Below are 57,671 nucleotides of genomic sequence, written 5' to 3'. Positions count from 1 at the left end.
TACACCAAAGAAGAAATGAAAATGCACTGGGAAACCCAGAAAATTCTGGGCGACAGTAGCATAGCGGTAAATGCCACTGCAGTGCGGGTACCGGTGTTCTATGGTCACGCCGAAGCAGTGCATATCGAAACGCGGATGCCGATTTCGCCAGAGCAGGTAAAAGCTCTGCTGGCCAATGCGCCAGGTGTGGTATTACTGGAAAATAATGCCGACTTCCCAACCCAGGTTTGCAGTGCTACCGGTAAGGATGAGGTCTTTGTTGGCCGTATTCGTCAGGATTTATCCCACGAAAATGGTATAAATATGTGGGTTGTGGCCGATAATATTCGTAAAGGTGCTGCCACCAACAGTATTCAGATCGCCGAAGTGCTGATCCGCGACTATCTGTAGTCAGATAATCGTAAAGTAGTATATTACTGTTACAGGCCGCTTTTGCGGCCTGTTTTCATTGTGGCTGCCGCTGCGCCTCTGGTCAGTTTCCGGCATCTGCATTATAGTTGGCGGGCTGACTTTGAGAATGATGGAACACTGTTTGCATAGCTCTGAAATAAAGTTTGGCTTAATGACGTGAGTCTGGTTGCTCGGCTAAGGAAAACTGATGCCCGTTCGTATTTTATTCGTATTGCTACTTGTCAATTTTTCGGCGTTTGCGTTCTCACAAAGTGCGCCGACGCAGATCCGTGGCCCGAAAAGCAGTGATAATGCCTTTACCCAGCAACAGTTTGGCCCGCTGACGGCCAGCGATACGCTATGGCGGATTGCCGAGCAGGTTAAACCCAATGATAGCGTGACCACCTATCAGGTGATGTACGCGCTGTTTCTGAAAAACCCGGGCGCCTTTAACGATGCTAACTTTAATCATTTACGGCCGGGCGCAGTCTTAATTCTGCCAGATTTGCGGGAAATTCGTAGTGTCGATGCGGAACAAGCACGACGCAAAGCGGATTTGGATGATCAGGCCTGGGCGGAGCGTACCCGTCGTGAAGCCGAGGCCCGTGCCAGAGCCCGCGAACAGACTACCAAGCCGAATCAGGTGCAGCAGCAGACATTGGCCGAGTTGAACGCCTTAAAAGATAACTATCAGAGCTCGATGCAACTGATTGAAGGTATTGCACGCGAAAACGAGCAACTGCGTGGTTCATTGGGCCGGGTACAGCAGGAGTTAGAGGGGCTGAAAAACCAGCTGGCCGAAGACAGTGAATTACAACAGCAACTTAACCAGCTATTACAGCAGCAACAACAAATCTTGGCTGAACAGGAAGCACGGCGGCAAGCTGAGGAAGCTGCTCGCTTAGCTGCCAGCGAAAATCAGCTGGCCCAGTTGTTGAATAATCCGCTGAGTTGGGTGTTAGCGGCCATTACACCAGCGTTGCTGGCATTGTTCGGTGTCATGGTGTGGATTAGAAAACGTGGCCAGAAAACTGAGCAGGTAGTTGCCGCCGCGACCAAAGAGCCTGTTGCGCCTGTGGGATATCAGTCGCCGGTGCCTCCGCTGGATAATAGTCAGGATTTTGACGATAGCTTATTTACGCTCGACGACAGCTTGCTCGATGATGCCTTTGAAACCCCGGCAACGGCTAAAGCCGGTGCTGTGACGAAGAATCTGGGTGACGACGATCTGCCTGACTTTAGCGACGATATCTTACTGGATGATTTTGACAACGCCGATCCACTGAAATCAGAGTTACTCGACGTGCCGCAGGATGAGTCACTGGATTTCTCGCTTGATGATGATACTCAAATAACCACCGATACTGCAGATGACCTGATGTTACCTGACAGTGATGAACTGAGTTTTGATGCTGATAATATTTTGTCTGATACCGATCTGGCCTCATTGCTAGACGTTGAAGACGAAGCAGAAGAAGTGATTGAACTGGCCGATCCTGAACAAGCTGAAGCGGCTTCGCTGATGCCACAGCCACAACCAGAGGTCGAAAACGCTAGTTTAGACAGTCAGGACGATATCGATAATCTGTTGGAAGAAATAGAGCTGGATTGGCCGGTAGACGAAGCGACACCGCGCAATGATCAGACTGTGGCACCGACCGAACTGAGCGAGATGCCTGTGCCAGCCGATACTGAGGTGGCGACGGATAATCTTGAGGCAGATTGGGCGCAGGAGCTACAAGAGTCAACTGCAACGGATACCAAGTTTGACAGCTCTGAACTGGAGGCCTTTGCCGAGCAGCTGGCCGCAGAGGGCGATTTTCCGGAGCAGGATGATGAGGAATTAATTACCGAAGATGAAGCCCGGCTGCAGGATGAACTGGATGACATTTTGGTACAAGCAGCGGAGCAGACCCGAGCTGCTGAAGAAGCAGAAGCGGCATTGGATGCTGAAGCCGGCGTTGATGGTGATGCTGCACTGAATGCGGAAGCAGACCTGAATACTGAGGCTGCATTTGACGTGGAAACGGATATTGTTGCTGAGGGTAGTGCAGAATCGCTGAACGAAGATTTACTAGCAAGCGAGCTTGCTGCAGACGACATGGCGCAAACCGAGCCATTAGCGCCAGAATCTGGCGAGATAACCGAAGCCCTGCCTGAGTTCGACATTGCTGAGTTAAATGAAGCGGACGCCGAGACTGGCGTTAATCTGGATCTCGCGGTAGCGGATGACAGTTCGGTGGTGCGGCCAACGGAGGCAGCACTGGCGGTCGAGAACCCCAGCCAAATGCTGGAAGATTACCCTGAACTCGATTTAAGTGATTTTGATCCGGAAAATGAGCAACAGCTGGAAGTGTTGTCACGTCAGCTGGAGACGTTAACTACTGAGCCGGATTCCGAGCGGGATGGTATTGACGAAAGTGTCGAGTTAACACCAGAAGCGTTTAATTTATCCGATTTAGAAGACAGTCAGTTTGATGATTTACTTGATGAACTCGCGCAAACTGAGGCTGCCGTTGCCACAGATGAGTTTGAGCCGGCACAGGATCTGGAGGCGGAACCGGACCTTGAGTTAGCTGCTGCTGATGAACAATCGGATTCGCCAGCTGACACGACTGTGACAGGGGTCTCAGACGCTGATTTTGTCGAAATTGATAATTTGTTGTCCGCGCTGGAACAGGGTGATAACGATGACAGCCGGTTTGAGCAGTTAAATGTGGATGTTGGGCTGGATGAGTTTGCTGATATTATCGGTGAACACACGAAAATGGACGTTGATCAGGAAGACAATGGTTTTGCGGCTAAGCTGGATCTGGTGCGTGCTTATATCGAGATGGATGAACCGGAAAGTGCTAATTTACTGATCGATGAAATTTTAACCTCGGACGCGCCGGATCATGTTAAAGATGAAGTCCGAACGCTAAGACCAGAGTAGGTAACAGAGTTTGGCTGCGGTATACTAGCCCCAACTGAGAAAAGGGGCCAAGATGCGGATAGCCTTAGGAATTGAATATGATGGGACCAGCTTTTTTGGCTGGCAGCGTCAGCGCGAAGTCAATAGTGTACAGCAGGAGCTGGAAACTGCACTGGCGAGGGTAGCAAACCACCCGGTAGAGTTATTTTGTGCCGGCCGCACTGACGCCGGCGTGCATGCTACCGGCCAGGTGGTGCACTTTGATACGAATGCGGTAAGAGACGAAAAAGCCTGGGTGATGGGCACGAATGCGCAGTTACCGGATCAAATTGCGGTGCGCTGGGCGAAAGTGGTGCCGGATGATTTCCACGCCAGGTTCAGCGCGACGGCACGGCGTTATCGTTATGTCATTTATAACCATAAATATCGGCCAGCTATTCTACGCTCTGGTTTGAGTCATTATCACCAGCAATTGGATATCAGCCTGATGCAGCAGGCGGCACCCGCCTTGTTGGGTGAACAGGATTTTAGTGCCTTTCGCGCCATTCAATGCCAATCGAAAACACCGTTTCGTAATGTCCACCATCTGCGGATTGAGCGCTTTGGTGACTATATCGTATTGGATATCAAGGCGAACGCCTTTTTACATCATATGGTGCGCAATATCACCGGTAGCTTGCTGGAGATTGGTATGGGGCGCAAGCCAACCGAGTGGCTGGCAGAGTTGCTGGCCAGTCGGGATCGCACACTAGCTGCAGCGACCGCCAAAGCCGGCGGTTTGTATCTGGTAGAAGTCGATTATCCGGAACCTTACGCTATTCCTCAGGTCGCATTAGGACCGTTATTTTTACCGCCAACCTGACGATGACGCTTGCCGGCATACTCTTAAGACCAGTTTTCTGTATTCTGCGCTGGGTACTTTGTGTTTTAATAGCCGCATTTTCGCCATTTCGATGGTTTTCGCGTATTTTATGCTCAGCTAACTGCGGTTAGCCGGCAATCACAAATTAGGAAAAGGCTATGAGTTGGTTAGAGAAGATCCTGCCCAGAACGTCATCTTCAGGTCGCCGTAATATTCCTGAAGGCGTTTGGACCAAATGTACCTCTTGCGATGCAGTGTTATATAAAGCCGACCTGGATCGTAATCTTGGCGTCTGCCCGAAATGCGATCACCATATGCGAGTATCGGCACGCAGCCGCTTGTTAAATTTCTTTGATCATCAATCGACGACTGAATTAGCCGCCGAGCTTGAGCCACAAGATTTACTGAAGTTTAAAGACAGTAAACGTTACAAAGATCGGATTGTTGCAGCACAGAAAGATACCAATGAAAAAGATGCCATGGTGGTAATGCACGGTACCCTTAAAGGAATGCCAGTGGTTGCAGCGGCCTTTGAGTTTGAATTTATGGGCGGCTCAATGGCGTCGGTAGTCGGTGCCAAATTCGTTGCCGGTGTCGAGTACGCGTTAAAGCACAAGATCCCTTTTGTCTGTTTTTCGGCCAGTGGTGGTGCCCGGATGCAGGAAGCGCTGTTCTCGCTAATGCAAATGGCCAAAACCAGTGCTGCGCTGGCCCGGATGAGTGAGCAGGGGCTGCCGTATATTTCTGTGTTAACCGACCCGACCATGGGCGGTGTGTCTGCTAGTTTGGCAATGCTGGGCGATATTAATATCGGTGAACCGAAAGCCCTGATTGGTTTTGCCGGCCCACGGGTTATCGAACAGACAGTACGTGAAAAGTTACCTGAAGGGTTTCAGCGCAGTGAATTCCTGTTAGAGCATGGCGCCATTGATATGATCGTTGACCGCCGGGAAATGCGCGATACAATTGCCAGACTTGTTGCTAAGTTTATGCAATTACCTGCTCCGCAGTCGGAGTAACGCATTCCGGAGAGTTATGTCTGTCCAGCCTTTGACCAGCCAATCGTGCCGCACTCTGGCCGATTGGCTTCGTTATATTGAACAAAGCCATCCTATCGAGAAAATTGAACTGGGCCTGCAGCGGGTTAGCGACGTAGCCCGTCGCGGTAATTTGGCTGCTTTGCCAGGGAAAGTCGTGCTGATTGCCGGTACCAACGGTAAAGGGACCACTGCCCGCACCCTGGAACAGCTGCTGCTGGTGCAGGGATACCGGGTTGGCGTCTATAGTTCACCACACTTGTTACGTTTTAACGAACGGTTACGTATTAACGGTCAGGATGTCGCCGATAACGCCTGGCTCGCGGCGTTTCAACTGGTTGAGCAACTACGGCAAGATATCCCGCTGACGTATTTTGAATTTACTACCCTGGTCGCCTTTGCGATTCTGCGGGCCGAGCAGCCGGATTTTTGTCTGATAGAGGTTGGCTTGGGTGGCCGGCTGGATGCGACCAATATTGTCGAGCCGGACATTAGTGTGGTAACGACGGTGGATCTGGACCATCAGGCGTTTTTGGGGCCGGACCGTGAAACTATCGGCCGCGAAAAAGCCGGCGTATTTCGCCCGGCAAAAATTGCTGTCTGTGGTGATTTACAACCGCCGCAAAGCATCGCTGCAGTGGCCGAGAGCACCGGCGCAAAGCTGTTGCAGCTAAACCGGGATTATCACTATCAGCAAACGGCTGACGGTTGGCAGTGGCAGGGGCTGCGGCAGCAACGTCATCAGTTACCACTGCCGCAGGTGCCAATGCAAAATGTCGCGACCAGTTTGACGGTGTTGGAGCAGCTGGAGGTTTTGCCAGATAGTGAACTGTTGCAACAAGAGATCTCCCGCTTGTGTTTACCCGGGCGAATGCAATGGTTACGGCAACAGCCAGCTGTATTGTTAGACGTTGCTCATAACCCGCAGTCCGCCGCTTATCTCGCCGCACAGCTGCAACGACTGAAACCGGGCTATCGGCGCGTCTATGCGCTGGTCGGGATGCTCAAGGACAAAGATCTGACTCAGGCACTGCTGCCCTTGACGACTTGTGTTGATGAGTGGCATCTTGTCAGCCTACCCGGTGTACGTGGCGCGGCTAGTGAATTGCTGGCAGCAGCGTTGCAAGGCGTTGCGCCAGCAGCCCGGGCAGTGCAGCATCCTGAGCTGGCCGAGGCGTATCGTCAGGTGTTAGCCACGGCAGCACAGCAGGATTTAGTGGTCGTGTTCGGATCTTTTGTCACAGTAGCGGGCATACTGGCGTTGCCGCAGGAGGAATAATGAGCGCAACATTTAAGCATCGGTTACTGGGAACCAGTATTTTACTGATGCTGGCGATTATTTTTTTACCAGACCTGCTGGATGGCCAGAAGCAAGTGGTGAAAGACGATTTTAGGGTGATACCTGAGCGACCAGAATTTCAGGGCGTGCAAGAGGTTACACCTTTTGACGAAGCAAATTTACAACAAGCCGAAGCGAGTGCAACTCCTGCAGAGGTGGATGAACAGCCATTAGATCAGCAACCCACCACCGCAGCGTCAGAACTGCCTTCGCAGCAGTTTGCCAGCGTCACAGTGGGAGCTGAAACGCCAACCAATACCGCTTCGCCTGCCGTATCGCCGGCACCGGTAGCCAGCACGCCAGAACTTGGTCAGGCTGCTTGGGTAGTGCGGGTAGGGAGTTTTAGCAACAGTCAAAATGCTAACGCGTTGGTCACGAAATTGCGGCAGGAAGGTTTTGCGACCTTTACCCGTAATATTACCAACAGCAACGGCCAGGCGTTAACCAGTGTCTTTGTCGGGCCAGAAATTCGCCGTGAGAAGCTGGAACAGGGCTTACCCAAGTTGCGCCAACTGACCGGAGTGGAGCGCTTGGTGATTAGCAATTACCAACCTACCGAAAATAATTAGCTATTGCTCGGCGCCCTTGCTAAAATGCGCGCCGTCATTAAGCATCCTTTGGTAGCAAATGAGTTGGATTGATTTCACCATTTTGGCGGTCATTGCCCTGTCGGCTGTGATAAGTCTGGTCCGGGGTTTCGTTAAAGAAGCCATTTCGTTGACCGTCTGGATCGCCGCTTTTTTTATTGCCAGCTCCTACTATCCGCACCTTGCCAGCCTTTTTACCAATATTTCTGAACCCACTATCCGTAATGCCTCTGCCATTGCGATTTTGTTTATTAGTGCCCTGATCCTGGGGGCCTTGATTAATTACGTGGTGAGTAAACTGGTGCAATCAACCGGATTGTCGGGCACAGACCGGCTATTGGGTTTGGTCTTTGGTGCTCTGCGTGGTGTGCTGGTGGTCAGTGCTATCTTATTTTTTGCCGACGCCTTTACGCCTGCTGCCAGCAGTGACTGGTGGCGGCAGTCAACGCTTATTCCGGAATTCAGTTTTATCATTGAATGGTTTTTTGAGTATTTGCAAAACCATTCCAGTTTTATGCAAAAGCCCTAGCCGGCGAGGACAAATCAATGTGTGGTATTGTTGGTATCGTAGGTAAGTATCCGGTCAATCAGGCGTTATATGACGGCCTGACAGTGTTACAACACCGAGGTCAGGATGCAGCCGGTATTGTTACGGTGGATAATAATACCTTGCGCTTACGCAAGGCGAATGGCCTGGTTAAGGATGTGTTCGAAACCCGGCATATGCAGCGGCTGGCCGGCAATATTGGCATCGGTCATGTCCGTTACCCAACGGCAGGATCGTCCAGTACTGCCGAAGCTCAGCCGTTTTATGTCAACAGCCCCTTTGGTATTGCGCTGGCGCACAATGGTAACCTGACCAATGCGCATGAACTGAAAGATGAAATTTTCCGATTGGCGCGCCGTCATGTGAATACCACCTCGGATTCGGAAGTGTTGCTAAATGTGCTGGCGCACGAGCTGGCAATTCAAAGCAGTATGCAGCTGGATCCTGAACAGATTTTTAAAGCTATTGCCAGTGTGCATCGCAAGGTTCGTGGTGGCTATGCTGCGGTTGCGCTGGTGATTGGCCATGGTTTAATTGCCTTTCGCGATCCTAATGGCATTCGGCCTTTGGTAATGGGAAAACGCGAGACTGCCGCTGGTACCGAGTATATGGTGGCGTCAGAGAGTGTTGCACTGGATGCGGACGGTTTTACCGTACTGCGCGATATATCCCCTGGCGAAGCGGTTTATATCACTGAACAGGGCGAGTTACATAGCCAACAATGTTCCGAGAATCCAAGCTATACCCCCTGTATTTTTGAATATGTGTATTTCGCACGGCCGGATTCGACCATGGATAATATTTCGGTTTATGCCTCGCGCGTGGCGATGGGGAAATATCTGGGTGAGAAAATTAAACGCGAGTGGTCGCATCTGGATATCGATGTAGTCATTCCGATCCCGGAAACCAGTAATGATGCCGCTCTGGAAATTGCCAGTGTGCTTGGTTTACCTTACCGCCAGGGTTTTGTGAAAAACCGCTATATCGGCCGCACCTTTATTATGCCGGGGCAAACACAGCGCAAGAAATCGGTGAAGCGTAAACTGAATGCGATTTGGCAGGAGTTTAAAGGTAAGAATGTGTTACTGGTAGACGACTCTATCGTCCGCGGTACTACCTCTGGCCAGATCATCGAAATGGCGCGGGAAGCCGGTGCGAAAAAAGTATACTTCGCCTCTGCAGCGCCAGAAATCCGTTTCCCCAACGTCTATGGTATCGATATGCCATCCGCCAACGAGCTGATTGCACATGGCCATGATGTCGACAGTATTTGTCAGATCATCGGTGCTGATGGCCTGATTTTCCAATCGTTACCGGATCTGATTGCTGCGGTGCGTAGTGAGAATTCAGAAATCAAACGCTTTGAGACCTCGGTATTTGATGGCCATTATGTGACCAATGATATTGACCAGCATTATTTAAATCGCCTGGATCAGATGCGCAGCGATGATGCCAAAGTGGCTTCAGTCATGTCGATGGCCTCACATCTGGAAACCTATAACGAAGGTTGATTTAGTGATGAAGCAAACAAAAACGGCTGCCACTGGCAGCCGTTTTTTTACCTTGTCTTAGCTGGAATTTTTCTTTATTAGTGTGTAAAAGCCGGGCCATAACCCGAGCTCCACAAGATGGCGGTAGACGCCAGTACGACAACCAGCAATACCAGACCGCAGGTCACCACTGAGCTAGCGTAGATAAAGCCGCGCTCTTCCGGAATATGCATCAGAATCGGTACGCCGACATAGAGCAAATAAACTGAGTAGGCTAAACCGGCTAAACCGACCATCATCACAAACCACAGTTCTGGATACAGGGCAGCTAAACCAACCATAAACAGCGGTGTTGAAGTATAGGACGCCAGTTCCAGCGTTTGGGTATAGGTTGGTTCGGCACCAAAGGTATGAGCCATCCAGTGAGCCAACAATCCCAACGCAAAGACGCCGGCGATTAAGGCGATATACATTGCCACTGCCATCAGGCGGGCACTTTCAGCGGTTAAAAAGATTTTTTCGCCAACGCCGATGCTCCAACCTAAGTGTACTGCCGAATAGTAGGCACAAATAGATGGGATCAGTGCAACCAGCAGGATATGCATCATGCTGTAGCGGAAGCTTTCGTGTCTGGCATCAATGGTATGCCACTCTTCTTTCGGGTGGGCATACAAGCCCCATAAATGGTTTAGAATCATAATTATTATCCTTATTACTGCAAAACTGCACCCTTGTCCGGACAATAACGCAGTTGCCCGTATATAAGTTATGGTTTATGGCAGGGGGTTAGTCAAGTGTGCTGTTGACAATTTAACCACTATTTCATAGCCACGCCGTTGCTGGCAGGGCGGGACGGCTTTGGTTATAATCTGCGCCTGTTTTTTCAAGCGACGTGCCGATGCTAACTACCGAATATCAAAGCTTACTGGAACCGATTAACCATTTTTTGCGATGCAGCACGCCAGACGCCTGGTTGCAGCAGGCAGCGAAAGCTGAATCCTTACCGGTGTTACTAACGGATCATCTGATTTGTGAGCTTAAGGCGGCGCAATCAGCGATGTTTTTAATTCGTCGCTATGCGGTAGATGAGCAAAGCGCTGAAGCTTTGTTGCAATGGCTAAAGCCATACGAAGACTTCACCTATCGCCAGCTCGGTGACTGGCAGCAACTGGCTGAGCATAAGCTGAAAAAGTCGATGCTGCCAAAAGCCAATTCGGCTTACGGTCAGGAACTGATCGATAAGATGGTGTTGCTGATTAAAGAAGAGCTACACCATTTTTATCAGGTGCTGGAAATGATGCAGCAGTTTGGCGTGCCGTACGACAAAATCACCTCCAGCCGTTACGCCAAAGGCTTGCTCAGGCATGTCAGTACCTTTGAGCCAAATGCGCTGGTCGACAAACTGATTTGTGGGGCCTTTATCGAAGCGCGCTCCTGTGAGCGTTTCGCCCGCTTAGCGCCGTTATTGCCTGCTGAAATTGGTGATTTTTATATTTCGCTGCTGCGCTCAGAGGCGCGCCATTATCAGGATTACCTGAGCCTGGCTCAGCAGATTGCCGGTACCGATATCAGTGCGCGGGTGGCATTCTTCGCTCAGATTGAAGCTGAACTGATTTTAAGTCCCGACCCCGATTTCAAATTCCACAGTGGTGTTTACAATGATCCGGCGTGTCAGGGAAGCAGTACCGCCGCTGCCGCGAATGCCACCTGATTGCGGCCAGAGTGCTTGGCCTTGTAGAGTGCAGTGTCTGCCTCCTGATAAAGTGACTCAAAAGATAGGTTGTAGCCAGTCGCAACGCCGATCGAAACCGTAACAGTTAATTGCTGACCGGCCGCACTGAACGGCGAACCGGCAACCAATTGGCAGAGTCGCTCGGCGACGGCCATCGCGGTTTTTTGATCGGTTTCTGCCAAAAATACACCGAATTCTTCGCCACCAATCCGGCCAAAGATGTCATATTCCCGCAATGTTGAGCTGACCAGTCTGGCTAGCTGTTGTAACACTTCATCGCCGGCCTGGTGGCCGAAGTTGTCGTTGATGCTTTTAAAATGATCGATATCCAACAGCAGCAGCGCTATCTGACAATTTAAGCGTTCACAGCGGTTTAGTTCTGACTGAACTGACGCTACAAAACTGCGGCGATTGGCAATGCGCGTTAACTCGTCGGTTAACGCCAGATCATTTAGCCGTTGTGCCCGCTCATTCAGGTGCTGTTCCAAAATTTTTTGCTTAGTGATGTCTTTGGTTTGTAGCAATATTTCACCACTGACCAGCGTTTGCTCTGAAAACAGAAACCAGCGACCATCGATCAGGTCAACTTCAAACAATCGAAACTCACGCTGACGTCTAACCTGCTGCGCCCGGGCAAGCCATTGCTCAATATCCTGAGTTTCTATTTTGGGGCCCGTTTTTTCCTCAAAAGCCAGCCGCATAATATCGGTAAAACTCTTCCCCAACAGCGTGGCAGCACTTTGATTAAAGGTGCCTAAGAATGCTTTATTGGCACAGACCAGAACATCATCTGCAGAAAAGATGGCGTATCCATCATGGCTTTGCTCAGCAAAGCGAGCCAACAGTTCTGCATAGTGCTGAAACATAGATACCATAAGTTATCCAAGCTACGTGACCGGTTTTTAAGCATAGCTCAGTGTTGTAGGTAGCAGATCGCTTAATCACAAACTGGCAGCGGATCAAATACCAGTTGCCAGTGTTCAGGGCTGACTTTCAGATAGCTACTTTGCGTATACCAGTCACCCAGCACATAACGCTCTGCTGCCTGACCATTGACTTGCAGCTGATGTACTGCGGGTCTGTGGGTATGACCATGGATCAGTTTCTGCACACCAAATTGCGCCATCACTTTTGGCACTTCTTCTGGTGTCACGTCCATAATACTGGCGGCATCTTGTCGCAGATATTGCGCTTTCGCTTTAGCACTTTTTTCGCGGGCTTTACGGGCAATCCGCTGTCGTATGCTAAGTGGTAACGACAACATCAGTGTCTGCCACCAGGGCTGATCCCACCAGCGGCGGAATTTCTGATAGGCCAGATCCAGCGTACAGAGGCTGTCGCCATGCATTATCAGCGTAGGAGTGCCGTAGAGATCAATCACCTGCTGCTGCGGCAATAAGGTGATGCCGGCCAGTTTGGCGTAGCGCTGTTTTAACAGGAAATCTCGGTTGCCGTGAATAAAGAACACCGGCATCTGCTTACTGACCGCCTGCAGTGCCGCTGCAACTTTTGCCAGTAATGGCTCCGGATTGTCATCACCAATCCAGACTTCAAATAAATCACCCAGAATATAGAGCGCATCGGCTTGCTGCGTTTCAGCAGCGAGGAAATGCAAAAAGGCCTGAGTAATATCAGGCCTGTCAGCTGCCAGATGAAGATCGGCAATAAAAAGCGTATACGCCATCTGCGCCAATACCGCTTAGGCGCTATGCAGCTCAGCGCGCTCGATTACGACCGGCTCGACTGGTACATCGGCATGGCCGGCAAAGCGACCGGTGCGCACTTTACGGATCTTATCAATCACGTCCATGCCTTCGATCACCTCACCAAATACACAGTAACCCCAGCCTTGCATACTCTCTGAGCTGAAATCCAGGAAGTTGTTATCGGCAACGTTGATAAAAAACTGGCAGGTGGCTGAGTGCGGGTCGCTGGTGCGAGCCATCGCAATAGTGCCTTTTTTATTCGAAACCTTGTTATTGGCTTCGTTTTTAATGGGTTTCTTGGTGTCTTTCTGATCCATATCCGGAGTAAAGCCGCCGCCCTGGATCATAAAGCCGTCAATGACCCTGTGAAAAATGGTACCGTCGAAGAAGCCATCTTTTACATAGCTTAAAAAGTTCTCAACAGTAGCGGGGGCCTTGTCGGCGAAAAGTTGCAGTTTAATTACGCCAAAATTGGTATGTAAGCTAACCATAGTATCGGGTCCTGTCAGGTTAAAGTGCGTCTATTCTAGCGCAGCCGCCGTGATAAACAAAGCAAGGATAGCGGGCCTTGTCCGGCAATGTTACACTATCTCTCTTTTTACCGGGCCAGCAATTACGAGGAAAGCATGCTGCAGATTTACAACACCTTAAGCCGTCAAAAAGAAGTCTTTACCCCTATTACGCCGGGCAAAGTGGGCTTATATGTCTGCGGTATTACCATCTACGATTACTGTCATGTTGGCCACGCCCGTACCTATGTCGCTTTCGATGTGATTAACCGTTATTTACGCTTTTGTGGCTATGATGTGACCTATGTACGTAATATCACTGATGTTGACGATAAAATCATTAAACGCGCGGCGGAAAATGGCGAAAGCTGTGATGCCTTAACGGCGCGTTTTACCCAAGCTATGCATGCCGATTTCAAGGCGCTGGGCTTATTACCAGCGGATATTGAGCCGACGGTAACCGGCCATATGCAGGAGATTATCCTGATGGTGCAGCAGCTGCTGGATAAAGGCTATGCCTATATCGCTAAAGACGGTGATGTGCTGTTTGATGTCAGCAAATATGACGCCTATGGCGAATTGAGCCAGCAAAATCTGGAGATGTTGCAAGCCGGTGCCCGGGTAGAAGTCTCGGATAGCAAAGACGATCCACTGGACTTTGTGTTGTGGAAAACGGCCAAGCCGGGTGAGCCGTACTGGCAATCACCGTGGGGCAATGGCCGACCAGGCTGGCATATCGAGTGTTCGGCCATGAGTGCCAAACATTTAGGCGCGCATTTTGATATTCATGGTGGCGGTTCAGACTTACAGTTTCCGCATCACGAAAATGAGATTGCCCAGTCGACCTGTGCCCATGGCCATAAATACGTTAATACCTGGATCCATACCGGTATGGTGCAGGTTGATAAAGAGAAGATGTCCAAATCGCTGGGTAATTTCTTTACCGTCAAAGAAGTGCTGGCGCAGTACAATGCCGAGGCGGTACGTTACTTCTTATTATCCAGCCAGTACCGAAGTCAGCTGAATTACTCAAAAGAGAATCTAGAGCAGGCACATGCGGCGCTGGGACGGTTATATAATGCGCTGCGGGATATTACGCCGGCAACTCAGGTCGATTTAAATAATGACTATGTCGCACGCTTTAAAGCGGCGATGGATGATGATTTTAATACCCCGGAAGCCTTACCAGTGTTATTCGAACTGGCGCGCGAAGTAAACCGTTTTAAAACCACTGAGCCGGCCAAAGCCGCTGAGTTAGCTGCGGTGTTACAAACTCTGGCCGGCGTGCTGGGGATTTTACAGGGTGATGCCGAAGCCTTCTTAAAATCCGGCGCTTCGGATGATGAAGTAGGGCAAATTGAAGCCTTAATCGCGAAGCGTAACGCCGCCCGTGCCGCGAAAGATTGGGCGGCAGCCGATGCAGCCCGTGCCGAGCTGACAGCGCTTGGGATAGTGCTGGAAGATAAAAACGGTGTTACCAGCTGGCGCAAGGCTTAAGTGCTAAGTTTTAAGTGCGAAACACTAAGCACAGTAACCAATAAAAAAACCGCTTAATTGCGGTTTTTTTATTGCCTGAATTAGCCAGACTTAGCTGGCATCGTGATACAGCTCACAAGCTTCCAGCGTATTTTCAATCAGGCTGGCAACGGTCATTGGGCCGACACCACCCGGTACCGGCGTGATATAGCGGGCATGCTTAACCGCATTGGCATAATCGACATCGCCGACCAGTTTACCGCTATCCAGACGGTTGATACCGACGTCGACCACTAAAGCACCAGGTTTAACCCAATCACCCGGAATAAACTCCGGCCGGCCGACCGCCACCACCAGTAAATCGGCGCGCCGCACCTGCTGCTCCAGATTTTTAGTAAATTTATGGCAGACGGTAGTGGTACAGCCTGCCAGTAACAGCTCCAGCGCCATCGGCCTGCCTACGATATTGGAGGCGCCAACGACAACGGCATCCATACCTTTGATATTGACCCCGGTGCTGTGCAGCAGGGTCAAAATGCCTTTCGGCGTACAGGGACGCAGTGCCGGCATCCGCTGTGCCAGGCGGCCGATATTATAGGGATGAAAACCATCAACATCTTTTCTGGGATCAATCCGCTCTAAAATGGCTGAGGCATCTAAACCGGCAGGCAGGGGCAGCTGAACCAGGATACCATCGACGCTTTGGTCGTGATTTAACTGATCAATTAAATCGAATAATTGCTGTTGGCTGGTGTCTGCGGGTAAGTCATAGGACACCGAGTGAAAACCCACTTCCTCGCAGGCTTTACGCTTGCTGCCGACGTATACCTGCGACGCCGGATCCAGACCGACTAACACCACTGCCAGACCTGGCGCGCGCTTACCGGCGGCAACCCGTGCCCGAACCTGTGCTGCTACCTTATCTTTTGTTGCCTGGGCAACGGCTTTACCATCAATAATTTGTGCTGTCATGCCTGCTGAATTCCCGCCAGTTTTGAAAGCAGTATTTTCGCACAGCGGCCAGTTTTCTGCCATCCTTGATCGGCAACCGCCGCTTTTTCTCGCTTTAGGTTCAAATAATCGCCAATCGGCTGAAATTAGCAAAAAATAGTTTGACGCTACAGGTCGCGGGCGTTAATATTCCGCCCCGTTGCAGCAGTGCAGCATAGTCGGTGATTGGCGCAGCTTGGTAGCGCACTTGGTTTGGGTCCAAGGGGTCGCAGGTTCAAATCCTGCATCACCGACCACTATCTCCATCCCAGATAGGCGTACATTATGCGCCCGTAGCTCAGTTGGATAGAGCAACGGCCTTCTAAGCCGTGGGTCATAGGTTCGAATCCTATCGGGCGCGCCATTTGGCGAAAAGTTTCTAAAATGTGGTGGTTGTAGCTCAGTTGGTAGAGCCCCGGATTGTGATTCCGGTTGTCGTGGGTTCGAGCCCCATCATCCACCCCATCCCCCTTTAAGTCGGTGATTGGCGCAGCTTGGTAGCGCACTTGGTTTGGGTCCAAGGGGTCGCAGGTTCAAATCCTGCATCACCGACCACTTTATCTCTCCTGCATTATTGTTAAAACCTCTTGCATTTCAGAGCAAATTTTAGCTCGTGCAATCCTATATCTTATTTTCTATAAAATGCACATTCTGATATTTAGCGTCTCGAACAGTGCATCCGGCGGCTAAACGCGCCGTACAACTTTCCTGGGGCACGCCGTAAACCCATCCCTGGGGGCTCCTCTTTTTCATCCCTGAAAAAGACGTCCCCAGAAAAGTGTACTATGCATTTACCGCCTCGTTCGGCAGGGGCTTCTGCATTCACGATTTCCGACCGAAGCTCGGTGAATGTAATGAATACTGTCTGAAAGAACTCTTGGTAACACGATAGTGAACGAGGTGGTAAGCATTCCGTGCACTTTGTAAGGGACTGTATTTTTCAGGGATGAAAAATGCAAGCGTACAGGGATGTATTCACAGCGTGTCCCGTCAAAGTTGTACGGTGTGCTTGCCGCCGGATGCTCCGAATTAGAACCTGCGTAACGATGAGCAGCAGCGTTGAGATTGGGGCAGCGCCCTTAGCAGGGTAGTAATTTTCTCCACCGGCTTCAAGGATCACATATATGTACACCTCAAAAAAGTCCACCGTTTGGCATGAAATTTTAATGTATTAACGGATTAAGCTACCTACGTATATCCGGCCTTTTTATTGAAGATATCTTTAACTCTTCTGGCCCAAATGAGAACCGCGCCTCTGCTGCTTATCGTCCCTACGGAGTTTAGACTCCTGCGTGATCATCAGCGTTTTCAAAGGCCGGATTAACCTGTTAATTCATTTTTATTACTTGCCTGGTGGTGTGAACTCGTTTGTTTTAGCCTGGTTGATACTCTTGCTGGTGATAAAGCACGGACCAGATAATTCGAGCGAGCTTGTTGGCTATAGCAACAACTGCTTTGTGCTTACCGCGACGTTCAGTCACTTTTCTCGCCCAGCTAGATAGCCTATCGTTATTGTTGTCGGCATTACGCAGAACGCTCCAGGCTCCTTGAATCAGCATATTGCGTAAATAGGCATTACCACGTTTGGTTATGCCTGCCAGTTTTTGCTTCCCTCCGCTGGAATGCTCTTTAGGGACTAATCCAAGATTAGCCGAAAAGTGCCGACCATTTTTGTAAGCTTTACCATCACCCGCAAATGCGAGAGCTGTCGTAGCCGTCTTTTCACCTACACCACGAATGGTCATCAATCTCTTGGCATTGGGGTTGGTTTGGGCCTGAGTTTTAATATGTTTATCTAACCGGTCAATAACCGCATCTAGTGATGCCCATTCTTGTTGGATATCACCGATAAGTGCTCGTGCTGCGCTAGTAAGGCCATTTTCTGCATCTTCCAATAAATCAGACAACGCATTTTTTAACGACGTTCTGCCGGTTGCGAAGATAATGCCATATTCATTTAACAAGCCGCGCAGTTGATTTATCAAAGCCGTGCGAGCATCCACCCGACGTTTCCGGAGTTTATGCACTATCATCATATCGGTTTGCTCAAGACTACGGGGTCTGACGAAGTGCATATTGGGGCGCCTTGCCGCTTCAGTAATCGCGAAAGCATCATTACGGTCATTTTTGTTGCCTTTGACAAAAGGCTTTACATGAATAGGCGGGATAAGTAACACCTTAAAGCCAAGCGCTTCTAAAGTGCGCCCCCAGTAATTTGAACCAGAGCAGGCTTCCATTGCAATGGTTGCATCTGGGTAATCAGCTAACAATGCCAGCAAATCCTTACGTTTAATAGTACGATTAAAAACGGCTTTACCTGCCTGATTGACGCCACAGAGCTGAAAAATACTTTTTGCTAAATCGATTCCAATTAGTGTAACTTTCATGTTGGACACCTCATGTAAACTTATTGACGGTTAACACATCAATAATGGCGCATTGTGACGCCGATTTCACTTGAGGTGTCCATCTCATCATCCCTGTGCCCTTTCAGCCTCCGCAGCATCCCTGCTGCTGTTACGAAAATTCTACCGCAGCTGAGGGCTTAACTAATATCGTTGAGTCATGACGACTCTCAGAAATCGAACGAGGTGGTAAGCATTCCGTTGATCCACACCGCTATACCCAACATTTCGCAAATCAATACCAGACTAAGCTGCCCACCGATCCTAGGCGGCACTCAGCCCGCAACATAGCCACTAAATTTGTAATTTAATTACAGTTTTCCGCTATTCCTATAGTCTGCTAAAGCAGCATTGCTTTTGTGGTTTGATGCTAAATTTATGAATAATAATGCTTATATTAAAAAGCAAGCGTGGTGCAAACTGTAACCCGGGTGGTGCCGGGTTACAGTTTTTGCTAGAATAGCCGGCGGAACAACCAATGGAGGAGTTATGCTTAAGCCATCCTGGCGCAGGGTAGTACTGAAAGTCGGCAGTGCCCTGATTGCGCCGGACCAAGATGGATGCAGCGAAAGATATTTGCGTCCTATTGCCGAATTTATTCAACAATGTCGTCAACTTAACCGGGAAGTGATCCTGGTTTCTTCAGGTAGCGTCGCTGCCGGTCGCCATCATTTTCAGTTTCAACATCAGCGGGTGCCAATCGCACTGAAACGGGCTATGGCTGCTGTTGGCCAAACCGAAATGATGAATTTCTGGAGCCGCTGCTTCGATTTCCCCTGTGCGCAGGTGTTACTGACCCATGGCGATCTCAGTGATCGGGTGCGGCACATTAATGTTAAAAACACCCTTAAACGGTTGTTAGATCATGGTGTTTTACCGATCGTTAATGAAAACGATACTATCGCTACTGATGAGCTGAAAGTCGGTGATAACGATAACCTGGCAGCGATGGTCGCCAGTGTGGTTCAGGCTGATGCCTTGATTATTTGTTCGGATGTCAATGGTTTATATACCGCCGATCCAAACAAAGATCCCGCCGCCAAACTGATCCCGGAAGTCAGACAAATTACACCAGAGATTTATGCGCTGGCAGGTGGTGCCAGTTCACGGGTGGGCACCGGCGGTATGCGCACCAAAATTGAAGCGGCAGAAAAAGCCACCGCCCAGGGGGTGGATACGCTGATTGTCGATGGCCATCAGGCGACAACCTTTCAGTGTCTTTTAGCGGGTAACAATCCGGGCACCATTTTCTATGGTCAGAAAATACCCTTACCGGCTAAAAAACATTGGGTTAGACATACCCTGCGCGCCAAAGGCGAAATATGGGTTGATGACGGCTGTGTTGATGCGCTGTGCCAGCATGGCGCTTCATTATTGAGCAGTGGTATAGTGCGGGTAAAGGGCGATTTCGCGCCGGGCGATGCAGTGATTGTGCGTTGTTCAGTTAGCAAGCGCTCTATTGCCAAAGGTGTCAGCCGTTTTAGTGCCAGCCAGTTATTTTCGATCAAAGGCCAGCACAGTGAGAAAATTGCCTCTTGCCTGGGTTTTTGCCCCAATGGCAGTAATGCGGTGATCCACCGCAGTGAAATGATGTTACTGGAGAAATTATGATTAGCGATGTTGCGGCCAGTTTAGCCGCCGGTGCCGCTAAGGCCGCCAAAGCGGTTGCGACCTTGAGCACCGCTGAAAAAAATACGGTATTACAAGCTTTTGCCGACAAGATCCGCCTGGCTACGCCTACCATTCTGGCAGAGAACAGTGCCGAAGTTGCCGAAGCGGCGGCGAATGGCACCAGTGCAGCCATGCTGGACCGTCTGACCTTGACCGCAGAACGTATTGAAGCCATGGCGGCGGCCATTGAGCAAATTATTCAGTTGCCGGACCCGGTCGGGCAAAGCCGCTTTATCGAGCAGCGGCCAAATGGTATTCAGATTAGTAAGCGCCGTATTCCGCTGGGCGTCATTTGTATGATTTATGAAGCGCGGCCGAATGTCACGGCCGATGCCGGGGCCTTGTGCTTTAAAGCCGGTAATGCCGTGATCCTGCGTTGTGGCCGTGAGGCGATTAAAACCAGTCTGGCGATTGCCGGTGCGATGCGTCAGGCATTAACCGAGCATCAGTTGCCGCCCGAGGTACTGACGATAGTGCCGGATCCGGACCGCAATTTGCTGTTAGCCTTGTTAAAGCAGGAAGAGTATATCGACTTAGTGATCCCGCGCGGTGGCGAGGGCCTGATCCGCTTTGTTACCGAGCAGAGCCGGATTCCGGTGATCCAGCATTTTAAAGGTGTCTGCCATCTGTATGTTGATAAAGCCGCTGATCCGGCTATGGCGCTTAAGCTACTGCTAAACGGTAAAGTACAGCGTCCCGGCGTCTGTAATGCGTTGGAAGGCTTATTAGTGCATCAGGCGATCGCGGCAGACTTTTTACCGCTGGCCGCGCAGGCACTGGCCGAACATCAGGTCAAGGTGCATGCCTGTCAGCGCAGTTTGCCTTACTTTAATGGTGCTTCGCCGATTGCTGATGACGAATTTGGTCAGGAGTATCTGGCACCGGAGATTGCAGTACGGGTAGTGGATGATTTGACTGCGGCTCTGGCACATATTGACCGCTTCGGCAGTCAGCATACTGAAGTGATTTGCACCGCTGATCAGGCCGCAGCTGACCGCTTCCTCACCAGTGTAGATACTGCCGTGGTAATGCACAATGCGTCGTCGCGTTTTTCTGATGGTGGTGAGCTGGGGCTGGGTGCAGAGATTGGCATCTCTACCAGTAAACTCCATGCCTATGGCCCGATGGGACTGGAAGCCCTGACCACCGAAAAATTTGTGGTCCAGGGTGAGGGTCAGACGCGCGGCTAACGAATCGAAATAAATCTGACTTGTTGTCGCAAAAAATGCAGAAAAAACGGGCTTTTCGTTTAACGAAAGCCCGTTTTTTATTAGCTCTTACAAACACTTAAAGACAGTAAATTGAAGGGCTCGACTCGCGGCTTCTAGCCCGCTATAATGCCGCGTCCAATTATTAACAGGTCAGGTTCATCCTAAGTTTGTCGACACCCGGCCAAGACAAAACGGCGTATCCAAGGCGCCTGACATTGAATTTGAGGTAAAACGATGCAAGTTTCTGTTGAAACCACCCAGGGTTTAGAGCGCCGTGTAAATATTACTGTGCCGGCTGCAACATTAGATAACGAAGTAAAAAGCCGCCTGCGTGACGTAGCAAAACGTCAGCGTATCGATGGCTTCCGTCCTGGTAAAGCGCCTATTTCAATCATCCAAAAACGTTTTGGCCTGGCGGTACTGCAGGAAGTGGCGTCTGAGCAAATGCAACGCGCTTTTTACGAAGCCATTATCGAACACAAATTAACCCCAGCCGGTGCGCCAACTTTTGCTCCGGAAGCGCTGGAAAGCGGTAAAGATCTGGCTTTCACTGCGACTTTCGAAATCTACCCGGAAGTGACTGTTGCTGCACTGGATAAAGTGGAAGTGACGAAGCCAGTGGTTGAGATCTCTGAAGACGATCTGAATAAGATGCTGGAAACACTGCGTAAGCAACACGCCAAGTGGGAAGCCTCTGACGCTGCTGCAGCTGCTGGTGATCGCGTAACGATTGATTTCGTTGGTTCTATCGACGGCGAAGAGTTTGAAGGCGGTAAAGCTTCTAACTTCGTACTGGAGTTAGGTCAGGGCCGGATGATCCCTGGCTTTGAAGATGACATCATCGGCAAAAAAGCTGGCGAAGCCGTTACCGTTAACGTGACCTTCCCAGCAGAGTACCACGCGGAAAACCTGAAAGGTAAAGCCGCCAGCTTCGCCGTAACAGTAAACAAAGTTGAGCAGCAAGTACTGCCTGAGCTGAACGACGAGTTCGCGGCGCTGTTTGGTTTAACTGAAGCCACTGTTGACGCACTGAAAGCTGAAGTACGTAAGAATATGGAACGCGAGCTGAAGCAAACCATTAAAGGTAAAGTGAAAGAGCAGGTCATCAAAGGCTTACTGGCAACTAACGAAGTTGAAGTACCAAAAGCCCTGATCGCCAGCGAAGTTGACGTACTGCGTCAGCAAGCGATGCAACGTTTTGGTCAGAACGTAAATCCGAAGCAATTACCAGAGCTGCCAGCTTCTCTGTTCGAAGAGCAGGCGAAAGATCGCGTTAAAGTCGGTCTGTTATTGGGCGAAATCATCAAGACTAACAGCCTGAAAGTTGACGAAGCTAAGGTACAAGAGCTGATCGATAACGTCGCTTCTGCCTACGAAGATCCGGCTGAAGTTGTGGCTTACTACAAAGGCAACAAAGAGCTGATGCAAAGCATGCGTAACGTGGCTTTAGAAGAACAGGCGATCGAAGTGGTGCTGGCAGCTGCTAAAGTCACTGAACAAGCTGCTGCTTTCGATGAGATTATGAACCCGAAGGCCGCTAACTAAGATTGACTTCTTAGGCTGGCACGGTTTTAATGGCTCGGACACCTGTTCGGGCCATTTTATTTTGCGGCACCGCTATTTTCGACACCTTACAGCTTTAGAGAAGGGATCCCAGATTATGCCAATGTCTCGTGACATGAATGAGATTGTCAACGCCTTAGTACCCATCGTCATTGAACAAACCGCCAAGGGTGAACGCTCCTTTGATATCTACTCGCGGCTGTTAAAAGAACGGGTGATTTTTCTCACCGGCCAGGTCGAAGATCATATGGCGAATCTGATTGTCGCCCAATTATTGTTCCTTGAATCTGAAAATCCGGAAAAAGACATCTATATTTATATCAATTCACCGGGCGGTTCGGTCACGGCGGGTTTATCGATTTATGATACGATGCGTTATATCAAGCCGGATATCGCAACCGTCTGTGTTGGCCAGGCAGCCAGTATGGGCGCATTCCTGTTATCCGGCGGTACCAAGGGTAAGCGTTACTGCTTACCGAATGCGCGGGTGATGATTCACCAGCCGTTAGGGGGCTTCCAGGGCCAGGCGACGGATTTTGAGATCCATGCCCGGGAGATTTTAAGTATTAAAGAGAAGCTCAACCGCTTAATGGCGGAACACTCAGGCAAGAGCTATGAGCAAGTGTGCAAGGATACCGAGCGCGATAACTTCTTAAGTGCGCAGCAAGCCTTGGATTATGGCCTGATCGATGCCATATTAACGCAGCGGGATGCGAAATAATTTATAGCAGGCCGGGTTTGGGCCCGGCTGGTTGAACAAGAGGTAGTTACATGTCTGATCACCGCACTGACGGCGATAAGAGCGGCAAATTACTGTACTGCTCTTTTTGTGGCAAATCACAGCATGAAGTGCGTAAGTTGATCGCAGGCCCACAAGTTTATATTTGTGATGAATGCGTTGACCTATGCAACGATATCATTCGGGAAGAGATTAAAGATATCTCGCCGAAGCGCGATACCGAGAAGTTGCCGACGCCGCGTGATATCCGCAAACATCTGGACGATTATGTGATCGGTCAGGAGCATGCGAAGAAGGTTCTGGCGGTAGCGGTCTATAACCACTACAAACGCCTGCGTAGCATCCAGCAAAAGCAGGATGTGGAACTGGGTAAGAGTAATATTCTGTTGATTGGTCCTACCGGTAGCGGTAAAACGCTGCTGGCTGAAACCCTGGCGCGTTTACTGGATGTGCCTTTTACCATGGCCGACGCTACCACACTCACCGAAGCCGGTTATGTTGGTGAAGACGTGGAAAATATCATTCAGAAACTGCTGCAAAAATGCGATTACGACGTTGAAAAAGCACAGCGCGGTATTGTCTATATCGATGAAATCGACAAGATCTCCCGCAAGTCTGATAACCCGTCGATTACCCGTGATGTGTCCGGTGAAGGCGTACAGCAGGCACTGTTAAAGCTGATTGAAGGCACTATCGCTTCAGTACCACCGCAGGGCGGTCGTAAGCATCCACAGCAGGAGTTTTTGCAGGTTGATACCTCTAAAATTCTGTTTATCTGCGGTGGCGCTTTCGCAGGTCTGGATAAAGTGATTGAACAACGGTTAGCTAAAGGTTCAGGTATTGGTTTTGGCGCTGAAGTGAAAAGCAAAGAAAGTAGCCGCAGCCTGACCGAGAGTTTCCGCGATGTCGAGCCAGAAGATTTAGTGAAATACGGCCTGATCCCGGAATTTATTGGTCGTTTGCCAGTTGTTGCTACCTTAACCGAACTTGACCTGGCTGCCTTGATGCAAATCCTGAGTCAGCCAAAGAATGCGCTGATTAAGCAGTTCGCTGCCTTATTTGCGATGGAAGAGGTCGATCTGGAGTTTCGCGATGATGCATTAAAAGCCATCGCGCAAAAAGCCATGGACCGTAAGACCGGCGCCCGGGGTTTACGCTCTATCGTTGAAGGCGTGTTGCTGGACACCATGTACGAATTACCGTCGATGCAGGATGTCAGCAAGGTCGTTATTGACGAGACAGTGATCCGCGGCGAGAGTCAGCCCATACTTATCTACGAGAGCAGCGAGCCGGCGGTAGCCGAATCGCATTAAAAAAAGGAGCTGCAAAGCTCCTTTTTTATCTGATGAATTGAAGTTTCCGGAAAAAGCCCCATATACTGGCTTATATCGCCTGCAGTTATTAATTTCGAGAGCTATTTCATGACCACAGAACACCAAGAAACCTTGCATATGCCGGTATTGGCATTGCGGGATGTCGTTGTTTACCCGCATATGGTGATCCCACTTTTTGTTGGCCGGGCGAAGTCTATTAAGTGTTTAGATGCGGCGATGGACAACGATAAGCAGATCTTTTTAGTGGCACAAAAAGACGCCACTCTGGATGATCCGACCGAAAAAGACCTTTATCAGATCGGTACCGTTGCCACTATTCTGCAACTGTTAAAATTACCGGATGGCACTGTAAAGGTGTTAGTTGAAGGCGGTAAGCGCGCCAAACTGAGTAAATTTACTGAGACCAAAGACAGCTTTGCGGCCTTTGTCGAGCTGGTGCCAACTCAGGATATTGATAGCCGAGAGCAGGAAGTGTTTTTGCGTTCGGCTATTAACCAATTTGAAGGCTATATTAAGCTCAATAAAAAGATCCCGCCTGAGGTACTCACTGCGCTAAGCGGTATCGATGATGCGGCTCGTCTCGCTGATACGATGGCGGCGCATATGCCGCTGAAAGTCGAAGATAAGCAAAAAGTACTAGAACTAACCGATGTTACGGCGCGGTTGGAATATCTGATGGCGATGATGGAAAGCGAAATCGATATTCTGCAGGTTGAACGCCGCATCCGTAGCCGGGTGAAAAAGCAGATGGAGAAAAGCCAGCGCGAGTACTATCTGAACGAACAAATGAAAGCCATCCAGCGCGAGCTCGGTGAGCTGGAAGATGCGCCGGATGAGTTTGAAACCCTGTCGAAGAAAATTGCTGAAGCAAAAATGCCGGCTGAAGCTGAAGCCAAAGCGAAAGCAGAACTGCAAAAACTGAAAATGATGTCACCGATGTCAGCAGAAGCGACAGTGGTGCGCAGCTATATCGATTGGTTAACTCAGGTACCTTGGCAAACACGCTCTAAGGTGAAGAAAAACCTGGCCGCTGCTGAGCAAATCCTGAATGCCGATCACTATGGCCTGGAGAAGGTCAAAGAGCGGATCATGGAATATCTGGCGGTGCAGCAGCGGGTTAACAAGTTAAAAGGGCCCATTCTGTGTTTAGTTGGTCCGCCGGGTGTCGGTAAAACGTCACTGGGGCAATCGGTTGCCAAGGCAACCGGCCGCAAATATGTGCGGATGGCCTTAGGCGGGGTGCGGGATGAAGCGGAAATCCGTGGTCACCGCCGTACTTATATCGGCTCGATGCCAGGCAAGATTATCCAGAAGATGGCAAAAGTTGGAGTGCGTAACCCATTGTTCCTGCTGGATGAAATTGACAAGATGGCATCGGATTTCCGTGGTGATCCGGCAGCGGCGTTGTTAGAGGTACTGGATCCGGAGCAGAATGGTGCCTTTAGCGATCATTACCTGGAAGTTGACTACGATCTGTCTGATGTGATGTTTTTCGCCACCTCTAACAGCCTGAATATTCCGCCGGCTCTGCTGGATCGGATGGAAGTCATCCGCTTATCGGGTTATACCGAGGATGAAAAGCTGAATATTGCCAAACAGCACCTGGTACCAAAACAGGTGAGTCGCAATGGTTTGAAGCCGTCCGAAGTGCTGATTGAAGATAGCGCCATTATCGGCATTATCCGTTACTACACCCGTGAAGCCGGGGTGCGCAGCTTAGAGCGGGAAATTTCGAAACTTTGCCGCAAGGCAGTGAAGCAAATTCTGCTAAGCAAAGGTTTAAAGCAAGTCGTGATTAACGACGCTAATCTGGAAGAGTTCTTAGGTGTACACCGCTTTGACTACGGTAAAGCCGAAGACAGCAACCGCATCGGTCAGGTGACCGGTCTCGCCTGGACCGAAGTGGGGGGCGATTTACTAACCATTGAAGCGGCGGCTGTCGTGGGTAAGGGTAAGCTGACCTATACCGGTTCACTCGGTGATGTGATGAAAGAATCCATTCAGGCGGCGATGACGGTGGTACGCAGCCGTGCTGAGGGACTGCGGATTAACGAAGACTTCTACGAGAAACGTGATATCCATGTGCATGTACCGGAAGGCGCAACGCCAAAGGATGGCCCCAGTGCCGGTATTGCGATGGTCACAGCGCTGGTGTCGAGCCTAACCGGTAATCCGGTGCGGGCAGATGTCGCTATGACCGGTGAAATTACGCTACGTGGTGAAGTGCTACCGATTGGTGGCTTAAAAGAGAAGCTTTTAGCTGCACACCGTGGTGGCATTAAACGGGTATTAATACCGCATGACAATATTCGTGATCTGAAAGAAATTCCGGAAAACGTCAAAACGGCGCTCGAAATTCGACCGGTAAAATGGATTGAGGAAGTACTGGAAGCCGCGTTACAAGAGCCTTTGGCACGGGTGACAGTGGCAAATACGGTAAAAAATGCAGCAAAAAGCAAAAAAACCGAAAAAAATCCGGTTTAGGGGCTTTTCATTCCTGTTGGCTGTGCTAAGTTATGGACAGTTTCGGCTAAGCCCTTGTGTAGCAAGGGCTGTAGCCTAAGCCAAAAAAATTAGTTTTAATGTTTCTGCTGCTTGCAAGCACGGCCGTTGCTTGTTATAACAAGCAGGCAATGCTTAGAACTAGTAGTTCGCTGTTGTAGAAAATAATAACAATTGAAGGGGATGATATTGTGAACAAGTCTCAACTGATCGACAAAATTGCTGCGAATGCAGATATCTCTAAGGCCGCAGCAGGTCGCGCGTTAGACGCGTTCATCGACGCTGTTACCGAAGCTCTTAAGGAAGGCGACTCAGTAGCTTTAGTCGGTTTTGGTACTTACAGTGTACGTGAGCGTGCTGCCCGTACCGGCCGTAACCCACAAACTGGTGCTACTATTCAAATCGCTTCTGCGAAGATTCCTTCTTTCAAGCCGGGTAAGGCGTTAAAAGACGCAGTTAACTAATAGAACTTTCGTCCGGCGCGCCGGGGGAGTTCCGCAAGCCAGCAGTGTATTCGCAGGCTTCTATAAAAAAGGCGCATCTGTTAAGATGCGCTTTTTTTTTAACACAATTTTTGTGTCACGAATAACAGAGAACGCGCAACGATGTTAGAACGAATCAGAGAAGGCTCGCAGGGTATGACCGCCAAGATCATTCTTGGCCTGGTGATCCTGACATTTGCATTGGCAGGTGTTGGCGGTTACCTCAGTTCGCCCCGCGAGGCGATAGTCGCTGTGGTGAATGGCGAAGAGATTAGTCAGGCAACTTACGAGCAAGCCTTACAAAATGAACGGTCGAGAATGCAACAGCAATTCGGTGAAATGTACGATGTGCTGGCTGCTGACCCAACTTATATGGCGAATTTCCGCAGTGAAGTGCTGGAACGGGTGATTGACGATACACTGCAAAAGCAGTTTGCCCGCAAGCTGGGGTTACGTGTCGGTGACGATCAAGTGCGTGACACTGTCGTTAACTTGCCACAGTTCCAGGTAGACGGCGTATTTAATAATGATCGCTTCTTGGCACTATTACGTCAGGCAGGCTACCAACCGGCAGATTTTCGCGAGCTGGTGCGTGAGGATCTGTCTACGTCACAGCTAATGCAAGGTTTAGTCGGTAGTGAGTTCGGCCTCGCTGGTGAAATTAACCAGCTGTTAGCGTTACAGCAGCAAACCCGCGATATCCGCTACTTTACCGTACCCGCCAGCCGCTTTGCGGAACAAGTTGAACTGACCGATGACAAGCTGAATAGCTACTATCAGCAAAACCTGCAGCGTTTTATGACGCCAGAGCAGGTCGCGGTGGAGTACGTCGAATTATCGGCCGCGCAACTGGCAACAGATATTGAGGTTACGTCGCAGCAGATCGCTGACTACTACCAAGCCAATCAGTCCAGATTTGGCAGCACTGAGCAGCGCTCTGTCGCTCACATTATGCTAGAGAGCGAGCAAGACGATCCTGCTTTACAACAGCAAGCGGAAGCAATTTTGGCTGAGTTACAGGCGGGTGCAGATTTTGCTGCTCTGGCCAAACAACATTCTGCCGATACCTTTTCTGCAGAGAATGGTGGTGAGCTAGGCGAACTGGTGGCCGGGCAGATGGACCCGGTATTTGAAGCTGCTGCATTTGCCTTAACGGAAGTGGGTCAGCTGAGCCAGGTAGTGAAAAGCGAATTTGGCTACCATATTATTAAACTGAGCAGCTACACGCCAGCCAGCATCAAAACGCTGGATGAGGTATCAGCGGAAATTGCGGCTACGTTAAAAGCTGAACAAGCTACTGCCTTATTCTTCGACTTGCAGCAACGTTTAGCGCAGTTGGCTTTTGAACAACCGGATAACCTGGAAGAGGCCGCTGAGGCCATCGGCGCTTCGGTGCAGTCTACCGCCTTGTTTAGTCGCGAAACGGCGCCAGAAGTCTTGGCTGCACCGGCGATTTTAACCCGGCTGTTTAACCCGGGCTTTATCGCTGAAGGGTTAAACTCAGACGTGCTGGAACTGGCCCGTGGGCATGTGGTTGTTGCCCGGATCAAAGAACATCAACCGGCACGCACTCAACCTCTGGAAGAAGTGCGCGACGTGGTGCAAGCTGCCGTGCAGCAGCAGGAAGTGTCAAAGTTAACCCTGCAATATGTACAAGGCTTATTGGTTGATGCTGCAAGTCTGCAACAGTTGGCGGAGCAAGCCGCAGCAGACATTACTGTGAGTGCTGAAACACCACGTTTTGGTGGTAGTCTGGCGACCGAAATCCGAGCTAAGGCCTTTGCTATGCCAAAACCAGCCGCTGACAGCAGCAGTCTGGATTCAGTACAGTTGGCCTCGGGTGATGTTGCTGTGATAGCGGTCGATAAGGTCGTAGATGCGCAAATTAGCAGTGTGCCCGATGCCGGTCAACTGGAAGCTATTGCCCGGCAACAAGCTGAGCAAAACTACCAGGCATTGCTAGCGACTTTACGTGCAGAAGCCACAATTAGCCGTCAGCTGCGTAACACCGTAGTGAATGAAGATTTCTAAGCCGAAAAGCTAGAAGATAAAGGGAGCTGCGGCTCCCTTTTTACTTTTAAATTTAAACCACTTCCAATGGCGGTTGACTATTACTCACAGCGGGCATCGTCCTGCGAACTAATCAACACAGTAGCCGGGGCTAATACCATTACGTTGACAGTACTGTAAGCTGAGTTCAACATCCAACCCAAGTGTCAACGCGCCAAGTGGCTCTCCCTGCGCATTATTGACCGGCACAGTTAACTGCACCAGAAAGCGCTGGCTGGACGCATCAAAACGCACACTGTCCAGCAGATGACTGACTGGCTGCGCAAACACTTGCTGATACTTAATCTCATCGCCTTGCCAGTAATCTGAGGTGACGGCACTAATCGCCACATTACGGCCCTGCGCATCCATCAGAATGATTTCTGCAACGCGACCGGAGAATTGTTGTTGCCACCGCGCTAACCATTGCGATAATTCTGTGTGTAGCATACTTTCGGCCAGTTGTGGTTGGCCTTGTTTCACTTCGTCAATCCAGCGTTGGTCATGTTGGGAAATCTGCTCTGGTGACCAGGGTGTGGCATTTTGGCTCTGCAGAGCTTGCTGGATGAGCGCTTGTGTTGCCAGTTCTGATGCTGGCGGCAAAAATGCGTCTAAGACTATACGCTGTTCGCGTTCGGACAAGATAAAAGGTGTTTGGCTGCAGCTGGGGATCAGCGCATTGAAACGGCTTAAGAACCCCGGTCTTTGTTGCAAGAATTGACTGGAAAAGTAGACACCCAAAGGGACATAGCGGAAAAAACGTACTGAGAAGTCCTGTCTTACCAGCCCCAAACGTGCTGCCGTTTGTTCAAATACTTCTAAATCCATCAGGATGCGATCAACCCGCTTCAGGTTTAACATTTTTACCAGCTCTTCGCTGGTATTAACCTCGGCCGCGGCGGCTAAATCCATAGTTTCGAACCATTTCGCCTGGTGGCTGCCACGTACGGCACCCAAACGCTTCACCGGCGGAGGTACTGAGAGGGTTGAACGGTGCTCAATCCAGTACCAGTTTTCCAGATAAAGTGGTGCTGACAGTTGGCCAAAAGGCTCCATTTCCTGCAGTAAAACGGCAGTGAAATAACCATCCAGCCGGTTTAAGCGAACTTCCTGTCGTGCGCGAAGCCAGGGTAACGACAGCAGATTATAGGGTTGTTCCAGCTGTTGCATAATACAAGCGACCTGCAACACGGCACTGTCTTCTGCGGGAGAGGCAATGTTGGTGCCAAGCTGAGCGGGTATTGCTGCACCCAGAGCTGCCAAGAACGCCAAAGCAAGCATGTCTGACCTTATTTTATTATTTTATTACCGAGTATAGCAGAGGCACATTTTACAGCAGGCTACTTAGCAGTTTGCGGGTATAGTCGTGCTGTGGGTTACGGAAGATATCTGCGGTCGCTCCGTAGTCTGTCGTTACCCCCTGAGCTAATACCAGCATATCATCACTCAGATGTTGTACAAGCTGTAAGTTATTAGTAATCAGCAGGTAAGCTAAGCCGTTTTGCTGCTGTAAGTGTAACAATAGATTTACAATTTGTGCCCGTAAAGAGGGATCTAACGCCGACAACGCCTGATCCAGGATCAGTAATTTCGGATCGAGAATCAGCGCTCTGGCCAGGGCTACCCGCTGCAGTTGGCCACCAGAAAACATATGTGGATAATATTCAGCGTGTTCATCTAACAAACCCAGTTGGCGCAGGGTTTGACGGATCTTGATCTGGCGCTGTGCCGGGTCCAGAATGGTGCTAAAACGCAACACATCTTCCAGCATCTGGCCGACCTTTTGCAACGGATTCAGGGATTGGCTGGCATCCTGAAAGATAAAACGGATCACATGATTATATTTCTTGTAATCGCTGATCTGGATTTCTTGACCCGCCAGACGAATTTGGCCGCTATCAGGTTTTTCGATGCCGACCAGTAATTTGGCCAGAGTGCTTTTACCCGAACCGGTTTCGCCGACAATCGCCAGCGTTTTACCGCTTTGGAGACTAAAGCTGATATTTTGTAACGCCTGAATTTTTTTACGCCCAAATAAACCTTGCGGTTTAAAGTAACTTTTACTCAGTTGTTCCACTTCCAGTAATGTATTCATTTTTCGGCCTTGTACTGCAATGGAAAATGGCAGCTATAAAAATGATTTTGCAACCGTTCTTGCAGCGGAGTTTTGACACACTCTTTACGAGCGTTCGGACAGCGTGGCCCCAGTCGACAGCCAATAGGCAAATGCTGCAAGGTTGGAATACTACCGGGTAAAGCATACAGTGGCGCTTTGGGTGCTAACTCAGGCTGAAACTCCGGCACACTTTTTACTAAAGCATCGGTATAAGGATGGAAAGGTTGGCTCAGAATATTGCTGGTCTCGCCACTTTCTACTAATTGCCCGCAGTACAACACACTCAGATTCTGAGTGTAGCGGGCAACACTTTCCAGTTCGTGACTAATCAACAGTACCGACATGCCTCTAAGCTGGTTAAAACTGGCCAGCAAGCGAAATAATTGCGCCTGAGTTGTACTTTCCAGCGCGGTAGTGGGTTCATCGGCGATCAGTAGTTTGGGATTTTTCGCGATGGCCATGGCAATCATCACTTTTTGGCATAGTCCCTCTGAAAGCTGAAACGGATAACTTTGCAAAATCGCTTTATGGTCACGGATCCCAACTTTGTGGAGCAGGGCAATGGCTCTTTTTCGACGTAAGAAAGGTCGCTGCCACCAACTGCCTTCCAGCAGTTCACTGGGTATGGCTTCCTCTAACTGGTCGGCGATAGCGGCTGTCGGATCCAGGCTACGACTCGGCTCCTGGTAGATCATCGCAATGTCACGGCCAATAATTTTACGTCGTTGTTCGCTGGAAAGTCTTAGTAAGTCTTGTCCCAGCCAGCTGAAACGGTCGGCATGGATCCGCCAGCGCCGATTAAGTACGCCAACAATGGCCTTGGCAATTAAGCTTTTACCCGAACCGGATTCGCCAACCAGACCGCGGGTTTCGCCTTCTTTTAAACTCAGACTCACCCGGTCAACAGCACGAATTAAGCCATCCGGCGTCTCCAGTTCAATGGTCAGATTTTTAATATCGAGCAACAGCATTAGCTCTCCCGTCGGCGTTGCATCGCCGTTTTCAGACCGTCACCCACCAGATTAACCGATAGCACGGCTGCAAAAATTAATAAACCTGGGATGGCGACACTAGCCGGGGCTAAATAAATTAAATCCAGTGAGTCGCTGATCATAGCTCCCCATTCCGGGATGGGGGCCTGCGCACCCAAACTCAGGAAACCCAAAGCCGCGATATCCAGAATGGCGGTGGATAGCGCCATACTGCTCATTACAATAATTTTCTCCCAGATATTGGGAATAATTAGCCGGGTTAATACTTGCCAGTTGTTGGCACCATCCAACCGGTAAGCGGTAACATAGTCCTTTTTCAGCTGTTCATTGATGGCGTTACGAATACCATGCACAAATTGTGGCAGCAAAGCCAGGCTGACCGCCCAGGCGGTGTTTGCCAAACCCGGGCCGAGTACCGCAACAATAATAATGGCCAGTAACAACGATGGGATGGTCAGAATAAGATCAAGTAAATGATTAAAAAAACTCGATTTCATACCTTGGCTCATACCAGCCAGCGCACCCAGTGCCAAACCGGCCAGCAAAGCACCTATCACCGTCACTAGTGCCAGACCAAAGGTAAAGGTGGTGCCTTTAAGCAGTCTGGATAGCAGATCCCGGCCCAGATCGTCAGTACCAAATGGATATTGCACTAAACCTTGTTCTGACCAGGATGGCGGTAACAACAGCAGGTTATCTGCTTGCAGGTATGGATCATGCGGGGTAATAAAGGGCGCGACCAGACTTAACAGTAAAAAACTGCTAAATAATGCTAAACCAAACAGCGCACTGTGTTGACGGGCAAACTCACGCCACAATTGTGCCAGCGGGGAGCGATGTTGCTCTTCAAAGTACAGCCGGAACTTGCGCATCTTAGCGTTTCCTGGCCAGAGGGTTGAAAAAAGTATGCAAAATTTCTGTCAGCATATTAACCGTAATCACCAGTACCGAAATAATCATCAAGCCAGCCTGAATCGCCGGAAAGTTGCGTTGATAAATACTATCCAGTAACCAGCGGCCAATACCCGGCCAGGAAAAAATCACTTCTGTCAGCATAGCCAGTGTAATCAGCGCGCTGAATTGTAAACCTATTTGACGGATTACCGGTAACAGTGCATTACGCAGGCCATGCCGGTAAAGTACCTGTAGCCGGCTTAATCCTTTGGCTTTGGCCGTTTTAATATAGTTTTGCTCCCACACTTCCAGCATCGCGTCACGCACAAAGCGAATCATCACCGTGGTGGGAAAGGTCGCCAGTACCACTGTGGGTAACGCCAGATGGCGCAGCGCATCAAGAAAGATCGCTTGTTGATAAGGTGTTTCGGCCAGAAAAATATCGACCAGCATAAAACCGGACACGGTTGGAATTTCATAGAGCACGCCAAGCCGGCCACCAGATGGAAACCAGCCGAGGCCAACTGAAAACACCATAATCAGCAACAATGCCCACCAGAATACCGGTAATGAATAGCCGGCAACGGTAATGGTATTAATGATCTTACCCAGGTAACCCTCTGGTTTAATCGCCGCCAGGATGCCGAGGGGGACGCCGAACAGAAAAGACACCAACAGCGCATAACTGGTAAGCTCAATGGTAGCGGGTAAGACTTGGCGGATTTCGCTAAGCAGTGGCTGCTGGCTGGCCAATGACAGTCCCCAATCACCGTGCCATAAGCGGTTCAGAAAGGCCAGGTATTGACTCAGATAAGAGTGATCCAGGCGGTAGGCCGCAGTAAGCTCGGCGCGCAGTTGCGGTTCAAGCTGGCGGATGCCGCTGAAGTTTTGTAATGGATCGCCGGGGAACAGATAGCCGAGGCTAAATGCCAGTAAGCTTAAGCCAAACAGCACAGTACCAAGTAAAAACAGCCGCCGGAGTAAAAAATTAATCATGGCTGGACCCGCCTGGCACTGAATAAGGCGATGCCACCGTAGGGGTTAATGGTCACCCCCTCGATCTGGCTGTTAATTGCCTGGATCCGTTGTGAATGAGCCAGCGCCACCAGCGGCATTTCTGTTTGTAAATATTGCTGCGCCGCCAGATAAAAACTGCGTCTTTGCAGTTGATCATCAGTGAGTAAAGCTTGATTGAGAATACGGTCAAATACCGGATCACACCATTGCGCTCTGTTGCTGCCACTCTCCAGTGCGGCGCAGCTGAGCAGAGGGCGAAAGAAGTTATCCGGATCGGCATTATCTGCAGCCCAGCCAATCAACACTGAGTCATGCTCTCCTTCAGTCAGCTTACGACGAAACGTATTCCACTCATAACTGACGATGGTCGCGTTAACCCCGATCTGAGCTAAATCGGCCTGGATCAGTTCGGCCATTTTCAGTGCATTGGGGTTATAAAGCCGTTGTACCGGCATTGCCCAAATTGTCATATTAAAGCCACTCGCCAGGCCGGCTTCAGCCAGTAAGGCTTTCGCTGCCTGCGGGTTGTATTCCGGCGTGGCCAGCTGTTGGTTAAATGCCCAGGAGGTGGGCGGTAGTACTGAACGCGCGGCGGTTGCCTGATTAAAGTAAACCGCTTGCAAAATTGCCCGCTGATTAATCGCCAGCGCCAGCGCTTGTCTGACTTTAACCTGATTAAACGGCGGGCGCTGGGTATTAAACGCCCAAAACCCGACGTTCATGCTGGTGCTTTCCTGCACTTTGACATCTGGTCGTTCAGTAACCAGAGCCAGCTCAGCTAAGCGGGGATAGGCAATCACATCACATTCGTGTGTCAGCAGTTTGGCCATGCGCCGGGCATTGTTTGGCACAATATCAAACACCAGTTGCTGCATTGCCGCCGGACCGCGCCAATAGTGCGGATGCTGATAAAAGCGGACTAAGACGTCTTTTTGATATTCGCGGAAAATAAAGGGGCCGCTGCCAATGGGCTGGCTGTCCAACAGTTGTGGCGCATTGGCGGCCAATAATTGCGCCGCGTATTCTGCTGACAGGATGGCAGCAAAATCGGTTGCCAGGTTGGATAAAAATGAGCTATCGGGCCGGCTTAATTCAAATCTGACCCGATATGGTTCAGGTGCGCTAACTTGTTTAACCAGGGACGCCCAGTCAACGCTCTGAAAATAGGGATAGATACCGCCGCCGATAAAATGGAATGGATGCTCTGGATCCATAATCCGATTAAAAGTAAAGACCACATCTTCGGCATTGAGCACCCGGCTGGGTTGAAAATAGTCGGTTTGATGCCACTGCACATCGTGGCGCAGGTCAAATTCATACACCAGGCCATCAGCTGAGCTTTGCCAGCCTTTGGCCAGAGCGGGGCGCAACTCACCGCTGGCTGCGTCAATATCCAGCAAGCGATCATATAACTGCTGACTAATAATATCGATGGTAGTGCCCGAGGTAACCCGCTGCGGATTAAAATGCTCTGGGGCGCCTTCTGCGCAGTACACCAGGCCATCGGCCCGCAGATCTTGTTGTTCGGCTGAACAGCCGGCTAAACCTAAGGCCAGCATGGCGGCTGACAAACAATATTTGATCACTGCTGGCTGTCCAATAGTTGGTACTTTTTCATGTAACCTCTCAGTTGATGATAGGTTAGATTAAGCAGTTCAGCGGTTTTTTTCTGATTATACTGGCTGGCGGCCAGGGCCTGTTTGATCAGGCGCATTTCAAAGTCTTGTGACAGCGTTTTAAAATCCACTGCAGTACTTAAGTCCGGTTCAGCTGGCTGTATTGCGACGTTGCTGGTTGGCGCTACCGTTTGGCTTGCCGCGGTAGTAGCGGGTGTAAGTAAGGGCGCACTACTAGTCGGGGCTTTAATCCGTTGCCGCGGCCGATACGCCGATTCAAAAGGATCCAATTGGATATGATGTACCGGGACATAACCATTGTTGTTCCGGTAGACAGCTCGTTCCACCACATTTTTCAGTTCACGGACATTACCGGGCCAGTCGTAATCGAGTAAGGTTTTCTTCGCTTTTTCACTAAAGCCGCTAAACAGCTCTAACCCGAGCTCGCGTGCCATGTTAATGGCAAAGTGTTCAGCCAACAGCAGAATATCTTCACGCCGTTCGCGCATCGGCGGCAAAGTGATCACATCAAAAGCCAGGCGATCGAGTAAGTCAGCCCGGAATTCCCCTTGCTCCGCCATTGAAGGTAAATCTTCATTAGTTGCGCAGACCAGACGCACGTCAACCCGAACCGGCCGGCTGCCACCAACCCGTTCAAATTCACCATATTCGATAACTCTCAGCAGTTTTTCCTGCACCATTGCTGGCGTATTGGCCAACTCATCCAAAAACAGCGTGCCACCATTGGCCCGCTCGAAACGGCCTTCATGGCGTTTACTGGCGCCGGTAAAAGCACCAGCCTCATGACCGAATAACTCGCTCTCCAGCAGGTTTTCGTTTAAGGCAGCGCAGTTTAGCGTAAGATATTGCTGGTCCCAGCGCTGTGACAAGAAATGCAGGCGGGCGGCAATTAACTCTTTACCGGTGCCGCGTTCGCCGATAATCAGTACCGGTTTATCCAGCGGCGCGAGTTGAGAAACCTGGTCCAGCACATTTAAAAAGCTGTTGGCCTGCCCCAGCAGGTTGTCTTGTTGGAACTTTCTATTCATCAGAAACCACAAGTTAGCGAAAATTACTAATAAATAGTGTATTTCATAACGCCCGCCAGTGACAGTACAATTTAAAATAAAAATAATATATTATTTTTCATGATGTTAATTCACTTTGGCAAGTTGGCAAGGATCCTGAATAACTAAAGGTGTCGATGTTAGTCATCATTAAACAGAGGGTATTATTATGGGTATTTTTTCACGCTTCTCCGATATCGTGAATTCCAACATCAATGCTTTATTGGATAAAGCAGAAGATCCGGAAAAAATGGTGCGCCTGATTATTCAGGAAATGGAAGATACGTTAGTTGAAGTCCGGTCTTCTTCGGCAAAAACTATTGCCGAGAAAAAAGAGTTGCAACGTTTAATCACCCGGTTACAGGAAGAAGCCACTGACTGGCAGGCTAAAGCCGAGCTGGCGTTGTCCAAGGAGCGTGACGATCTGGCGCGTTCAGCACTGATTGAACGCCAAAAAGCGGCTGAACAAGCAGAAACCGTGGCGCGGGATATTGCGAATCTGGACGAGCATATCAGCAAGTTACAGGATGAAGTCACGCAGCTGCAGGAAAAGCTGGCCGACGCCAAAGCACGGCAGAAGAGCATGCTGATGCGCCGGCAAACTGTGGCTAACCGTTTGGAAGTAAAGAAAACGCTGGATAGCAACAAGATCAATGATGCGATGTACAAATTTGAGCGTTATGAGCAAAAAATTGATACGCTGGAAGCGCAGGTTGAAGCTTATGATCTTGGCAAAAAGTCGCTGAAAGATGAATTTGCAGAACTGGCTGCACAGGATAAGATTGACCAGGAACTGGCTGAATTAAAAGCCAAAATGCAGAATAAAGACGCCTGATTTCAGGCGTCTCTTTTGAAGGATTAACCAATGGATATTCATGAGATTATTTTTGTGCCGCTGATCCTGTTTATGATCTTCGTGGCACCACTGTGGGTGATTATGCACTATCGCAGTAAGAATAAGATCAAACAAGGACTCAGCGATGGCGAACTGAACCAGTTAAACGAACTGACGGTCAGAGCCGAAAAGATGGCAGAGCGGATTAAAACGCTGGAAGCCATTCTGGACGCTGAAAGTCCAAGATGGAGGAATCAGCATGACCAGTAAAAAACGTGAACTGTTACGTGATGACGAGAATGGCAAAATTGCCGGCGTCTGTGCGGGGATTGCCGACTACTTTGGTTGGGAACTGTGGCTGGTAAGAATTATTACCGTGTCAGCATTCTTCCTCGGTGGTGGCGGTATCGTGCTGGTACTTTATATTGCCGCCTGGGTGGTATTGGAAAAAAAGTCGAAAACGGCCTTCGCCGGCACAGCTAGCGAGCAAGCTGCCAGTCTGGCGGATCGGCCGGTAGAGTTAAAAACCCGGGTCTGGCAACGGGGTGAATCACCGCGGCAGGCATTGCAGCATCTGAGTCACCAGTTTAACAGTATGGAATTAAAGCTGCGCGATATGGAGCGCCATGTTACCTCCAGCCGCTTTCAGTTAAACCGCGAGTTTAACAACCTGTAATTCCGGAGTATTCGATAGCGATGAGTTGGTTAGGCAGTATTCAGTATCATGGCCGGCAGTGGGGCAATCGCACCCTGGATCGCCACTTGAGAGTGGGTGTAACAGGCCTCAGTGGCGCCGGCAAAACTGCCTTTATTACCTCGCTGGTACACCAGCTAACACAAGGTGACCAGGCGCAACATCTACCGTTTTTCAGTGTATTACAGCAAGGCCGTTACCTTGGCGGCCGGCTGGCGCAGAATCAGCCCATGGCGATACCGCGTTTTCCATATGAACAGAATTTACAATATTTGGCTGGACAACCGGCGCAATGGCCGCCGTCTACCACGGGTTGGAGCCAGTTAAATCTGACATTGCGGTACCGGCCTACCGGTGCTATCCGTTCCCGCCTGCAGCAACACAGTGAACTTCAACTGGAAATTATTGATTATCCGGGGGAATGGTTACTGGATTTGCCGATGTTACAGCAAAGCTACCAACAATGGTCGGCCTTTTGCTGGCAGCTGTTTCGCCAGCCTCATCGTCAGACGCTGAGCCAACCCTTTGCTGAGTTGTTACAGACCACGGATTTAAACGATGTTTCAGAGCTGCAGCTGCAGCGCCTGACCGATGGCTATCGCCAGCTATTACTTAGCTTTAGCCAGCAAGCCGGTTGTTATTTGCAGCAGCCCGGACGCTTATTGGTACCGGGAGAACTCGCCGGCGCCCCTATGCTGCAATTATTACCGCTATTACCTGAGCAGCTGGAGCAGACCTCAGCGCTGGCCAGTCGCCTGAGTCAACATTATCAAACCTACTGTGACTACGTGATAAAGCCCTTCTACCGGCAGCATTTCTCAGCGTTAGATCGGCAAGTGGTGTTGGTTGATGGTTTAGCAGCGCTCAATGCCGGTTATGCCGCAGTACGGGAGTTGCAACAGGCATTAGGCTTGATTATGCAAAGCTTTCGTTATGGCCCGGCCAGCCTGTTACACCGCTTGTTTAAACCGCAAATCAGCAAAGTGCTGTTTGCCGCCAGCAAAGCCGATCATGTTACGCCGGAACAGCATAAAGCCCTGACTTTACTGCTACAACAACTGCTGCGACAACCAATAAAACAAAGCCAGTACGCCAGCGCGAAAAGCGAAGCCATGGCGCTGGCGGCGATCCGAGCCAGCAAAAGTGGCTTTGTTGAGCATCAGGGGCAGCGCCAGGCGGTACTGAGCGGGCGGGACCTGCACACTGCTACAACGCAGACCTTATTTCCAGGCGAAGTTCCCGCTGAGTTACCAACCGCGGAGCTGTTCGCGCGCCATCAATTTCAGTTTCCGGCCTTTTTGCCGACAGACAACAATCCGGAACAACCTTTACCTCATGTGCGGATGGACCATGCGCTGGAATTCCTGCTGGGAGACAAATTGCTATGAGTGAACTTAAGCCGGCGCAACATTTTGCGCAGACCACACAGCCTGAGCCGGATTTACCAAAAATGCCACAACAATTCAGTGCCGGGCAGCTGTTGACGGAAAATATCGCGCCTTCTGCTGAAGCTGCTGCACCGCGCAGTCGCTTGTTGCTGGTGGCATTACTGGCGCTCGGTTTATTGCTGGTGCTGGCTTTGTGGCAATGGCTGGAGTGGCTGCAACAAAGCTGGCAGCAAGGTTGGTTTAGCGGCGCTTTGGTTAGCGCTTTTAGTATTTTAGTTGCCGGTATGCTGGGTGGAGTAGCCTGGCGCGAATGGCGGTTATGGCGCCGTTTACAACGTAATCAACAATGGCAGCAACAGGCCGAGCGGATCCGCAATACTTTGCAATACGGTGAAGCCATGGCGCTGTGTGAAGCCATTCTGCTGGCGATGCCGCAAACTACTGAACACAATACGGCGACCGAAAACTGGCGTAAAGCCGTGCAACCTGAACACAGTGATGCCGAAGTGCTGGCGTTATTTGAGCAGTATGTGATGCGGGACTGTGACAAACAAGCGCAGCAAATTATCTGGCGCGCCGGTACGGATAGCAGTCTGGCAGTAGCCGTCAGCCCTTTTGCGCTGGCTGATATGCTGTTAGTGGTATGGCGCAGTAGCCGGATGCTGCGGCAATTAGCACTACTGTATGGTGCGCCGGTTGGGCAGTTGCGCAGTCTGGCGCTGTTAAAACGCGCACTGGCGGCATTGCTGTGGGCGGGTAGCTCAGAGCTGGCGTTAGACTTGGCGGCCGATGTGCTAAGTAGTGAACTGACCGCAAAATTATCAGCCCGCGCCGGGCAGGGTGTGGTCGCAGGTTTACTGGTGGCGCGTTTGGGCACGCTGGCACAGCAACAGTTAAGACCCTTGCCCTTACAACAGACCGCAAAAGTCCAACCAGGGCAATTGGCGGCGGCGTTAGTACAACGTTTTAGCCCGGCTGAGCCGACTGCCAACAAAAGCTGACAGCAGCGACTGGTCAGAGTTTTTAATACTTCAGACAGCAAGCCGTCTGGCTTGCTTCCCATTTTAGCGTTTTCTGTTAATGCTGAACAAAGTTGCAGTCATTAGCAGAACACCCTTATGAAAAATAATAATAAACATGCTGAAACCCTGTGTATCCATGCCGGCAAAACCAAACAGCCGTATGGCGCACTCAGTACACCGATTTACCAAACCTCGACCTTTGTGTTTGACAATGCCGAGCAGGGCGCAGCCCGTTTCGCCGGCGAGCAGGACGGTTATATTTATACCCGCTTAGGTAACCCGACTACCCGCGAGCTGGAGCTTAAAGTGGCAGCACTGGAGGGCATGGCAGATGCTGCAGCGACGGCGACCGGTATGGGCGCCGTGGCAGCCGCGACACTGGCGTTTTTACAACAGGGCGATCACCTGATTGCCAGTAAAGCCATCTATGGCTGCAGCTTTGCGTTATTTAGCCATCAGTTTGCCCGCTATGGTATTGAAGTCAGTTTTGTTGATATGACCGACCATGCGGCTGTGATTGCCGCCATTAAGCCTAATACCAAAATGCTGTTTGCCGAAACGCCGATTAACCCGCATTTGGTGGTATTGGATCTGGCTTTCTTATGTGGTCTGTGCCGGCAACATAATATCCTGTCGGTGATTGATAATACCTTCCTGACGCCACTGTTACAGCAGCCGGCGAAATTTGGCGCTGATATTATTATCCACAGCGCGACCAAATATCTGAACGGTCATGGAGATGTGGTGGCCGGCATTATTGTCTCGGATGAAGAAAAAATCCGCACCATCAAACTGACCACGCTAAAAGATATGGGCGCTACTATCAGCCCACACGATGCCTGGCTGATTATCCGTGGTTTAAAAACCTTATCGGTACGGTTAGAGCGGCATTGCAGTAATGCGCAAAAGGTCGCCGAATATCTGGCGGCGCACCCGGCAGTGGCTGTGGTGCATTATCCGGGCCTGCCTTGTCATCCTGGTTACCGCTTCCTTGGCAACCAGATGCAGGCCGCAGGTGGCGTGCTGGCGTTTGAGCTCAACGCCAGCCTGGAGCAAAGCCGGGAGATGATCAATCGTTGCCGTTTGCTCAGCCTGGCGGTCAGTCTGGGCGATGCTGAATCGTTAATTCAGCATCCGGCCTCGATGACTCATAGTCCTTATACTGCAGAAGAGCGGGCCGCCGCCGGGATCAGTGATGGACTGATCCGGATCTCTGTTGGCCTGGAGCATGTTGATGATATTTTGGCCGATTTGGAACAGGCACTGGCACCATTAACGCAACAAAGCACAAAAGTTAAGCCAAAGCTTGCGCTAAATCCAAAACAGGAACCGGAAAGCTGCTATAACTAACATGAGTATCAAGTTATTGCAGGGAAATATCGATGAGCAATTTGCTGAATGCGGTAAATCAGCGTACCAATCTGGCCGGGCAGAATCGTTTCGAGTTGTTACTGTTCCGGCTCAATGGCCCGCAGCCTTTCGGAATTAATGTCTTTAAAGTACGAGAGGTCATTCAGTGCCCACAGTTGACTGAAATGCCTGGCTCGCATCCCTGTGTTAAAGGTATTGCGCATTTGCGGGGTGAACCGGTGATGGTGCTGGACTTAGCCGAAGCGACCACCGGCAAGGGCATAGGTAAAACCGAAAATGCCTTTGTGATTGTTACCGAGTACAACCGCAGTGTGCAGGGATTTCTGGTCTCCAGTGTCGATAAGATCGTGAACATGACCTGGGAGCAAATTAAACCGCCACCACAAGGTGCTGGTAAATCACATTATCTGACTGCGGTTACTGAGATAGAAAATAAACTGGTGCAAATTATTGATGTTGAGAAAGTTTATGCTGAAATTATGCCCGTTGATGAAGAGGTTAGTGATGATACCAAGGCCAAATCGCAGGGTTTAGCCTTGGATAAAATCCTGGTACTGGTAGCGGACGACTCCGCTGTCGCGCGTAATCAGATCAAAAGAGCGCTGGACAGTATTCAGGTTAAATCCGAGTTGGTTAAGGATGGTCAGGAAGCGCTGGATTGGTTAAGGAATAAAGCCAAAGAATGGGGCGAGACAATGACGCAGCGCGTACCGCTGTTGATTTCAGACATAGAAATGCCACGGATGGATGGTTATACGCTGGCCGCAGAAATTAAAGCTGAGCCGGCACTGCGTCCGATCCATATTATTTTGCACTCTTCGTTAAGCGGTGTGTTCAACGAGGCGATGGTGAAAAAAGTCGGCGCCGATCAATTTATTGCCAAGTTTCACCCCGATGAATTACTGACTGCCGTTAACCACTGGTTGGCAGCAAGTCAGCACGCTTAGTCCTGCGGGGCAGCATTGCCCCCGTCATCACCGTGAAAAGCGATTAGGGTGTAATGCTTTTGTTACACTTTAGCCGTGGCTTTTTCCGGGACCAAAGATTAACACCGTCGCCACTATCGTCTAGTATCCGCTGCATCGGCTCCCTTTTAAAAAATATCAAAATACTGAGCCAGCAGCCCTGTGCTGTTAACGATTAAGACAACAGGTAGTGTATGACTAAGACCAGTAAATATGTGTCGCGCCAATCGGATGCCAACGGCATTATCCATTGGAGTGACGAAGAAAATCAGATTTGGCACGAGTTGATCACCCGGCAGTTGGGTGTGATCGAAGGTAAAGCCTGTGATGAATATATGGCGGGGCTGCAACGCCTGAATTTACCCACTGATCGCATTCCGCAATTGGAGGAAGTCAGTAAGGTATTGCGTGCAACCACTGGCTGGGAATGCGCTGAGGTGCCGGCATTGATTAGCTTTGATCGCTTTTTTGAGTTGCTGGCCAATAAGCAATTTCCGGTAGCGACCTTTATCCGGAGCCGCGAAGAATTCGACTATCTGCAAGAGCCGGATATTTTCCATGAAATTTTTGGCCACTGCGCGATGTTAACCAACCCGGCCTTTGCAGAGTTTACCCATATTTATGGTCAGCTGGGTTTAGCGGCGAATAAGCAGGATCGGGTGTATCTGGCCAGACTGTACTGGTTTACCATTGAGTTCGGTTTGCTGCAAACGCCAGACGGGCTTCGCATTTACGGTGGCGGTATTCTGTCATCGCCGGGTGAAACCCGTTATGCGCTGCAATCCGAGCTGCCAGAGCGTAAGCAGTTTGATGCCTTGGATGTACTGCGTACACCGTACCGTATCGATATTATGCAGCCGATTTATTTTATGATTAACCGCATCGATGATCTGTTTGATATCGCCCATCTGGATCTGATGGCGCTGGTTGAACAGGCGCGCGCTCTGGGTTTACATGCCCCGAAATTCCCACCTAAAGAAAAGCAAGCAAGCTAGGAAACCAAGCATGACCGAATTAACTGCAATGAAATGTGAAGCCTGCCGTGCTGATGCACCAAAAGTATCAGAGGCCGAGTTGCCGGAATTAATGCGCCAGATCCCGGATTGGACGCCTGTGGTCCGTGACGGTATCTTACAGCTGGAACGCGAGTACAAATTTAAAAACTTCAAACAAGCCTGGGCCTTTCATAATAAAGTGGCCGAAATGGCGGAAGCAGAAGGCCATCATCCGGCGCTGCTGCTGGAGTGGGGCAAGCTGACCGTAACCTGGTGGTCGCACTCGATCAAAGGCCTGCACAAGAATGATTTTATTTGTGCGGCTAAGACGGATGCGCTGCTGGCAGCCTAAGCCTACTTTCTTATTGTAACAGGACGCCCGGTGCGTCCTTTTTTGTTCATAATTCTTTACAAAAAAACTGGTCTGTCTGCTTTAATTTACCGTATGATGCTGCATCGGTCAGGCCAGAGGTGTAAGGCTGCTATGCGTTTAGAAATTCAGTGTCAAAATCGATTAGGGTTGGCGCAAGATGTACTTAATGTACTGGTTAGCTATCAGCTCGATTTACGGGGGATAGAAGTTGACCCGTCGCTTAATAAGATCTTCGTTTCCTTCCCAACCGTGAATTTTGAGCAGTTCCAGGAATTGATGGCCAGGATGCGCCGCATCCAGGGCGTGGAGGATGTGAAAACCACCGCCTTTATGCCGTCTGAGCGCGAACATAACGAGGTGATGACGCTGCTGCGTACCCTGCCTGATGGTTTGATTGCCATTGACCTGAAAGCCAATGTCACCGTGATCAATGAGGCGGCATTAGAAGCCTTGTCGGTGAGCTATGACGCCATTGTCGGTCAATCGCTGCAAGGTATGGTAAAAGGCTTTAATTTCCAGCGCTGGCTGGAGGGCGAGGATGTACTGGCGCAAACCCGGCGTTTGGAAATTCATGGCAAACGCTTTATTGCCGATATTTTGCCGGTATTGGTGCCGGATGAAACCGGCCAGGACATTTTAGCCGGGGCGGTAATTAACCTGAAATCGGAAAGCCGGCTCGGTCAGCATATGATTGCCTTTAAAAAAGGCGATGCCGAGAGCTTTAACAGTATACAGGCCAGCAGCAATACCATGCGCAAGGTGGTACGGGAAGCCCGGCGCATGGCGCAGCTTGATGCGCCCATTTTAATCGTCGGCGAAACCGGCACCGGTAAAGAATTGTTGGCGCGGGCCTGTCATGCCGCCGGTGGCCGCAACGGCAAACCCTTTTTAACGGTACCCTGTGCCTCGATGCCGGATAATGTGGCCGAGTCAGAGCTGTTTGGTTATGGACCTAATGCCTTCCCCGGCACGGCTGAGGGTAAGAAAGGGATCTTTGAACAAGCCAATGGCGGCACGGTGTTTCTCGATGAAGTCGGTGAGATGTCACCGCAACTGCAAACCAAATTACTGCGCTTTTTGCAGGATGGCAGTTTCCGCCGGGTGGCAGAAGAAAAAGAAGTGCGGGTCGATGTGCGGGTGATCTGTACTACCCAGAAAGATTTACCGGCGATGGTGCAGGAGGGTAAATTCCGTGAAGATTTGTTCTACCGTCTGAATGTGCTGACGCTAAGCATACCGCCGCTACGTGAGCGCAAACAGGATGTGCTGCCGCTGGCAGAGTTCTTTATTGCCCGTTACGCGGCACGACTGGGGCGTAAAGCGCCGAAACTGACCGATAATTGCAGCCAGTTTTTGCAGCAGTATCCGTGGCCGGGCAATGTGCGGCAGCTGGAAAACGCGTTGTATCGGGCCGTTACTCTGCTGGATGGTAATGAGCTGGAAAAGCAACATCTGCAGTTGCCAAGCTATACCAATGACTTTGGTTACCTGGAGCAGGATTTTGATGGCACCCTGGATGAGGCGGTAAAACGGTTTGAGGCCAATTTACTACGTAAGCTGTTTCCGGCTTACCCCAGCTCACGGCAGCTGGCGAAAAAGCTCGGTTTAAGCCATACCGCGGTGGCGAATAAACTGCGGGATTATGGTATTAGCCGGAAGACTGTAAAAATTTAATTACGCTTTGTGCTGACTTCTATACGCTATTTTGGCCGCCGCTGCGCAGTGGCGGCCTTTCCATTCATGTCGCTGCCGCTAAATTAGCCACTGTATCACTAATTTTACACTTGTCAGGTCAGCGCCTGATATCGCAACAATAATGCCGCCTCTTCCTTTTTTCTGGCGCTACCGCATGATAGCGCTCAAGCGCTTGGCGCCATAAATAAAAGACAGGAGTAGACACATGACCGATATGATTAATCCGCTGGGTACCGATGGTTTTGAATTTGTGGAATATACCGCAGCCGATGCCGGGGGTATTCAGAAGCTAAAAGACTTATTCAGTTCACTCGGTTTTACTGAAGTGGCGAAACATCGCTCGAAAGAAGCCTGGTTGTATAAGCAGGGCGATATCAATTTTATTATCAATGCCGAACCGAATTCACAGGCGGAAGAATTCGCCCGTAAACACGGCCCGTCAGTCTGTGCTATGGCGTTCCGGGTAAAAGATGCGGCGGCGGCACTGAAACATGCTTTAGCTAACGGTGCCAAAGAATATAAAAATCAGATTGGCCCGATGGAGCTGAATATTCCGGCCGTGTATGGCATCGGCAGTAGCTTGCTGTACTTTGTTGATCGCTATGGTGCCAGCTCAGTCTATGATATTGACTTCAAATATTATGATAACTGGCAGGTCGAGATGGCCAAGCATGGCGTGGGTCTGGAGGTGCTGGACCACTTAACGCATAACGTGATGCGCGGCAATATGAACCTGTGGGCCGGTTTCTATGAGAAGATCGGTAACTTCCGTGAAATCCGTTACTTTGATATTGAAGGCAAGCTGACCGGCCTGGTATCTCGGGCGATGACCGCACCTTGTGGCAAGATCCGCATTCCAATTAACGAATCCTCTGATGATAAGTCACAGATTGAAGAATTTATCCGCGAATACAAAGGCGAGGGCATTCAGCATATCGCCCTGACCACCGACGATATCTATCAGACGGTGCGTACTTTACGTGAGCGCGGCATGGACTTTATGCCAACGCCGGATACCTACTATGCCAAGGTCAATGAGCGGGTTGAAGGCCATACCGAAGATCTGGAGCAGTTAAAAGAACTGCGCATTTTGATTGACGGCGCACCGATGAAAGACGGTATTTTGTTGCAGATCTTTACCAAGACGGTCATTGGCCCGGTGTTTTTCGAGATTATTCAGCGTAAAGGCAACGAAGGCTTTGGCGAGGGTAACTTTAAAGCTTTGTTCGAGTCGATTGAAGAAGATCAGATCCAGCGCGGAGTGCTAAGCAATGCGTAAATGGGCGTCCTTTCCATTAAAAGAAGGTGATGTATCACGTCAGGCGCATGCCGATTTTCCCGAGCAGGCGATTTACGAGCGGGAAACCGGTCGTAGTGGCTTTTTCGGTCCGGCTACGCATTTCCATCATCGACATGCGCCAACCGGTTGGAGTGACTGGCAGGGGCCATTACGCCCCCGCTTGTTTGATTTTAACAACCTGGAAGTGAGTACCGACTCACCCTGGGCAGTGCCTTTACTGCTGCATAATGCGCATTGTAAATTCCGCACCTGGCGCTTGAGCGATAAGATGACGCGGCTGGTGCGTAATGCTGACGGTGATGAATTATTGTTTATCCATGAGGGCAGTGCCGAGCTGTTTTGCGATTATGGTCATCTGACCTTGCGCGATGGCGACTATGTGGTCATTCCACGTTCCACCATGTGGCGGTTAGAGCCGCTGGAGCCATTGCATGTGGTATTGATTGAAGCCACTAACGACAGCTATCAGCTGCCGGAAAAAGGTCTGGTTGGCAATCATGCGATCTTTGATCCGGCGATGCTGGACACCCCGAAAATCGATGCTGCCTTTAAAGCTCAGTACAGTGAGGAAAGCTGGCAGGTTGAGGTAAAACGCCATGGCCAGGTGTCAGTGATTACTTACCCCTATAATCCACTGGATGCGATTGGCTGGCATGGTGATTTAGCCGTGATGCGCATTAACTGGCGCGATATTCGGCCCTTAATGAGCCACCGCTATCATTTACCGCCATCAGCTCATACGACTTTTGTCGCGCAGCGCTTTGTGGTCTGTACCTTTGTACCCCGGCCAATTGAAAGCGACCCGGGCGCGTTAAAGGTGCCGTTCTATCATAATAATGACGATTACGATGAAGTGCTGTTCTATCATGCCGGTGATTTCTTCAGCCGCGATAATATCGAAAAAGGCATGGTCACCTTCCATCCGGCCGGTTTTACCCATGGCCCGCATCCGAAAGCCTTTCAGGCGGGGTTAGAGTACCGGAAAAAGTTTACCGATGAAGTCGCAGTGATGCTGGATACACGGGATGCATTGGAAGTTGGGGAGGCGGCCCTGGCTACCGAAAATCCGGACTATGTGAATAGCTGGAAAGTTAAAGCCTGAGCGCTCAGTTAAGGAATTAAGATGAAGTTAGCAACGTTAAAAAATCAGACCCGTGATGGGCAGCTAGTGGTAGTAAGTCGTGATCTGAGCCGCTGTATTGCTATTCCGCATATCGCTGTGACCATGCAACAATTATTGGATCATTGGTCCAGCCTGGCGCCGAAGGCGGCTGAAATTTATCAGGCATTAAATGCCGGCACAGTACCGGGTGAGCAAGCTTTTGTGCAGGCCGACTGTGAGTCGCCACTGCCGCGTGCTTATCAGTGGGCAGACGGCAGTGCCTATGTTAACCACGTCGAGCTGGTGCGCAAGGCGCGTAACGCTGAGATGCCGGAAACCTTCTGGACCGATCCCTTGATGTATCAAGGCGGCTCAGATGATTTTATTGGCCCACGCGATCCTATTGCTGCCGTCAGTGAGCAGCACGGCATCGACTTTGAAGGTGAAGTGGCCGTGGTGACGGATGATGTCCCTATGGGCATCAGTGCCGAACAGGCATTAAGCCGGATCCGGTTACTGATGCTGGTCAACGACGTATCGCTGCGCGGTTTGATCCCAAATGAACTGGCCAAGGGCTTTGGTTTTTTCCAATCCAAGCCGGCATCCAGTTTTAGCCCGGTGGCCGTGACGCCGGATGAATTGGGTAAATATTGGCAGGACGGTCGCTTGCATCTGCCACTGCTGTCGCATTACAACGGCATTGCTTTTGGTAAACCTAATGCCGGCCTTGATATGACCTTCCACTTTGGCGAGTTGGTCGCACATGCGGCGAAAACCCGCAATCTGGGCGCCGGTGCTATTATTGGCTCGGGTACGGTATCGAATAAGCAAGGTACTGCCTATGGTACCTCGATTGAAGAGGGTGGCGTCGGTTATAGCTGTATCGCCGAAATCCGGATGATTGAAACCATTCGTGATGGCAAACCCAGTACCAACTTTATGCGCTTTGGCGATAGCATCCGCTTGGAAATGCTGGATGAGCAGGGCCAGAGTATTTTTGGTGCCATTGACCAGCAAGTGGTGGAGTATCAGAGACAATGAAACTCTACAGCTACTGGCGATCTTCTGCCGCTTATCGGGTGCGGATCGCCCTGAATCTGAAGCAGCTGAGCTTTGAAACCATTCCGGTGCATCTGCTCAAAGACGGTGGTCAGCAGCATAGCAGCGCCTATCAGGCGCTGAATCCGGCTGAACTGGTACCCACCCTGGTCGATGAGCAAGGTAGCCTGAGTCAGTCACTGGCGATTATCGAGTATCTGGATGAAACCTATCCCGAGCCGCGCCTGTTGCCGCAAGAGCCGTTCGCCCGCGCTAAAGTGCGGGCACTGGCGCTGGATATCGCCTGTGATCTGCATCCGTTAAATAATCTGCGGGTGCTGCAGTATCTGACGGGTGAGCTGGCGTTGGATGAAGCGCAAAAGCTGCGCTGGATCCAACATTGGCTGACACTGGGCTTTAATGCGCTGGAGCAGAAGCTGCAGCATACGGCTGGTCAGTATTGTTATGCTGACGAAGTCAGTTTGGCGGATCTGTGTCTGGTGCCTCAGGTTTATAACGCGCTGCGTTTTAATGTCGATCTCAAATCCTACCCGCTAATCCGTCAAATAAACCATAACTGTTTGCAGTTAGCGGCTTTTGCCTTAGCCGCGCCCGAACAACAACCGGATGCCCAACTGTAAGATTATGCAGCTCTGGCGCTGGTTGTTTTTCAACTGGCGACAGTCAGGGCTGCTGATTGAATACTGACAGTGGATCCGTTAAGCTGACGTGCCCCGATGTTACGGTGATCAGGGCTGTGGTATAACGATCTGAGGCAGGGAGTGGCGAGGACAGGATGACGGCAGCAGACTATTTTCAGTGGTGGCGGCAAGCACCTTTTGCAACGGCGTTGTTTCAGACCGCAATGCAACAGACGGAGCCGAGTCAATTCGTCGATGCTAATGCCGTATTTAAGATTGTTACAGGCTTGACGGAGCAACAGTTGCAGCAAAGTCAGGCCGTGCAGTTTACACTGCGCGCACTGTATTTCTCTGCGAATACGGGCTTTTACTACCAGGTGAATAGTCATGCGCCTGAGCCCGGCTATCAGCTAGTCACTATGCATCAGTTGCCAGACGTCGCGATTTCACGCCAACAAGTGCCTCTTCGCGGTGCCGATCGCTTAACGGCGGTATTACTGGAATTAACCCAGCGCTTTGTTGGCGTCACAGCAGAAATGCTGGCGCCACTGTTGCAGCAAACGTTGCAAGAGTTAGGACAAGCAGTAGCAGCCGATCGGGTTTACATTTTCGATTATGACTTTGTATTGCAAACCTGTTCCAATACTCACGAATGGTGCGCACCGGGCATCATGCCGGAAATACAGTCATTACAGCAGGTGCCTTTGGCAGCTATTCCGCAGTGGGTGAGTACCCATCAACATGGCCGAGAAATGTACATTCCAGATGTTCCCTCCTTGCCCGACCGTGATGCACTAAAATTAATTTTGCAGCCACAAGGTATAAAAAGTTTATTAACCTTACCCATTCGTGATGCTGATGGTGTGCTCGGCTTTGTTGGCTTTGACTCGGTAAGACACTATCATTACTACACTGAGCAGGAGCGGTTGCTGCTAAGTGTATTTGCCCGGGTGTTGGCGAATTTAAAGCGGCAGCAGCAGCGTTGGCAGCGGGAGGATTAAGATGTGGCACTTTCCCAGACGGTGGGCTAACAGGGCGTTATGTTATGCCGGTATTTTCGGTATCTTGTTTCAGTTAACTGCTGCGGTACATGCCTGGTGGCATGCCATCCCTTTACCTTATTTCTGGTTAATGCTGATTGCGCCGGCGCTGTGTCTGTTATCTGGGTTGTGGCCGCCGTTACAGCCACAGCGCGAGGCTAACGACGAGGCTTAAACATACTTTTAACCTGCACTTCAGCAATGCCTTGTTCATTAAAAACGAAATTTATCTGGCCCGGACCACGGCTAAAATAGAAAATCTCATCGTTAAGTTGCACCACATAACGTCCGCGTGCAGCGCGGGCTTGAGGGTCGCGGCGCAGCGTGATCTGATAGCCGGCAATCTCTAATGTAAAGCCGTTTAGCGGCTGATTAGCAAAATCCGTCACCCAAACATCCTGATCGTTTTGTAAGATCAGCGCCAATGAATATTTCTGTAATGGCGCGTTGAGCCGGGTCTGTTGACTGCCAACACTAAAAATATAACTGCCTTGTTCACGGATTAACTGCATGGGAAAAGCTTGCTGCTGCTGTTGCCCATCGGCAAATTGCAGCGCAAGTTTTCCCTCGACACTAAAGTCGGCGAAGACTTTAGTGCTCGTTAACAGCAGTAAAACCAAAAAGTTAGCTGCTATGCAATTTTTCATCATGGTGCCGTTATACCGCGCTGGCATCAACCAGCAATTTTAACTGTTGGCCTGGTTGTAAATAACGCTCTGTATTAATGTTATTCCATTTTACGATATCCGCCACTGTTACACTGAATCTTTGTGCAATCTTGGCCAGAGAATCCCCGGGACGAACCCGATAGTTCAGCGTTCTGGTTTGAGCCGCCAGTTCTGATGCCGCAGTGCTGAAAATGGATAATTTTTGACCTTCCCGCAGGCTGGCACTGGCGCTGAGTTTGTTCCAGCTTCGCAGTTGCGCGACCGTAACATCAAATTTACGGCTAAGGTCCCACAAGGTGTCACCACGTTGTACTAAATGTACAATTTCTGTAGCTGTTGCCGGGGACACCGCTGCCGGACGCTGTACCAGTTGCTGGCTGGCGTCGCCCGCTCTGGGGATCAGTAAGCTCTGGCCAATCCGGATGGTGTTGCCGCTTAATTTATTCAGGCGTTGCAGCTCAGCAACACTGATTTGATAGCGCTTGGCTATAGCACCTAGTGTATCGCCGCTTTTGACCTGATAGGGTTGCCATTGCATCAGTTTATCTGCAGGTAGTTGCGCCAATTGCGCTGAGAAGTGTTCTGCCTTGTCCAATGGCAATACCAGTTGATGCGGACCGCCAGGAGCCGTTGCCCACTGGCTAAATCCCGGATTGAGTGCTTGCAGATCGGCGACACTGATCCCGGCCAAATCTGCGGCGACACTCAGATCAACCTGATTACCGACGTCAACTACCGCAATTTTTGGTTCATTGGCAATAAACTTCCAGACAATATCAAATTCTTCCGGCCGCTGTAAGATATCAACCAGTGCCAGTAAACGAGGGATATAAACCGTTGTTTCACTGGGTAGATCTAATGACCAGAAATCGGTGGGCAAGCGGCGTTTCTTATTGGCCTGAATGGCGCGCATAATCCGGCCTTCACCAGCGTTGTAGGCGGCAATCGCATTAAGCCAATCGTGTTCCAGCGTGTTATACAGGTACTGCAGGTAATCCAGGGCTGCGCGGGTTGATTGGATTACATCCAGGCGGCCGTCGTACCAACTATTTTGCTGTAGCCCAAAACGTTTACCGGTCGCCGGCATAAATTGCCACATGCCTGCGGCCCGCGCTGGTGAAAAGGCATAGGGATCAAAAGCGCTTTCCACAATTGGCAGCAATGCCAGCTCAAGCGGCATTTGCCGTTTTTCTAACTCTTCAACGATAAAAAATAAGAAAGGTTGTGCCCGGCCGGCTACCCGATCCAGATAACCCTGATTATCGGCATAAAAATTACGTTGTTCAACGATGGGGCGGGTTTGTGGCACTTTAAAGGTGAGTTGCGTCTGGATCCGTTGCCACAAATCTTCTAATTCGGTGGCTTCCAGCAGTTGCTCTTCACTTAGGCCTGCTGTCCACAGTCGTTCCGCAATTTGTTCGGCAGAGGCGGTATTACGATGAAAGTCAGCTGCTTTGGGTTTTACTGCGGGCTGCACTGCAGTAACAGCCGTGTTATCAGAGTCAGACCCTGTCGTGCTGACACAGCCAGTAAGCAGTGCCAGCAATACAACGGCAGAGATTCTTACAGTCATAACATGGTTCCAAATGTAAAAAGACGATATTACCTGTCTGACCAGACATTGCAAGTCAGGATTTAAACTGATCTTTGGCTCGTCTTAAGTAAGTAAACAAAGCCAAAGCCGAGTTTTGATTAAATTTCCGTTGTAGCTTACTGTTTTCGCAGCGTAAAAACGGATTTAGTTTTTTCTCGGTAGCCATTAACGCTGGCAGCGTTGGTTCAGATAAGTGTCGTTTTTGTTGGCATAAGTTAAGGTACAACTGCAAATCGACATTTTCTGGTTCAACGCTAAGCGCAAACGCAATGTTGGCGAGGGTATATTCGTGAGTACAGCAGATTAGCGTATCGTCCGGCAGTGCCGCCAGGGATTGCAAAGACTGATACAGCTGCTCTGCGGTCCCCTCAAATAAGCGGCCACACCCAACGCTAAACAGAGTATCACCACAAAACAGAACGGGCGCTGAATAAAAACCAATATGACCTGCGGTATGGCCGGGAAGGTCGAACACCTGGCACTGCCAGTTTAGCTCAGGTACACTTAGCAGGTCTCCGCCGGACACTAGCTGTTCAAGTCCTTGAATTCTGGATTCTTCTGCAGCGGGGCCGATAATCCGGCAAGCTGGGTAGTGTTGTTTTAATTGCCGGATACCGCCGGTATGATCGGCATGATGATGAGTAATGAGGATCGCCGCAGGTATTTTTTGTTGTTGCTGCAGAAACGGGATCACGGCTTCAGCATCACCCGGATCGACAACCAGACAGTAGGGGTTGTGTTGCTCGGTCAGAACCCAGATATAATTATCATTAAAGGCAGGTAGCGGGATCAGTTCTGGCATTTGAAGGCTCCATGCATCGCAAAGAAGGCTGCACCTTAACATGAAACCGGCATTACGTGAAAATCAGCTGCACGCGCCGAAGCACTGGCAAAGTTTCCGGCAGGGACCGGCCTTGGCCGCAGCATTAGAGCAGCAATTGGCACCCTGGTGGCAGCAAATCTTTGGCTATTATTTGTTAAAAGTTGGGGATCTCAGCTGCCAACTTAGCACGCCGGAATGCCGGGTGCGTTATCAGTTACGGCTGGGCTCTGCCAGTATTACCCCTGATGTTGTGGCAGAGCCGGATGCGTTGCCGATCGCTTGTAGTAGTGTCGATGCGGTATTGCTCAGCCACTGCCTGGAGTTTCAGAATGATCCGCATCATGTGATCCGTGAAGCACACCGGGTGCTGGTCGCTGACGGCTATTTGTTGCTCAGTGGCTTTAACCCACATAGCTGGTTAGGGTTATGGCGCTGTTTACCTGCGTATCAGCAGCAATTGCCCTGGCAAGGACACTTTTTTAGTGCTGCCAGGATCAAAGATTGGCTACACCTGATCGGTTTTGAAGTAATGGCTGAACAGCGATTTTTTTGCAGCGCCATGCTGGCACAAGAGTTTCGGCAGAATAGCTGGCAGAAGTTTAATGAGCGTTTCCTGTCTCTGTTTGCCTCCAGTTACTTATTAGTGGCACGCAAAAGAGAATTACCGCTGACGCCAATCCGCCCGAAGTGGCGGGTACAAAGCAATTTTACTGCGGCGCAGCAGGGGATCCGTGCCCGGGAAACATTACCGCTGTCAGAGCAAGCACTACCACGCCAGCAATAGCGAACGTGGTAGTGCAGAAGGTTGGACCAGGTATTACTCAGTTAATTGCGTCAGGCTATATCCCTGGTCAGCAAGCAGCTTTAGTAAACCATCTTTGCCCGGCAAGTGCAGGGCGCCAACCAATACCATCACATTATTTTGTTCCAGCGTGGTGAGGGTTTGCATCCAGGCATGATTACGTTTGGTCAACAGAATGGCTTCCATTTCCGGATATTGCTGCATTTCGGTTAAAAATAGCTTGTCCAGAGCGGCAACATCGCCGCTGCGCCAGGCCGCGATCATGTCATCTAACATTGCGGCAATCTTATCGATATCTCTTAAGGCAGAGCTGATAACTTCATCAGCATCTAACTGGTTCATCGCATCCAGCACCGCCAGATGTTCGTCCAGGCTTTCTAAACCGCCAAGCGTTTTATTTTGTTGCTGGCCCAATTGCCAATAGTGCATATCGACCCCGGTACCTGCAGCGCCAAGGCGTTGTAATTCCAATACCGACATTGTCATCGCCGCAAAAGCCGGCTTAAACTGCAATAATGAATTCAGTGGCCATTGCCGTTTTTCAGCTTCCGCTTGCAATTTCGCCAGCACCTCAGCCGACAGTACCTGTTGCAGGCTTTGACCGGGGGCATAGGTATTCCGTGACATCAATTGCATCATCCCTTGTTGTTGCGTCATGGCTCCCAAATCCGTTTCAAACAGCAGACTGTTGCTGGCGTTAAAGGCTGTGTCATAAGCTTTCGGCAGAGGATAGTCGCTTTCACTTAACAGGTGCACGGTGCCGGCCAAATAGAAGGTTTTATCACCCTTACTAACTTGCCACACCGAAGCTGCAGACAGCGCCTGGCTGACGAAGAACAGCAAGATAAAACTTAAATGAATTATTGACCGCATAGTGTTGCTCCTTTAATTAGCGGTAAACCGTACCCGGCTCTACCACATCAAGTCATCCGGGATCTGATAAGCAGCATAGGGATCATCCTCGGCTGCCTGCTCGTGCTGTTGCCGGCTATTCAGCAAAATAATGCTGTCGGGTTGACGCTGCTGGATTTTTTCGGCGATTTGCGCCGGAACCAGTGCATATTGCTCGCCCAGCCGGGCAATGGCTAGTAAACCACGGGTTAATTCACTATGCAACTTATCATTAACGTATAGCCGTTTCACCAACTTGCCATCAGTAAAATTAAAGGCCACTTCACCACTCATCTTAATCTGATTGCTTTCAATCAGCTGTTTCACCTGGGCGGCAATGGCTTTTTTCTGCAGTTCAGCCTGCTTTTGCCGGTTTAGCTCCTGATCCCGGGCGACCTGTTCCTGGCGACGTTGCTCGGCGAGAATACTAGCTTCATTAACCACTTTTTGATTTTTCGGCGCCTGCACCCGTTGTTGATGCTGCTGTTTTTTTACGGTTTTTAGTTTCTTGGCATCAGCCAGGCCAGCTTTTAACAGTTGTTCTTTCAGAGCATTACTCATCGTTAATTCATCACAGTAGTGCGTAAGGTGACGCTATACTAGCGCGATGGGCGGTTGCAGACAATTAGGGTATACTGGGCACCAGATTTTTGGAGACAGATATTTTGCAATTTCAGGATATGGGGCTGGACCCGCGTTTGCTGCGGTCTGTTCAACATTTAGGCTTTGCCCGGCCTACCGAGATCCAACAGGAAGCCATACCCGCAGTGATGGTAGGGCGCGATCTGCTGGTATCGTCAAAAACCGGCTCGGGTAAAACGCTGGCCTATTTGCTGCCGATGATGCAGCGGTTGTTAAAAAGCCGGGCATTATCGAAACAGGATGCGCGGGCGCTGATCTTAACGCCGACCCGTGAGCTGGCTAAACAAGTCTATGCCCAGTTACGACTATTCGTGGCTAATACCCCGGTGACTGCCGTGCTGCTGGTGGGGGGCGAGAATTTTAATGATCAGGAAAAGCTGCTGAAACGCCAGCCTGATATTATTGTGGCCACGCCCGGCCGTTTTGTTGATCACCTCGAGCATAAGTCGGTATTTTTACAGGGCCTGGAAATGCTGATCCTGGATGAAGCGGATCGGATGCTGGATCTGGGTTTCTTACCGCAACTGACCATCATTAATAAAGCCGCCGATCATC

Annotated in this window: 54 protein-coding genes and 4 tRNA genes (2 of these 58 running past the window's edge); 40 read left to right on the top strand and 18 right to left on the bottom strand. The window is 50.3% G+C overall.

The features are described from left to right. From AGRI_RS06665 to purF, 8 genes are all read left to right on the top strand, one after another. Positions 1–390: the 3' end of an aspartate-semialdehyde dehydrogenase gene (locus AGRI_RS06665; RefSeq protein ID WP_008984214.1), read on the top strand. 630 nt of this gene lie to the left of the window's left edge; 390 of the gene's 1,020 nt are visible here — the last part of the coding sequence; its start codon lies off the left edge, out of view; its stop codon occupies positions 388–390. A 208-nt stretch (positions 391–598) separates the two neighbouring features. Then, positions 599–3,325: a FimV/HubP family polar landmark protein gene (locus tag AGRI_RS06660; RefSeq protein WP_008984213.1), complete on the top strand. Its 2,727-nt coding sequence runs from the start codon at positions 599–601 to the stop codon at positions 3,323–3,325. A 52-nt stretch (positions 3,326–3,377) separates the two neighbouring features. Then, positions 3,378–4,166 (top strand): tRNA pseudouridine(38-40) synthase TruA, encoded by a 789-nt coding sequence (gene truA, locus AGRI_RS06655; RefSeq protein ID WP_008984212.1) that lies wholly within the window; start codon positions 3,378–3,380, stop codon positions 4,164–4,166. A gap of 158 nt (positions 4,167–4,324) precedes the next feature. Beyond that, positions 4,325–5,185: an acetyl-CoA carboxylase, carboxyltransferase subunit beta gene (gene accD, locus AGRI_RS06650; protein ID WP_040291547.1), complete on the top strand. Its 861-nt coding sequence runs from the start codon at positions 4,325–4,327 to the stop codon at positions 5,183–5,185. Between the two features lie 16 nt (positions 5,186–5,201). Beyond that, complete coding sequence (folC, locus tag AGRI_RS06645) at positions 5,202–6,482, top strand: bifunctional tetrahydrofolate synthase/dihydrofolate synthase (protein WP_008984210.1); 1,281 nt, start codon at positions 5,202–5,204, stop codon at positions 6,480–6,482. Continuing rightward, positions 6,482–7,111, top strand: coding sequence for an SPOR domain-containing protein (locus AGRI_RS06640; RefSeq protein WP_008984209.1), 630 nt, complete (start codon positions 6,482–6,484; stop codon positions 7,109–7,111). Before folC ends, AGRI_RS06640 begins: the two co-directional genes overlap by 1 nt. Positions 7,112–7,169: 58 nt before the next feature. Next, on the top strand, positions 7,170–7,658 hold the full coding sequence (locus AGRI_RS06635; protein ID WP_008984208.1) for a CvpA family protein: 489 nt from the start codon (positions 7,170–7,172) through the stop codon (positions 7,656–7,658). A 17-nt stretch (positions 7,659–7,675) separates the two neighbouring features. Beyond that, on the top strand, positions 7,676–9,187 hold the full coding sequence (gene purF, locus AGRI_RS06630; protein WP_008984207.1) for an amidophosphoribosyltransferase: 1,512 nt from the start codon (positions 7,676–7,678) through the stop codon (positions 9,185–9,187). Positions 9,188–9,264: 77 nt separating this feature from the next. Here purF and AGRI_RS06625 read toward each other — a convergent pair whose 3' ends face one another. Next, positions 9,265–9,864 (bottom strand): Yip1 family protein, encoded by a 600-nt coding sequence (locus AGRI_RS06625; RefSeq protein ID WP_008984206.1) that lies wholly within the window; start codon positions 9,862–9,864, stop codon positions 9,265–9,267. Positions 9,865–10,064: 200 nt separating this feature from the next. Here AGRI_RS06625 and miaE point away from each other — a divergent pair, with 200 nt between their 5' ends. Then, positions 10,065–10,877, top strand: coding sequence for a tRNA isopentenyl-2-thiomethyl-A-37 hydroxylase MiaE (miaE, locus tag AGRI_RS06620; RefSeq protein ID WP_008984205.1), 813 nt, complete (start codon positions 10,065–10,067; stop codon positions 10,875–10,877). Here miaE and AGRI_RS06615 read toward each other — a convergent pair. The 3 genes from AGRI_RS06615 to AGRI_RS06605 all read right to left on the bottom strand — a co-directional run bounded on the left by AGRI_RS06615 (position 10,838) and on the right by AGRI_RS06605 (position 13,095). Continuing rightward, positions 10,838–11,773 carry a GGDEF domain-containing protein gene (locus tag AGRI_RS06615; protein WP_008984204.1) on the bottom strand — a complete coding sequence of 312 codons (936 nt, stop codon included), beginning with the start codon at positions 11,771–11,773 and terminating at the stop codon, positions 10,838–10,840. The two genes, miaE and AGRI_RS06615, sit on opposite strands and share 40 nt — an antisense overlap. 62 nt (positions 11,774–11,835) lie before the next feature. Further along, positions 11,836–12,582: a UDP-2,3-diacylglucosamine diphosphatase gene (locus AGRI_RS06610; protein ID WP_008984203.1), complete on the bottom strand. Its 747-nt coding sequence runs from the start codon at positions 12,580–12,582 to the stop codon at positions 11,836–11,838. 15 nt (positions 12,583–12,597) lie between these two features. Continuing rightward, a complete protein-coding gene (locus AGRI_RS06605; RefSeq protein WP_008607473.1) occupies positions 12,598–13,095 on the bottom strand; it encodes a peptidylprolyl isomerase in 498 nt (165 codons plus the stop codon). Between the two features lie 135 nt (positions 13,096–13,230). Between AGRI_RS06605 and cysS the strand changes: the two genes are divergently transcribed. Further along, positions 13,231–14,610 (top strand): cysteine--tRNA ligase, encoded by a 1,380-nt coding sequence (cysS, locus tag AGRI_RS06600; RefSeq protein WP_008984202.1) that lies wholly within the window; start codon positions 13,231–13,233, stop codon positions 14,608–14,610. A 90-nt stretch (positions 14,611–14,700) separates the two neighbouring features. On the opposite strand, the gene folD is transcribed toward cysS, so the two are convergent. Then, entirely contained in the window at positions 14,701–15,561 is an 861-nt protein-coding gene (gene folD / locus AGRI_RS06595) for a bifunctional methylenetetrahydrofolate dehydrogenase/methenyltetrahydrofolate cyclohydrolase FolD (RefSeq protein ID WP_008984201.1), read from the bottom strand. 198 nt (positions 15,562–15,759) lie between these two features. On the opposite strand from folD, the gene AGRI_RS06590 reads away from it, so the two are divergent. The 4 genes from AGRI_RS06590 (at position 15,760) to AGRI_RS06575 (ending at position 16,134) form a co-directional block, all read left to right on the top strand. After that, positions 15,760–15,836: transfer RNA gene (locus tag AGRI_RS06590), tRNA-Pro, on the top strand. 30 nt (positions 15,837–15,866) lie between these two features. After that, positions 15,867–15,943 (top strand) — tRNA-Arg (locus tag AGRI_RS06585). 25 nt (positions 15,944–15,968) lie between these two features. After that, positions 15,969–16,044 (top strand) — tRNA-His (locus AGRI_RS06580). A gap of 13 nt (positions 16,045–16,057) precedes the next feature. After that, a tRNA-Pro gene (locus AGRI_RS06575) sits at positions 16,058–16,134 on the top strand. 818 nt (positions 16,135–16,952) lie between these two features. Here the strand turns inward: AGRI_RS06575 and AGRI_RS06570 are convergent. Then, on the bottom strand, positions 16,953–17,966 hold the full coding sequence (locus AGRI_RS06570; protein ID WP_008984200.1) for an IS110 family RNA-guided transposase: 1,014 nt from the start codon (positions 17,964–17,966) through the stop codon (positions 16,953–16,955). Positions 17,967–18,473: 507 nt separating this feature from the next. Between AGRI_RS06570 and proB the strand changes: the two genes are divergently transcribed. The 8 genes from proB to ppiD all read left to right on the top strand — a co-directional run bounded on the left by proB (position 18,474) and on the right by ppiD (position 29,517). Then, positions 18,474–19,595, top strand: a complete 1,122-nt coding sequence (gene proB, locus AGRI_RS06565) for a glutamate 5-kinase (RefSeq protein ID WP_008984199.1) — start codon at positions 18,474–18,476, stop codon at positions 19,593–19,595. Continuing rightward, the gene (locus AGRI_RS06560; protein WP_008984198.1) at positions 19,592–20,845 is read left to right on the top strand and encodes a glutamate-5-semialdehyde dehydrogenase; all 1,254 of its coding nucleotides are present in this window, start codon (positions 19,592–19,594) and stop codon (positions 20,843–20,845) included. Before proB ends, AGRI_RS06560 begins: the two co-directional genes overlap by 4 nt. 255 nt (positions 20,846–21,100) lie before the next feature. Then, positions 21,101–22,411 (top strand): trigger factor, encoded by a 1,311-nt coding sequence (tig, locus tag AGRI_RS06555; protein ID WP_008984197.1) that lies wholly within the window; start codon positions 21,101–21,103, stop codon positions 22,409–22,411. Between the two features lie 133 nt (positions 22,412–22,544). Next, positions 22,545–23,150, top strand: a complete 606-nt coding sequence (gene clpP, locus AGRI_RS06550) for an ATP-dependent Clp endopeptidase proteolytic subunit ClpP (RefSeq protein WP_008607512.1) — start codon at positions 22,545–22,547, stop codon at positions 23,148–23,150. A 50-nt stretch (positions 23,151–23,200) separates the two neighbouring features. Further along, positions 23,201–24,481: an ATP-dependent protease ATP-binding subunit ClpX gene (clpX, locus tag AGRI_RS06545; RefSeq protein WP_008984196.1), complete on the top strand. Its 1,281-nt coding sequence runs from the start codon at positions 23,201–23,203 to the stop codon at positions 24,479–24,481. A gap of 108 nt (positions 24,482–24,589) precedes the next feature. Then, on the top strand, positions 24,590–26,986 hold the full coding sequence (gene lon / locus AGRI_RS06540) for an endopeptidase La (RefSeq protein WP_008984195.1): 2,397 nt from the start codon (positions 24,590–24,592) through the stop codon (positions 26,984–26,986). A 209-nt stretch (positions 26,987–27,195) separates the two neighbouring features. Next, positions 27,196–27,468 (top strand): nucleoid-associated protein HU-beta, encoded by a 273-nt coding sequence (hupB, locus tag AGRI_RS06535; RefSeq protein ID WP_008607515.1) that lies wholly within the window; start codon positions 27,196–27,198, stop codon positions 27,466–27,468. 141 nt (positions 27,469–27,609) lie between these two features. Beyond that, positions 27,610–29,517, top strand: a complete 1,908-nt coding sequence (gene ppiD, locus AGRI_RS06530) for a peptidylprolyl isomerase (RefSeq protein ID WP_083847134.1) — start codon at positions 27,610–27,612, stop codon at positions 29,515–29,517. A gap of 108 nt (positions 29,518–29,625) precedes the next feature. Here the strand turns inward: ppiD and AGRI_RS06525 are convergent, their stop codons facing one another. Genes AGRI_RS06525 through pspF form a run of 7 tightly spaced genes read right to left on the bottom strand, consistent with a single transcriptional unit; the run spans position 29,626 to position 37,219 of the window. Beyond that, positions 29,626–30,816 carry a cache domain-containing protein gene (locus AGRI_RS06525; RefSeq protein ID WP_008984193.1) on the bottom strand — a complete coding sequence of 397 codons (1,191 nt, stop codon included), beginning with the start codon at positions 30,814–30,816 and terminating at the stop codon, positions 29,626–29,628. A gap of 49 nt (positions 30,817–30,865) precedes the next feature. Then, positions 30,866–31,630: an ATP-binding cassette domain-containing protein gene (locus tag AGRI_RS06520; protein WP_008984192.1), complete on the bottom strand. Its 765-nt coding sequence runs from the start codon at positions 31,628–31,630 to the stop codon at positions 30,866–30,868. Then, on the bottom strand, positions 31,627–32,622 hold the full coding sequence (locus tag AGRI_RS06515) for a peptide ABC transporter ATP-binding protein (RefSeq protein ID WP_008984191.1): 996 nt from the start codon (positions 32,620–32,622) through the stop codon (positions 31,627–31,629). Before AGRI_RS06515 ends, AGRI_RS06520 begins: the two co-directional genes overlap by 4 nt. Further along, positions 32,622–33,515, bottom strand: coding sequence for an ABC transporter permease subunit (locus AGRI_RS06510; RefSeq protein ID WP_008984190.1), 894 nt, complete (start codon positions 33,513–33,515; stop codon positions 32,622–32,624). Before AGRI_RS06510 ends, AGRI_RS06515 begins: the two co-directional genes overlap by 1 nt. A 1-nt stretch (position 33,516) precedes the next feature. Further along, a complete protein-coding gene (locus tag AGRI_RS06505) occupies positions 33,517–34,533 on the bottom strand; it encodes an ABC transporter permease (protein ID WP_008984189.1) in 1,017 nt (338 codons plus the stop codon). Continuing rightward, positions 34,530–36,113, bottom strand: coding sequence for an ABC transporter substrate-binding protein (locus AGRI_RS06500; RefSeq protein WP_040291546.1), 1,584 nt, complete (start codon positions 36,111–36,113; stop codon positions 34,530–34,532). Before AGRI_RS06500 ends, AGRI_RS06505 begins: the two co-directional genes overlap by 4 nt. Positions 36,114–36,136: 23 nt before the next feature. Then, positions 36,137–37,219 (bottom strand): phage shock protein operon transcriptional activator, encoded by a 1,083-nt coding sequence (gene pspF, locus AGRI_RS06495; RefSeq protein WP_008984187.1) that lies wholly within the window; start codon positions 37,217–37,219, stop codon positions 36,137–36,139. A 187-nt stretch (positions 37,220–37,406) separates the two neighbouring features. Between pspF and pspA the strand changes: the two genes are divergently transcribed. The 16 genes from pspA (at position 37,407) to AGRI_RS06415 (ending at position 51,871) form a co-directional block, all read left to right on the top strand. Next, a complete protein-coding gene (pspA, locus tag AGRI_RS06490; protein ID WP_008984186.1) occupies positions 37,407–38,072 on the top strand; it encodes a phage shock protein PspA in 666 nt (221 codons plus the stop codon). A gap of 30 nt (positions 38,073–38,102) precedes the next feature. Beyond that, the gene (pspB, locus tag AGRI_RS06485) at positions 38,103–38,342 is read left to right on the top strand and encodes an envelope stress response membrane protein PspB (protein WP_008984185.1); all 240 of its coding nucleotides are present in this window, start codon (positions 38,103–38,105) and stop codon (positions 38,340–38,342) included. Next, a complete protein-coding gene (gene pspC, locus AGRI_RS06480) occupies positions 38,332–38,748 on the top strand; it encodes an envelope stress response membrane protein PspC (protein ID WP_008984184.1) in 417 nt (138 codons plus the stop codon). The genes pspB and pspC overlap by 11 nt, the downstream gene beginning before the upstream one ends. 20 nt (positions 38,749–38,768) lie before the next feature. Further along, positions 38,769–40,154 (top strand): YcjX family GTP-binding protein, encoded by a 1,386-nt coding sequence (locus tag AGRI_RS06475; RefSeq protein WP_008984183.1) that lies wholly within the window; start codon positions 38,769–38,771, stop codon positions 40,152–40,154. Next, a complete protein-coding gene (locus tag AGRI_RS06470) occupies positions 40,151–41,155 on the top strand; it encodes a TIGR01620 family protein (RefSeq protein WP_008984182.1) in 1,005 nt (334 codons plus the stop codon). The genes AGRI_RS06475 and AGRI_RS06470 overlap by 4 nt, the downstream gene beginning before the upstream one ends. 117 nt (positions 41,156–41,272) lie before the next feature. Continuing rightward, complete coding sequence (locus AGRI_RS06465; RefSeq protein WP_008984181.1) at positions 41,273–42,526, top strand: trans-sulfuration enzyme family protein; 1,254 nt, start codon at positions 41,273–41,275, stop codon at positions 42,524–42,526. Positions 42,527–42,558: 32 nt separating this feature from the next. After that, a complete protein-coding gene (locus AGRI_RS06460) occupies positions 42,559–43,494 on the top strand; it encodes a chemotaxis protein (RefSeq protein ID WP_008984180.1) in 936 nt (311 codons plus the stop codon). A 212-nt stretch (positions 43,495–43,706) separates the two neighbouring features. After that, positions 43,707–44,507: a phenylalanine 4-monooxygenase gene (phhA, locus tag AGRI_RS06455; RefSeq protein ID WP_008984179.1), complete on the top strand. Its 801-nt coding sequence runs from the start codon at positions 43,707–43,709 to the stop codon at positions 44,505–44,507. A 10-nt stretch (positions 44,508–44,517) separates the two neighbouring features. Beyond that, complete coding sequence (locus AGRI_RS06450) at positions 44,518–44,859, top strand: 4a-hydroxytetrahydrobiopterin dehydratase (protein WP_008607539.1); 342 nt, start codon at positions 44,518–44,520, stop codon at positions 44,857–44,859. Positions 44,860–44,991: 132 nt separating this feature from the next. Further along, the gene (gene tyrR / locus AGRI_RS06445) at positions 44,992–46,554 is read left to right on the top strand and encodes a transcriptional regulator TyrR (RefSeq protein ID WP_008984178.1); all 1,563 of its coding nucleotides are present in this window, start codon (positions 44,992–44,994) and stop codon (positions 46,552–46,554) included. A gap of 226 nt (positions 46,555–46,780) precedes the next feature. Continuing rightward, positions 46,781–47,854, top strand: a complete 1,074-nt coding sequence (hppD, locus tag AGRI_RS06440; RefSeq protein ID WP_008984177.1) for a 4-hydroxyphenylpyruvate dioxygenase — start codon at positions 46,781–46,783, stop codon at positions 47,852–47,854. Beyond that, complete coding sequence (locus AGRI_RS06435; protein ID WP_008984176.1) at positions 47,847–48,977, top strand: homogentisate 1,2-dioxygenase; 1,131 nt, start codon at positions 47,847–47,849, stop codon at positions 48,975–48,977. Before hppD ends, AGRI_RS06435 begins: the two co-directional genes overlap by 8 nt. Positions 48,978–48,998: 21 nt before the next feature. Next, positions 48,999–50,018: a fumarylacetoacetate hydrolase family protein gene (locus AGRI_RS06430; protein WP_008984175.1), complete on the top strand. Its 1,020-nt coding sequence runs from the start codon at positions 48,999–49,001 to the stop codon at positions 50,016–50,018. Next, positions 50,015–50,656: a maleylacetoacetate isomerase gene (maiA, locus tag AGRI_RS06425; RefSeq protein ID WP_008984174.1), complete on the top strand. Its 642-nt coding sequence runs from the start codon at positions 50,015–50,017 to the stop codon at positions 50,654–50,656. The genes AGRI_RS06430 and maiA overlap by 4 nt, the downstream gene beginning before the upstream one ends. Before the next feature lie 155 nt (positions 50,657–50,811). Beyond that, positions 50,812–51,657, top strand: a complete 846-nt coding sequence (locus AGRI_RS06420; protein ID WP_008984173.1) for a GAF domain-containing protein — start codon at positions 50,812–50,814, stop codon at positions 51,655–51,657. Between the two features lies 1 nt (position 51,658). Continuing rightward, a complete protein-coding gene (locus AGRI_RS06415) occupies positions 51,659–51,871 on the top strand; it encodes a hypothetical protein (RefSeq protein ID WP_008984172.1) in 213 nt (70 codons plus the stop codon). Here AGRI_RS06415 and AGRI_RS06410 read toward each other — a convergent pair. Genes AGRI_RS06410 through gloB form a run of 3 tightly spaced genes read right to left on the bottom strand, consistent with a single transcriptional unit; the run spans position 51,855 to position 54,760 of the window. Further along, complete coding sequence (locus AGRI_RS06410; RefSeq protein ID WP_237713033.1) at positions 51,855–52,346, bottom strand: hypothetical protein; 492 nt, start codon at positions 52,344–52,346, stop codon at positions 51,855–51,857. The genes AGRI_RS06415 and AGRI_RS06410 overlap by 17 nt on opposite strands. Positions 52,347–52,353: 7 nt before the next feature. Continuing rightward, on the bottom strand, positions 52,354–53,937 hold the full coding sequence (locus AGRI_RS06405; protein ID WP_008984170.1) for a LysM peptidoglycan-binding domain-containing protein: 1,584 nt from the start codon (positions 53,935–53,937) through the stop codon (positions 52,354–52,356). A 55-nt stretch (positions 53,938–53,992) separates the two neighbouring features. Then, complete coding sequence (gloB, locus tag AGRI_RS06400; RefSeq protein ID WP_008984169.1) at positions 53,993–54,760, bottom strand: hydroxyacylglutathione hydrolase; 768 nt, start codon at positions 54,758–54,760, stop codon at positions 53,993–53,995. 40 nt (positions 54,761–54,800) lie between these two features. On the opposite strand from gloB, the gene AGRI_RS06395 reads away from it, so the two are divergent. Further along, positions 54,801–55,565, top strand: a complete 765-nt coding sequence (locus AGRI_RS06395; RefSeq protein ID WP_008984168.1) for a class I SAM-dependent methyltransferase — start codon at positions 54,801–54,803, stop codon at positions 55,563–55,565. Between the two features lie 33 nt (positions 55,566–55,598). On the opposite strand, the gene AGRI_RS06390 is transcribed toward AGRI_RS06395, so the two are convergent. Both AGRI_RS06390 and AGRI_RS06385 read right to left on the bottom strand, forming a co-directional pair. Continuing rightward, on the bottom strand, positions 55,599–56,456 hold the full coding sequence (locus tag AGRI_RS06390) for a TraB/GumN family protein (protein WP_008984167.1): 858 nt from the start codon (positions 56,454–56,456) through the stop codon (positions 55,599–55,601). Positions 56,457–56,495: 39 nt separating this feature from the next. Further along, on the bottom strand, positions 56,496–57,035 hold the full coding sequence (locus AGRI_RS06385) for a DUF2058 domain-containing protein (RefSeq protein ID WP_008984166.1): 540 nt from the start codon (positions 57,033–57,035) through the stop codon (positions 56,496–56,498). A gap of 104 nt (positions 57,036–57,139) precedes the next feature. Between AGRI_RS06385 and AGRI_RS06380 the strand changes: the two genes are divergently transcribed. Then, positions 57,140–57,671: the beginning of a DEAD/DEAH box helicase gene (locus AGRI_RS06380; RefSeq protein WP_008984165.1), read on the top strand. It continues 803 nt past the right edge of the window; only the first 532 of its 1,335 coding nucleotides appear in the window; the start codon lies at positions 57,140–57,142; the stop codon falls past the right edge of the window.

It is taken from the genome of Alishewanella agri BL06 (genome assembly GCF_000272005.1).
GTDB lineage: Bacteria > Pseudomonadota > Gammaproteobacteria > Enterobacterales > Alteromonadaceae > Alishewanella > Alishewanella agri.
Note: the sequence above shows the minus strand (reverse complement) of the source record. Positions and strands in the feature narration are given on the sequence as shown.

Coding starts and splice junctions, on each gene's coding strand:
- pspF (WP_008984187.1), bottom strand. CDS start 37,219: ATGAATAGAAAGTTCCAACAAGACAACCTGCTGGGGCAGGCCAACAGC.
- AGRI_RS06625 (WP_008984206.1), bottom strand. CDS start 9,864: ATGATTCTAAACCATTTATGGGGCTTGTATGCCCACCCGAAAGAAGAG.
- AGRI_RS06510 (WP_008984190.1), bottom strand. CDS start 33,515: ATGCGCAAGTTCCGGCTGTACTTTGAAGAGCAACATCGCTCCCCGCTG.
- AGRI_RS06405 (WP_008984170.1), bottom strand. CDS start 53,937: ATGACTGTAAGAATCTCTGCCGTTGTATTGCTGGCACTGCTTACTGGC.
- clpX (WP_008984196.1), top strand. CDS start 23,201: ATGTCTGATCACCGCACTGACGGCGATAAGAGCGGCAAATTACTGTAC.
- AGRI_RS06570 (WP_008984200.1), bottom strand. CDS start 17,966: ATGAAAGTTACACTAATTGGAATCGATTTAGCAAAAAGTATTTTTCAG.
- AGRI_RS06560 (WP_008984198.1), top strand. CDS start 19,592: ATGATTAGCGATGTTGCGGCCAGTTTAGCCGCCGGTGCCGCTAAGGCC.
- maiA (WP_008984174.1), top strand. CDS start 50,015: ATGAAACTCTACAGCTACTGGCGATCTTCTGCCGCTTATCGGGTGCGG.
- accD (WP_040291547.1), top strand. CDS start 4,325: ATGAGTTGGTTAGAGAAGATCCTGCCCAGAACGTCATCTTCAGGTCGC.
- AGRI_RS06435 (WP_008984176.1), top strand. CDS start 47,847: ATGCGTAAATGGGCGTCCTTTCCATTAAAAGAAGGTGATGTATCACGT.
- gloB (WP_008984169.1), bottom strand. CDS start 54,760: ATGCCAGAACTGATCCCGCTACCTGCCTTTAATGATAATTATATCTGG.
- AGRI_RS06515 (WP_008984191.1), bottom strand. CDS start 32,622: ATGCTGTTGCTCGATATTAAAAATCTGACCATTGAACTGGAGACGCCG.
- miaE (WP_008984205.1), top strand. CDS start 10,065: ATGCTAACTACCGAATATCAAAGCTTACTGGAACCGATTAACCATTTT.
- clpP (WP_008607512.1), top strand. CDS start 22,545: ATGAATGAGATTGTCAACGCCTTAGTACCCATCGTCATTGAACAAACC.
- AGRI_RS06450 (WP_008607539.1), top strand. CDS start 44,518: ATGACCGAATTAACTGCAATGAAATGTGAAGCCTGCCGTGCTGATGCA.
- AGRI_RS06525 (WP_008984193.1), bottom strand. CDS start 30,816: ATGCTTGCTTTGGCGTTCTTGGCAGCTCTGGGTGCAGCAATACCCGCT.
- AGRI_RS06610 (WP_008984203.1), bottom strand. CDS start 12,582: ATGGCGTATACGCTTTTTATTGCCGATCTTCATCTGGCAGCTGACAGG.
- AGRI_RS06385 (WP_008984166.1), bottom strand. CDS start 57,035: ATGAGTAATGCTCTGAAAGAACAACTGTTAAAAGCTGGCCTGGCTGAT.
- AGRI_RS06420 (WP_008984173.1), top strand. CDS start 50,812: ATGACGGCAGCAGACTATTTTCAGTGGTGGCGGCAAGCACCTTTTGCA.
- proB (WP_008984199.1), top strand. CDS start 18,474: ATGCTTAAGCCATCCTGGCGCAGGGTAGTACTGAAAGTCGGCAGTGCC.
- tig (WP_008984197.1), top strand. CDS start 21,101: ATGCAAGTTTCTGTTGAAACCACCCAGGGTTTAGAGCGCCGTGTAAAT.
- AGRI_RS06660 (WP_008984213.1), top strand. CDS start 599: ATGCCCGTTCGTATTTTATTCGTATTGCTACTTGTCAATTTTTCGGCG.
- truA (WP_008984212.1), top strand. CDS start 3,378: ATGCGGATAGCCTTAGGAATTGAATATGATGGGACCAGCTTTTTTGGC.
- AGRI_RS06615 (WP_008984204.1), bottom strand. CDS start 11,773: ATGGTATCTATGTTTCAGCACTATGCAGAACTGTTGGCTCGCTTTGCT.
- AGRI_RS06415 (WP_008984172.1), top strand. CDS start 51,659: ATGTGGCACTTTCCCAGACGGTGGGCTAACAGGGCGTTATGTTATGCC.
- folD (WP_008984201.1), bottom strand. CDS start 15,561: ATGACAGCACAAATTATTGATGGTAAAGCCGTTGCCCAGGCAACAAAA.
- ppiD (WP_083847134.1), top strand. CDS start 27,610: ATGTTAGAACGAATCAGAGAAGGCTCGCAGGGTATGACCGCCAAGATC.
- AGRI_RS06640 (WP_008984209.1), top strand. CDS start 6,482: ATGAGCGCAACATTTAAGCATCGGTTACTGGGAACCAGTATTTTACTG.
- lon (WP_008984195.1), top strand. CDS start 24,590: ATGACCACAGAACACCAAGAAACCTTGCATATGCCGGTATTGGCATTG.
- pspC (WP_008984184.1), top strand. CDS start 38,332: ATGACCAGTAAAAAACGTGAACTGTTACGTGATGACGAGAATGGCAAA.
- cysS (WP_008984202.1), top strand. CDS start 13,231: ATGCTGCAGATTTACAACACCTTAAGCCGTCAAAAAGAAGTCTTTACC.
- AGRI_RS06395 (WP_008984168.1), top strand. CDS start 54,801: ATGAAACCGGCATTACGTGAAAATCAGCTGCACGCGCCGAAGCACTGG.
- AGRI_RS06500 (WP_040291546.1), bottom strand. CDS start 36,113: ATGCTGGCCTTAGGTTTAGCCGGCTGTTCAGCCGAACAACAAGATCTG.
- pspA (WP_008984186.1), top strand. CDS start 37,407: ATGGGTATTTTTTCACGCTTCTCCGATATCGTGAATTCCAACATCAAT.
- AGRI_RS06475 (WP_008984183.1), top strand. CDS start 38,769: ATGAGTTGGTTAGGCAGTATTCAGTATCATGGCCGGCAGTGGGGCAAT.
- folC (WP_008984210.1), top strand. CDS start 5,202: ATGTCTGTCCAGCCTTTGACCAGCCAATCGTGCCGCACTCTGGCCGAT.
- AGRI_RS06460 (WP_008984180.1), top strand. CDS start 42,559: ATGAGCAATTTGCTGAATGCGGTAAATCAGCGTACCAATCTGGCCGGG.
- AGRI_RS06635 (WP_008984208.1), top strand. CDS start 7,170: ATGAGTTGGATTGATTTCACCATTTTGGCGGTCATTGCCCTGTCGGCT.
- AGRI_RS06470 (WP_008984182.1), top strand. CDS start 40,151: ATGAGTGAACTTAAGCCGGCGCAACATTTTGCGCAGACCACACAGCCT.
- AGRI_RS06605 (WP_008607473.1), bottom strand. CDS start 13,095: ATGGTTAGCTTACATACCAATTTTGGCGTAATTAAACTGCAACTTTTC.
- AGRI_RS06465 (WP_008984181.1), top strand. CDS start 41,273: ATGAAAAATAATAATAAACATGCTGAAACCCTGTGTATCCATGCCGGC.
- purF (WP_008984207.1), top strand. CDS start 7,676: ATGTGTGGTATTGTTGGTATCGTAGGTAAGTATCCGGTCAATCAGGCG.
- AGRI_RS06430 (WP_008984175.1), top strand. CDS start 48,999: ATGAAGTTAGCAACGTTAAAAAATCAGACCCGTGATGGGCAGCTAGTG.
- AGRI_RS06410 (WP_237713033.1), bottom strand. CDS start 52,346: ATGATGAAAAATTGCATAGCAGCTAACTTTTTGGTTTTACTGCTGTTA.
- AGRI_RS06505 (WP_008984189.1), bottom strand. CDS start 34,533: ATGATTAATTTTTTACTCCGGCGGCTGTTTTTACTTGGTACTGTGCTG.
- phhA (WP_008984179.1), top strand. CDS start 43,707: ATGACTAAGACCAGTAAATATGTGTCGCGCCAATCGGATGCCAACGGC.
- AGRI_RS06390 (WP_008984167.1), bottom strand. CDS start 56,456: ATGCGGTCAATAATTCATTTAAGTTTTATCTTGCTGTTCTTCGTCAGC.
- hppD (WP_008984177.1), top strand. CDS start 46,781: ATGACCGATATGATTAATCCGCTGGGTACCGATGGTTTTGAATTTGTG.
- pspB (WP_008984185.1), top strand. CDS start 38,103: ATGGATATTCATGAGATTATTTTTGTGCCGCTGATCCTGTTTATGATC.
- AGRI_RS06520 (WP_008984192.1), bottom strand. CDS start 31,630: ATGAATACATTACTGGAAGTGGAACAACTGAGTAAAAGTTACTTTAAA.
- tyrR (WP_008984178.1), top strand. CDS start 44,992: ATGCGTTTAGAAATTCAGTGTCAAAATCGATTAGGGTTGGCGCAAGAT.